The 57,020-nt window shown below is 66.8% G+C and carries 54 protein-coding genes (2 of these 54 cut by a window edge); 34 read left to right on the top strand and 20 right to left on the bottom strand.

Annotated elements, in window-relative coordinates:
- Nucleotides 1-219, bottom strand: the beginning of a protein-coding gene (locus tag N440_RS04810) for a YafY family protein (protein ID WP_049456550.1). 750 nt of this gene lie to the left of the window's left edge; the window shows 219 of its 969 coding nt (coding positions 1-219); the start codon lies at nt 217-219; its stop codon lies beyond the left edge, outside the window.
- 80 nt (nt 220-299) lie between these two features.
- Here N440_RS04810 and N440_RS04805 point away from each other — a divergent pair, with 80 nt between their 5' ends.
- Nucleotides 300-920: a glutathione S-transferase family protein gene (locus N440_RS04805; RefSeq protein WP_008264796.1), complete on the top strand. Its 621-nt coding sequence runs from the start codon at nt 300-302 to the stop codon at nt 918-920.
- Nucleotides 921-1,026: 106 nt separating this feature from the next.
- Nucleotides 1,027-2,442, top strand: coding sequence for a tRNA (N6-isopentenyl adenosine(37)-C2)-methylthiotransferase MiaB (gene miaB, locus N440_RS04800; protein WP_040008215.1), 1,416 nt, complete (start codon nt 1,027-1,029; stop codon nt 2,440-2,442).
- 95 nt (nt 2,443-2,537) lie between these two features.
- On the opposite strand, the gene N440_RS04795 is transcribed toward miaB, so the two are convergent.
- Genes N440_RS04795 through N440_RS04785 form a run of 3 tightly spaced genes read right to left on the bottom strand, consistent with a single transcriptional unit; the run spans nt 2,538 to nt 5,547 of the window.
- Nucleotides 2,538-3,650 carry an ABC transporter permease gene (locus N440_RS04795; protein WP_133934266.1) on the bottom strand — a complete coding sequence of 371 codons (1,113 nt, stop codon included), beginning with the start codon at nt 3,648-3,650 and terminating at the stop codon, nt 2,538-2,540.
- The gene (locus N440_RS04790) at nt 3,647-4,570 is read right to left on the bottom strand and encodes an ABC transporter ATP-binding protein (protein WP_133934265.1); all 924 of its coding nucleotides are present in this window, start codon (nt 4,568-4,570) and stop codon (nt 3,647-3,649) included. The genes N440_RS04795 and N440_RS04790 overlap by 4 nt, the downstream gene beginning before the upstream one ends.
- Nucleotides 4,571-4,590: 20 nt before the next feature.
- Nucleotides 4,591-5,547 carry an HlyD family efflux transporter periplasmic adaptor subunit gene (locus tag N440_RS04785; protein WP_133934264.1) on the bottom strand — a complete coding sequence of 319 codons (957 nt, stop codon included), beginning with the start codon at nt 5,545-5,547 and terminating at the stop codon, nt 4,591-4,593.
- Between the two features lie 396 nt (nt 5,548-5,943).
- On the opposite strand from N440_RS04785, the gene N440_RS04780 reads away from it, so the two are divergent.
- The 7 genes from N440_RS04780 (at nt 5,944) to N440_RS04750 (ending at nt 11,916) form a co-directional block, all read left to right on the top strand.
- A complete protein-coding gene (locus tag N440_RS04780; protein WP_006429312.1) occupies nt 5,944-6,930 on the top strand; it encodes a PhoH family protein in 987 nt (328 codons plus the stop codon).
- Nucleotides 6,927-7,412: an rRNA maturation RNase YbeY gene (gene ybeY, locus N440_RS04775; protein WP_133934263.1), complete on the top strand. Its 486-nt coding sequence runs from the start codon at nt 6,927-6,929 to the stop codon at nt 7,410-7,412. The genes N440_RS04780 and ybeY overlap by 4 nt, the downstream gene beginning before the upstream one ends.
- 53 nt (nt 7,413-7,465) lie before the next feature.
- Entirely contained in the window at nt 7,466-8,074 is a 609-nt protein-coding gene (locus tag N440_RS04770) for a hypothetical protein (protein WP_133934262.1), read from the top strand.
- On the top strand, nt 8,074-8,682 hold the full coding sequence (locus N440_RS04765) for a hypothetical protein (protein ID WP_133934261.1): 609 nt from the start codon (nt 8,074-8,076) through the stop codon (nt 8,680-8,682). The genes N440_RS04770 and N440_RS04765 overlap by 1 nt, the downstream gene beginning before the upstream one ends.
- A gap of 64 nt (nt 8,683-8,746) precedes the next feature.
- Complete coding sequence (locus N440_RS04760) at nt 8,747-9,628, top strand: transporter associated domain-containing protein (protein ID WP_133934260.1); 882 nt, start codon at nt 8,747-8,749, stop codon at nt 9,626-9,628.
- A gap of 62 nt (nt 9,629-9,690) precedes the next feature.
- Nucleotides 9,691-10,887: a DUF4105 domain-containing protein gene (locus N440_RS04755; protein WP_133935976.1), complete on the top strand. Its 1,197-nt coding sequence runs from the start codon at nt 9,691-9,693 to the stop codon at nt 10,885-10,887.
- Nucleotides 10,888-10,893: 6 nt separating this feature from the next.
- On the top strand, nt 10,894-11,916 hold the full coding sequence (locus N440_RS04750) for a magnesium and cobalt transport protein CorA (RefSeq protein ID WP_133934259.1): 1,023 nt from the start codon (nt 10,894-10,896) through the stop codon (nt 11,914-11,916).
- Between the two features lie 140 nt (nt 11,917-12,056).
- Here N440_RS04750 and N440_RS04745 read toward each other — a convergent pair whose 3' ends face one another.
- From N440_RS04745 to N440_RS04715, 7 genes are all read right to left on the bottom strand, one after another.
- The gene (locus tag N440_RS04745; protein WP_133934258.1) at nt 12,057-13,421 is read right to left on the bottom strand and encodes an NAD-dependent succinate-semialdehyde dehydrogenase; all 1,365 of its coding nucleotides are present in this window, start codon (nt 13,419-13,421) and stop codon (nt 12,057-12,059) included.
- Between the two features lie 92 nt (nt 13,422-13,513).
- The gene (locus tag N440_RS04740; protein WP_049446123.1) at nt 13,514-14,356 is read right to left on the bottom strand and encodes an ABC transporter permease subunit; all 843 of its coding nucleotides are present in this window, start codon (nt 14,354-14,356) and stop codon (nt 13,514-13,516) included.
- Nucleotides 14,353-15,285: an ABC transporter permease subunit gene (locus tag N440_RS04735; RefSeq protein ID WP_049458219.1), complete on the bottom strand. Its 933-nt coding sequence runs from the start codon at nt 15,283-15,285 to the stop codon at nt 14,353-14,355. Before N440_RS04735 ends, N440_RS04740 begins: the two co-directional genes overlap by 4 nt.
- On the bottom strand, nt 15,282-16,418 hold the full coding sequence (gene potA, locus N440_RS04730) for a polyamine ABC transporter ATP-binding protein (RefSeq protein WP_053449267.1): 1,137 nt from the start codon (nt 16,416-16,418) through the stop codon (nt 15,282-15,284). The genes N440_RS04735 and potA overlap by 4 nt, the downstream gene beginning before the upstream one ends.
- A 185-nt stretch (nt 16,419-16,603) precedes the next feature.
- A complete protein-coding gene (locus N440_RS04725; protein WP_049458217.1) occupies nt 16,604-17,713 on the bottom strand; it encodes a polyamine ABC transporter substrate-binding protein in 1,110 nt (369 codons plus the stop codon).
- 91 nt (nt 17,714-17,804) lie between these two features.
- On the bottom strand, nt 17,805-19,199 hold the full coding sequence (locus tag N440_RS04720; RefSeq protein ID WP_008268172.1) for a glutamine synthetase family protein: 1,395 nt from the start codon (nt 19,197-19,199) through the stop codon (nt 17,805-17,807).
- Nucleotides 19,196-19,957 carry a gamma-glutamyl-gamma-aminobutyrate hydrolase family protein gene (locus tag N440_RS04715; RefSeq protein ID WP_133934257.1) on the bottom strand — a complete coding sequence of 254 codons (762 nt, stop codon included), beginning with the start codon at nt 19,955-19,957 and terminating at the stop codon, nt 19,196-19,198. Before N440_RS04715 ends, N440_RS04720 begins: the two co-directional genes overlap by 4 nt.
- Nucleotides 19,958-20,118: 161 nt before the next feature.
- On the opposite strand from N440_RS04715, the gene N440_RS04710 reads away from it, so the two are divergent.
- The 3 genes from N440_RS04710 (at nt 20,119) to N440_RS04700 (ending at nt 24,820) form a co-directional block, all read left to right on the top strand.
- Nucleotides 20,119-21,396, top strand: coding sequence for an FAD-binding oxidoreductase (locus tag N440_RS04710; protein WP_133934256.1), 1,278 nt, complete (start codon nt 20,119-20,121; stop codon nt 21,394-21,396).
- 51 nt (nt 21,397-21,447) lie between these two features.
- On the top strand, nt 21,448-23,052 hold the full coding sequence (locus N440_RS04705) for an MASE1 domain-containing protein (RefSeq protein WP_133934255.1): 1,605 nt from the start codon (nt 21,448-21,450) through the stop codon (nt 23,050-23,052).
- Between the two features lie 187 nt (nt 23,053-23,239).
- On the top strand, nt 23,240-24,820 hold the full coding sequence (locus N440_RS04700) for an MASE1 domain-containing protein (protein WP_243831287.1): 1,581 nt from the start codon (nt 23,240-23,242) through the stop codon (nt 24,818-24,820).
- Between the two features lie 111 nt (nt 24,821-24,931).
- Here N440_RS04700 and N440_RS20415 read toward each other — a convergent pair whose 3' ends face one another.
- Complete coding sequence (locus N440_RS20415) at nt 24,932-25,222, bottom strand: hypothetical protein (protein ID WP_243831286.1); 291 nt, start codon at nt 25,220-25,222, stop codon at nt 24,932-24,934.
- 490 nt (nt 25,223-25,712) lie between these two features.
- Between N440_RS20415 and N440_RS04690 the strand changes: the two genes are divergently transcribed.
- Nucleotides 25,713-27,056 carry a diguanylate cyclase gene (locus tag N440_RS04690; protein ID WP_133934253.1) on the top strand — a complete coding sequence of 448 codons (1,344 nt, stop codon included), beginning with the start codon at nt 25,713-25,715 and terminating at the stop codon, nt 27,054-27,056.
- An 85-nt stretch (nt 27,057-27,141) separates the two neighbouring features.
- Nucleotides 27,142-27,603, top strand: coding sequence for a bacteriohemerythrin (locus N440_RS04685; RefSeq protein ID WP_006429165.1), 462 nt, complete (start codon nt 27,142-27,144; stop codon nt 27,601-27,603).
- Here N440_RS04685 and N440_RS04680 read toward each other — a convergent pair.
- Entirely contained in the window at nt 27,584-28,885 is a 1,302-nt protein-coding gene (locus tag N440_RS04680; RefSeq protein ID WP_133934252.1) for an MFS transporter, read from the bottom strand. The genes N440_RS04685 and N440_RS04680 overlap by 20 nt on opposite strands.
- 147 nt (nt 28,886-29,032) lie before the next feature.
- Between N440_RS04680 and N440_RS04675 the strand changes: the two genes are divergently transcribed.
- The gene (locus tag N440_RS04675; RefSeq protein WP_133934251.1) at nt 29,033-29,674 is read left to right on the top strand and encodes a hypothetical protein; all 642 of its coding nucleotides are present in this window, start codon (nt 29,033-29,035) and stop codon (nt 29,672-29,674) included.
- A gap of 154 nt (nt 29,675-29,828) precedes the next feature.
- On the opposite strand, the gene N440_RS04670 is transcribed toward N440_RS04675, so the two are convergent.
- Nucleotides 29,829-31,325, bottom strand: a complete 1,497-nt coding sequence (locus N440_RS04670; RefSeq protein WP_133934250.1) for an aldehyde dehydrogenase — start codon at nt 31,323-31,325, stop codon at nt 29,829-29,831.
- 104 nt (nt 31,326-31,429) lie between these two features.
- Between N440_RS04670 and N440_RS04665 the strand changes: the two genes are divergently transcribed.
- The 7 genes from N440_RS04665 to N440_RS04635 all read left to right on the top strand — a co-directional run bounded on the left by N440_RS04665 (nt 31,430) and on the right by N440_RS04635 (nt 39,987).
- Nucleotides 31,430-32,782: an aspartate aminotransferase family protein gene (locus tag N440_RS04665; protein WP_133934249.1), complete on the top strand. Its 1,353-nt coding sequence runs from the start codon at nt 31,430-31,432 to the stop codon at nt 32,780-32,782.
- Between the two features lie 63 nt (nt 32,783-32,845).
- Nucleotides 32,846-33,724, top strand: a complete 879-nt coding sequence (locus N440_RS04660; RefSeq protein ID WP_133934248.1) for a plasmid replication/partition related protein — start codon at nt 32,846-32,848, stop codon at nt 33,722-33,724.
- Nucleotides 33,725-33,842: 118 nt separating this feature from the next.
- On the top strand, nt 33,843-35,129 hold the full coding sequence (locus N440_RS04655) for a DUF445 family protein (RefSeq protein ID WP_133934247.1): 1,287 nt from the start codon (nt 33,843-33,845) through the stop codon (nt 35,127-35,129).
- A 274-nt stretch (nt 35,130-35,403) separates the two neighbouring features.
- Nucleotides 35,404-37,605: a TonB-dependent siderophore receptor gene (locus tag N440_RS04650; RefSeq protein ID WP_133934246.1), complete on the top strand. Its 2,202-nt coding sequence runs from the start codon at nt 35,404-35,406 to the stop codon at nt 37,603-37,605.
- 107 nt (nt 37,606-37,712) lie between these two features.
- Entirely contained in the window at nt 37,713-38,027 is a 315-nt protein-coding gene (locus N440_RS04645) for a DUF3649 domain-containing protein (RefSeq protein WP_133934245.1), read from the top strand.
- Entirely contained in the window at nt 38,024-39,661 is a 1,638-nt protein-coding gene (locus N440_RS04640) for a PepSY-associated TM helix domain-containing protein (protein ID WP_133934244.1), read from the top strand. The genes N440_RS04645 and N440_RS04640 overlap by 4 nt, the downstream gene beginning before the upstream one ends.
- Complete coding sequence (locus N440_RS04635; protein WP_133934243.1) at nt 39,658-39,987, top strand: DUF3325 domain-containing protein; 330 nt, start codon at nt 39,658-39,660, stop codon at nt 39,985-39,987. Before N440_RS04640 ends, N440_RS04635 begins: the two co-directional genes overlap by 4 nt.
- A gap of 155 nt (nt 39,988-40,142) precedes the next feature.
- Here the strand turns inward: N440_RS04635 and rlmKL are convergent, their stop codons facing one another.
- Nucleotides 40,143-42,281: a bifunctional 23S rRNA (guanine(2069)-N(7))-methyltransferase RlmK/23S rRNA (guanine(2445)-N(2))-methyltransferase RlmL gene (rlmKL, locus tag N440_RS04630; RefSeq protein WP_133934242.1), complete on the bottom strand. Its 2,139-nt coding sequence runs from the start codon at nt 42,279-42,281 to the stop codon at nt 40,143-40,145.
- Nucleotides 42,282-42,426: 145 nt separating this feature from the next.
- Entirely contained in the window at nt 42,427-42,954 is a 528-nt protein-coding gene (locus N440_RS04625; RefSeq protein WP_133934241.1) for a hypothetical protein, read from the bottom strand.
- Nucleotides 42,955-43,026: 72 nt separating this feature from the next.
- On the opposite strand from N440_RS04625, the gene N440_RS04620 reads away from it, so the two are divergent.
- On the top strand, nt 43,027-43,593 hold the full coding sequence (locus tag N440_RS04620; protein WP_133934240.1) for an N-acetylmuramoyl-L-alanine amidase: 567 nt from the start codon (nt 43,027-43,029) through the stop codon (nt 43,591-43,593).
- 330 nt (nt 43,594-43,923) lie between these two features.
- Here N440_RS04620 and N440_RS04610 read toward each other — a convergent pair whose 3' ends face one another.
- The 3 genes from N440_RS04610 to N440_RS04600 form a co-directional block, all read right to left on the bottom strand.
- Entirely contained in the window at nt 43,924-44,826 is a 903-nt protein-coding gene (locus N440_RS04610; protein ID WP_133934239.1) for a sulfurtransferase, read from the bottom strand.
- Entirely contained in the window at nt 44,823-45,635 is an 813-nt protein-coding gene (locus N440_RS04605) for a CoA pyrophosphatase (protein WP_133934238.1), read from the bottom strand. Before N440_RS04605 ends, N440_RS04610 begins: the two co-directional genes overlap by 4 nt.
- 102 nt (nt 45,636-45,737) lie before the next feature.
- Nucleotides 45,738-46,439 carry an FKBP-type peptidyl-prolyl cis-trans isomerase N-terminal domain-containing protein gene (locus N440_RS04600; protein WP_005408797.1) on the bottom strand — a complete coding sequence of 234 codons (702 nt, stop codon included), beginning with the start codon at nt 46,437-46,439 and terminating at the stop codon, nt 45,738-45,740.
- 167 nt (nt 46,440-46,606) lie between these two features.
- Between N440_RS04600 and N440_RS04595 the strand changes: the two genes are divergently transcribed.
- From N440_RS04595 to nth, 3 genes are read left to right on the top strand one after another with little or no spacing between them, the layout of a single operon-like run.
- Entirely contained in the window at nt 46,607-47,389 is a 783-nt protein-coding gene (locus N440_RS04595) for an enoyl-CoA hydratase-related protein (protein WP_133934237.1), read from the top strand.
- A 4-nt stretch (nt 47,390-47,393) separates the two neighbouring features.
- On the top strand, nt 47,394-47,747 hold the full coding sequence (locus tag N440_RS04590; RefSeq protein WP_133934236.1) for a hypothetical protein: 354 nt from the start codon (nt 47,394-47,396) through the stop codon (nt 47,745-47,747).
- A complete protein-coding gene (gene nth, locus N440_RS04585; protein WP_133934235.1) occupies nt 47,747-48,439 on the top strand; it encodes an endonuclease III in 693 nt (230 codons plus the stop codon). Before N440_RS04590 ends, nth begins: the two co-directional genes overlap by 1 nt.
- Nucleotides 48,440-48,518: 79 nt before the next feature.
- Here nth and N440_RS04580 read toward each other — a convergent pair whose 3' ends face one another.
- Nucleotides 48,519-49,751 carry a porin gene (locus tag N440_RS04580; RefSeq protein WP_006428639.1) on the bottom strand — a complete coding sequence of 411 codons (1,233 nt, stop codon included), beginning with the start codon at nt 49,749-49,751 and terminating at the stop codon, nt 48,519-48,521.
- 497 nt (nt 49,752-50,248) lie between these two features.
- On the opposite strand from N440_RS04580, the gene pstS (N440_RS04575) reads away from it, so the two are divergent.
- The 8 genes from pstS (N440_RS04575) to N440_RS04540 form a co-directional block, all read left to right on the top strand.
- Nucleotides 50,249-51,265, top strand: a complete 1,017-nt coding sequence (pstS, locus tag N440_RS04575; protein ID WP_008267138.1) for a phosphate ABC transporter substrate-binding protein PstS — start codon at nt 50,249-50,251, stop codon at nt 51,263-51,265.
- A 520-nt stretch (nt 51,266-51,785) separates the two neighbouring features.
- Nucleotides 51,786-52,874: a phosphate ABC transporter substrate-binding protein PstS gene (pstS, locus tag N440_RS04570; protein ID WP_133934234.1), complete on the top strand. Its 1,089-nt coding sequence runs from the start codon at nt 51,786-51,788 to the stop codon at nt 52,872-52,874.
- Between the two features lie 82 nt (nt 52,875-52,956).
- On the top strand, nt 52,957-53,925 hold the full coding sequence (gene pstC / locus N440_RS04565; RefSeq protein WP_008267250.1) for a phosphate ABC transporter permease subunit PstC: 969 nt from the start codon (nt 52,957-52,959) through the stop codon (nt 53,923-53,925).
- Complete coding sequence (gene pstA / locus N440_RS04560; protein ID WP_006428262.1) at nt 53,925-54,788, top strand: phosphate ABC transporter permease PstA; 864 nt, start codon at nt 53,925-53,927, stop codon at nt 54,786-54,788. The genes pstC and pstA overlap by 1 nt, the downstream gene beginning before the upstream one ends.
- A gap of 19 nt (nt 54,789-54,807) precedes the next feature.
- The gene (gene pstB, locus N440_RS04555) at nt 54,808-55,638 is read left to right on the top strand and encodes a phosphate ABC transporter ATP-binding protein PstB (RefSeq protein WP_005408788.1); all 831 of its coding nucleotides are present in this window, start codon (nt 54,808-54,810) and stop codon (nt 55,636-55,638) included.
- A 65-nt stretch (nt 55,639-55,703) separates the two neighbouring features.
- The gene (gene phoU, locus N440_RS04550) at nt 55,704-56,411 is read left to right on the top strand and encodes a phosphate signaling complex protein PhoU (protein ID WP_008265615.1); all 708 of its coding nucleotides are present in this window, start codon (nt 55,704-55,706) and stop codon (nt 56,409-56,411) included.
- A 227-nt stretch (nt 56,412-56,638) separates the two neighbouring features.
- Nucleotides 56,639-56,995: a hypothetical protein gene (locus N440_RS04545; protein ID WP_053449243.1), complete on the top strand. Its 357-nt coding sequence runs from the start codon at nt 56,639-56,641 to the stop codon at nt 56,993-56,995.
- Nucleotides 56,982-57,020, top strand: partial view of a DUF692 domain-containing protein gene (locus N440_RS04540; protein ID WP_133934233.1) — the start only. It continues 837 nt past the right edge of the window; the window shows 39 of its 876 coding nt (coding positions 1-39); it begins with the start codon at nt 56,982-56,984; its stop codon lies beyond the right edge, outside the window. The genes N440_RS04545 and N440_RS04540 overlap by 14 nt, the downstream gene beginning before the upstream one ends.

Raw genomic sequence — 57,020 nt, 5'->3', positions numbered from 1 at the left:
CAGCATCGGCAGTACCGGCGCACCGGCCCCCAGCTGGTAGCCGCCGCCAACTCCGGCCGAGGCCTGCACCGGGTAGCCCAGTTCGCGCAGGCGCTCGATGTCGCGGCGGATGCTGCGCCGGTCCACGCCCATGCGTTCGGCCAGCTCGGCCCCCGACCACTGGCGGCGGGCCTGCAGCAGGGCGATCAGGCGCAGCAGTCGATGGGCGGTATGGCGCATGAAGGATCGAGGACAGAATTCGTCCGCAATAGTGCCCCAGGATGGCCTCCAGTTCACCACCCACCGCAAGGAGCAATGCCATGACCTCACGCCAGATCACCCTGTACCACGCCGCCCGTTCACGCTCGAGCGGCGCCGTGGCCCTGCTCGAAGCGCTGGGTGCCGACTACCGCATGCAGGTGCTGGACCTGAAGGCCGGCGCCAACCTGGCCCCGGCCTACCTGGCCATCAACCCGATGGGCAAGGTGCCGGCCATCGTCCACAACGGTGCGCTGGTGACCGAACAGGTGGCGATCTACCTGTACCTGGCCGACCTGTACCCGGAAGCGGGGCTGGCACCGCCGATCGGTGACGCCCTGCGCGGGCCCTACCTGCGCTGGATGGCCTTCTACGGTGCCTGCTTCGAGCCGGCGATGATCGACAAGGCGATGCACCGCGAGCCGCCGCCGCGCCTGATGTCGCCGTACAACGACGCCGAGACCGTGCTGCAGGTGATCGAGGCCCAGCTGGCGCAGGGACCGTACCTGCTGGGCGAGACGATGAGCGCCGCCGACGTGCTGTGGGGCAATGCGCTGGCCTGGACCAGCGCCTTCGGCCTGGTGCAGCCGGCGCCGGCCACGGCCGCCTACATCGAACGGATCAGCGCGATGACGGCGTTCGACCGCTCGCGGCAGATCGACGCGGAGCTGGCGGCGGCGTAATCGCGCCGCGCCACCGCCGGGGCCGACCCGCCACCGGCGGACGGCGGGAGGGCCGGGATGCGGGTAGAATTGCCCGCTTTCCCGCCACCCGAATGGATTAAGCGCCATGACCGGGACGCCAGACGTCTTTCCGCCCGCCCCCGGCGGTACCCCGCTCGTTGCCCTGCCCGCCGGTCCGCGCAAGCCCGACCAGGTGAAAGGCAAGCTGTACATCAAGACCCACGGTTGCCAGATGAACGAGTACGACTCGGCCAAGATGGCCGACGTGCTTGCCGCCAGCGATGGCCTGGAGCTGACCGACAGTCCCGATGACGCCGACGTCATCCTGGTCAACACCTGCTCCATCCGCGAGAAGGCGCAGGAAAAGGTGTTCAGCCAGCTGGGCGTGTGGAAGGGCCTGAAGAACAAGGGCCGCGAGGTCATCATCGGCGTGGGCGGCTGCGTCGCCTCACAGGAAGGCGAGGCGATCATCAAGCGCGCGCCGTTCGTGGACCTGGTGTTCGGCCCGCAGACCCTGCACCGCCTGCCGGAACTGATCCGTGCCCGCCGCGAGCAGAAGCGCCCGCAGGTGGACATCAGCTTCCCCGAAATCGAAAAGTTCGACCGCCTGCCGGAACCGCGCGCCGAGGGCGCCTCGGCCTTCGTGTCGATCATGGAAGGTTGTTCCAAGTACTGCTCGTTCTGCGTGGTGCCCTACACCCGCGGCACCGAAGTCAGCCGTCCGTTCGAGGACGTGGTGGTGGAAGTGGCGCAGCTGGCCGCGCAGGGCGTGCGCGAGATCAACCTGCTCGGGCAGAACGTCAACGCCTATCGCGGCCCGTATGGCGATGGCGAATTCGCCGACCTCGGCCTGCTGATCCGCACCATCGCCGAGATCGACGGCGTCGGCCGCATCCGCTTCACCACGTCGCACCCGCTGGAGTTCAGCGATTCGCTGATCGACGCGTTCCGCGACGTGCCGCAGCTGGCCAACTTCCTGCACCTGCCAGTGCAGGCTGGCAGCGACCGTGTGCTGTCAGCGATGAAGCGTGGCTACACCGCGCTGGAATTCAAGTCGAAGATCCGCAAGCTGCGCGCCGTGCGCCCGGATATCTCGATCAGTTCGGACTTCATCGTCGGCTTCCCCGGCGAGACCGATGCCGATTTCGAGAAGACCATGAAACTGATCGAGGACATCGGCTTCGACCACAGCTTCTCCTTCATCTACTCGCGCCGCCCGGGCACGCCAGCCGCCGACCTGGAGGACACGATCAGCGATGCGGAGAAGCACGCGCGCCTGTCGCGCCTGCAGGAGCGCATCAATGCGCACGCCGCCGGCATCTCCGAGAAGATGGTCGGCACCGTGCAGACCGTGCTGGTGGAAGGCCCCTCGCGCAAGAACCCGAACGAGCTGACCGGCAAGACCGAGAACATGCGTTCGGTGAATTTCCCGGCGCCGGCGCGGTTGATCGGCCAGTTCGTGGACGTGGTGATCACCGAGGCGCTGACCAATTCGCTGCGCGCGCGGGTGGTGGCGGAATAAGGCGTGCCGACCAACGGTCGGCACCCACCGAGAGAGATGCGCCGGCCAACGGTCGGCACCCGCCGGGGTAGATGCCGACCGTGGGTCGGCATTCCCTAATCCAGACGCTTGCGGAAGCGCAGGATCGCCAGCGTCATCATCACCACGATGAAGGCCAGCAGCGCCAGCGCCTCCGGCCACAGTTCCCACAGCGAGGCGCCGCGCAGCATGATGCCGCGCACCAGGCGCAGGAAGTGCGTCAGCGGCAGCACTTCGGCCAGCCATTGCACCGGCCGTGGCATGCCGGCGAACGGGAACATGAAACCCGACAGCAGGATCGACGGCAGGAACAGGAACAGCGTCATCTGCATGGCCTGGAACTGCGAGCGTGCGCGCGTGGAAATCAGCAGGCCCAGCGCCAGGTTGGCCAGCACCAGCAGCACCGCGGCCAGGTAGATGTCCAGCAGGCTGCCGCGGATCGGCACCTGGAACAGCCAGGTGCCCAGCAGCAATACCAGCGTGGTCTGCAGCAGGCCAATCGCCGCGTACGGCAACACCTTGCCGACCATCAGCTCGCTGCGCGACACCGGCGTGGCGATCAGCAGCTCCATGTTGCCGCGCTCGCGTTCGCGCACCACCGCCACCGCCGTGAACATCACCAGGGTCATGGTCAGGATCACCCCGATCAGGCCCGGCACGATGTTCACTGCCGAGCGCCGCTGCGGGTTGTAGAAACTGATCACGCTGACCGGACCACTGCTGATGCTGCCCTCGCGCAGTGGCCGTGTATTGCTTGTGAGGCGCGTATCCAGCGGCACCTGCGCCAGCTGGATCGCCGCGCTCTGCACCACCGTATCACTGCCGTCGACCAGCACCTGCACCGCTTCACGGCCGTCGAAGCGACGGCGCTCGAAATCCGCCGGCACCACGATGCCGACACTGATCTCGCCACGGCGCAGCGCCTGCATCAGCTGATCCGGTGAATAGGACTGGCTGCGCGGCGTGATCACACCGGTGGCGACCATGTCCTGCACCAGCGCGCGCGAGGCCGCGCTGTTGGCCTGGTCGGCGACACCGGCATCAAGGTGGCGCAGGTTGAGGTTGATCGCATAGCCGAACAACAACAACTGCATGACCGGAATGCCGACGATCATCGCCAGCGTGATGCGGTCGCGGCGCAGTTGCCGCAGTTCCTTGAGCATGATCGCCCACAGCCGGCGCAGGTTCATTCCGCCGGCTCCCGGCCACGGCCACGGGTGGCGGCCACGAAGACGTCTTCCAGGTTCGGCGCCACCGCCTCGATGCGCGCCTGCGGGTCGGCATGGGCCAATGCGCGCTGCAGCGCCGCCGTGTCGCCCGCGTCTTCACTGCACAGCACGCGCAGCTGGGTGCCGATCTGCGCCACGCTCAGCACGCCGGGCAGTTCGGACAACGCGCGGCTGGCCTGGCGCGGCTGTGAGGAGGTGACCTGCAGCGTGCGGCCCTGCAGCCGTGCGCACAGTTCGGCCGGCGTGCCATCGGCCACCAGCGCGCCCCGATCAAGGATCGCCAGCCGATGGCAGCGTTCGGCCTCATCCATGTAGTGGGTCGACACCAGCACGGTGGTACCGGCGTCGGCCAGTTCGAACAAGGCCTCCCAGAAATCGCGGCGCGATTCCGGGTCGACCGCGCTGGTCGGCTCGTCCAGGAACAGCAGTTCGGGCGAATGCACCACGGCGCCGGCCAGGGCCAGGCGCTGCTTCTGGCCGCCGCTGAGCGTACCCGCCAGTTGCGGCTGGCGATCCTGCAGCCGGTATTGCTGCAGCAGCGTATCGACCCGCTGCCGGGCCTGGGCACGCGGCAGGTCCTGGATCGCAGCGAGGAACTCCAGGTTCTCGCGCACCGACAGGTCTTCGTACAACGAAAACCGCTGGGTCATGTAACCGATGCGGCGGCGCAGCGCTTCGGCCTGTTCGGGCACCGCCAGGCCCAGCACCTCGATCTGCCCGGCACTCGGCTCCAGCAGGCCACACAGCATGCGGATGGTGGTCGACTTGCCCGAACCGTTCGGGCCAAGGAAGCCGTAGACCTGGCCCCGCGGCACGGTCAGATCCACGTTGTCCACGGCCAGCAGGTCGCCGAAGCGGCGGGTCAGGCCCTGTGCGTGCACCGCGATGTCTGCTCCGGCGTTCAGAAGCGCACCTGTACCGGCATCCCTGCCGGCAGCTTCTGCATGTCGGTGGACTCGTCCACTTCGATCTCGGCCAGATAGCTCAGGCGTTCGACGTCGTCGCCGGTCAGCGCGTAGTACGGGGTGAACGACGGTTCGCTGCGGATCGAGCGGATGTGTCCCTTCAATACGGCAGTTCCGCCGTCCAGCTGTATCTGCGCGGCCTGTCCGACCTTGACCTGCAGGCGCAGCGGCTGGGGCAGGTAAACGCGTGCGTAGGGGCGCTCACCGACCAGCATCACGGCCAGCGGCGCGCCGATCGGGGCCTGGTCGCCCTGCCGGTAGGGCAAGGCATCGATCACGCCATCGCGCGGTGCGCGCAGCTGCAGCTTCTGCAGGTTGACGCCCTGTACCACCTGCTGCGCGTGCGCAGCATCGGCGGCGGCCTGGCCCTGGGCGATGTCCTGCGCCCGGCTGCCGTGCACCAGTTCCAGCCATGCCTGTTCAGCGGCCCGCACGCTGGACTCGGCATTGCCGGCGGCGGCCCGTGCGCGATCCAGCTCGGCGGCGGCGATCAGGCGCTGGCGTGCCAGCGGCTGGACCCGCCGATAGTAGGCACTGGCCTCGACAGCCTGCGCGCGCAATGCGGCCAGCTGCGCCTGGGCCTGTGCGATCTGTTCCTGGCGCGGACCGATCTTCAGCTCTTCCAGCTGCGCCTGCGCGCGCACGGTGTCGGCCTGAGCGGCGGCAAACTGTGCGTCACCGCGGGCCGGATCGAGCTGCATCAACACTGCGCCGGCCCTGACCTGCTGGCCTTCACGTACCTCCACGGTTGCGATCACTTCGGCGGCCGGTGCCGGCACCGTGATCCGGTCCCATTCCAGCGTACCCAGTGCGGTGGGCGGCGACTGCCCGCACCCCGCCAGCAGGACGATGACCGCCAGTCCCATTCCACGCATCCCGTTGCCGATGCCCATGCCATCCCCTCCTGCGACGGCGCCACGGTGCCACGCCCCCTGTGCACCCGCAATGATCCCGATCAGCCCTGACGGTTTTTTCACCAGGCCACCGCAGGCCCCTTGCCACAAGGCTCGGCCCCATCTATCCACAGGTTCGCTGCTGCAACGTCCACATCGCGTGTGGAAAACCCGCCGTGGCCTGGACATATTTTCACCACGGCATCATCTTCCTTGTGGCACAAGCGCTGCGAAGGACTATCCACAGCTTTCTGCAATGCCGGTCCACACCGGGTGTGGAAAACCGGCGGGCCCCACACTGTTCCGACACCCGTGCTGGCCGCCTGCCCGGCACGCGCGTAATCTTGTCATCCCGAGTCCATCGCGGTGGACGGCGAACCCGCCCCACCCCAAGCAATGAAAAGCATCGAGCATCGAGACTTCACCCTGTCGCCGGAAGACAACGAGCGACTGGCCAACCTGTGCGGCCCCTTCGATGGCCACCTGCGCCAGATCGAGTTGAAGCTTGGCGTGGAGATCGCCAACCGCGGCTTCGTGTTCCGCATCAGCGGGCCGGAAGAGGCCATCGTCGAAGCACAGAAGCTGGTCGAGGCGCTGTACGCCGAAGCCGGCGAGACTACCTTCGACAACCATGCCATCCATCTGCGCCTGGCCCAGGCCAACGTCGAGCAGATCGCCGAGCGCTCCTACGAAGCGCAGGACGTGGCAATCAAGGTCAAGCGCGGCACGGTGCGCGGACGCGGTGCGAACCAGGGCCGCTACCTGCACCAGATCGCCACCCACGACATCAACTTCGGCATCGGCCCGGCCGGTACCGGCAAGACCTTCCTGGCCGTGGCCAGCGCGGTCGAAGCGCTGAATGAATCGCGCGTGCAGCGGCTGATCCTGGTGCGCCCGGCGGTGGAGGCCGGCGAGAAGCTGGGCTTCCTGCCCGGCGACCTGAGCCAGAAGGTCGATCCCTACCTGCGACCGCTGTACGACGCCCTGTATGAAATGATGGGCGTGGAGAAGGTGGTCAAGCTGCTGGAGAAGAACGTCATCGAGATCGCGCCGCTGGCCTACATGCGCGGCCGCACGCTCAACGATGCGTTCGTGATCCTGGACGAAGCCCAGAACACCACCATCGAGCAGATGAAGATGTTCCTGACCCGTCTCGGCTTCGGCTCCACCGCGGTGGTCACCGGCGACCTGACCCAGACCGACCTGCCCAAGCACGTGCGCTCCGGCCTGCGTGATGCCATCGATGTGCTGCGGGGCGTCGAGGGCGTCAGCTTCACCTTCTTCGAATCCCGCGACGTGGTCCGCCACCCGCTGGTCGCGCGCATCGTCAGTGCCTACGACCGCCGCGACCTGCATCAGATCCAGCCTGGAGCAACTCCATGACCCGTGGTCCCGTGCGACTGGATGTCGCCGTCAGTTACGCCCTGCCGCGCACCGGCCTGCCTGCAGCGGTCAGCTTCCGCAAGTGGGTGGCCGCCGCACTGAAGGGCCGCATCCGCGAGGCCGACCTGGCCATCCGCGTAGTCGACGCCAAGGAGGGGCAATCACTGAACCGCCACTACCGCGGCAAGGACTACGCCACCAACGTGCTCAGCTTCCCGGCCGAATTGCCTGAAGGCCTGCCCAAGGGCGTCAAGTTCCCGCTGCTCGGCGACCTGGTGATCTGCGCGCCGGTGGTAGCCCGTGAGGCCGAAGAGCAGGGCAAGGCGCTCAATGCCCACTACGCGCACCTGACCGTGCACGGCGTGCTGCACCTGCTCGGCTGGGACCACGAGGACGACAAGGAAGCCGAGGCAATGGAACAGCTGGAGCGCGAGATCCTGGCCGAGCTCGGCATTGCCGATCCTTACGCCGGCGAGCGCTGAGCGGGCCAGGCGCCCATCACCCGGGGCCGATAAAGAAGACGCGAGGAACAAGGATGATCCAGCAAGGCAGCTTCATCACGCTACTCATCGTGGGCGGCCTTTTCGCCGCCCTGCTGGTGCTGGGCGCGCGCACCGTCCGGCGCATCGCCGCCACCGATCCCACCGGGCAGCACTGGCTGCTGCGCAGCCTGGCGCTGCTGTCGCCCCTGTGCCTGGTGGCAGGGCTGGCGATCAGCATGATCGGGCCACATCTCAACGACCGGGCGCAGCCCGCACACGGCCCCGGCCTGCTGACGATCTCGATGCTGCTGATGCTGGTGGGTGCGCTGGCGCTGCCGGTGCTGTGGCGGATGATGCTGCAACGACGCCTGGGCCGGCCCGCCCATGGGCTGCCGTTCTTCCATGCCTCGCGCACCTCGCTGCTGGTGCTGTACGTACTCGCCGCGGTCTACATGATGCTGATCCGGAATGCGGCGCCGGACCCGATGCCCTGGCTGATGAACGCTGGTCGGGTGCCGACCGTGGCCTGGGCCATCGCGGGGCTGGTCCACCTCGCGATGCTGTCGGTGCTGATCACCCTGCCGCTGATGTTCCTGCGTGCAGTGATGATTGGTGTCGCCCGCCGTATCACCCGGCCGTTCACCCGTTCCTCGGGGCTATGATGGCGCCCCACCGCCTGCGGATACCGCCCGTGTCACTGCGCTGCTGCCTGATCCTGCTGGGCGCCCTTGCCGCCCCACCTGCCTTCGCCTCCAGCCTGGACCTGCCGGCACTGATCGAGTGCCGCCAGGGCGTGGCCGATCTCGGTGCGCTGGCGCCGCTGCTGGCCGACCCGCTGAAGGCCGTGGCCCAGGGCCTGCAGCCGCTGCCGCAGGGCAACCAGTTCATGAGCGAGTACCGGCTGGCCCAGCCGATCACCGTCTTTGGCATGGCCACCGAGCGGGTGGCGGTGGCCGGCGCCAGCATCATGGCGGTCCTTGACCAGGCCGACCCACGGCCGCTGGCCAAGCGGCTGGGGCTGGAGACCGGCTACGACCAGGACGGCAAGTTCATGGCCGGCCGCGAACTGGTCAGCCGTGATGTGACCGACCCGAAGACCGGTGAGGCCCAGATCGAGTCGATCATCCTCAGCGTCTCCACCGTGGCGTCCCATCCCGGCAAGACCCTGGCCGGCTGCACCTACAGCCTGGACCTGCCCGAGGAAGAAGCCCCCGCGCGGCCTGAACTGGCCCCGCCGCCGATCACCGGGCCCGGCAGCGACGGTCACTGACAGGCCGTCACATCCTGCTAGACTTGGGCCAACGCCCGGCCTGCCGGGTGCCTTTTTTCCTGAGATGTCAGAAGACGACAGTAGTAGCTCCCCCGCGGAGCAAAGTGAAAAGAAGCGCGGCTGGCTTGAACGCCTGACGTCCGCCTTCTCCGGCGAACCCCACACCCGCGACGAGCTGGTCGCTGTCCTGCACACCGCGCAGGAAGAGGGGCTGATCGCCGCCGATACCCTGAAGATGATGGAAGGCGCCATTTCGGTGGCCGAGCTGACCGTGGGCGACGTGATGATCTCGCGCTCGCAGATGGTCTCGCTGCCAGTCGAAGCGCCCTTCCTGGAACTGATGAAGCAGGTGGTCGAGTCCGGCCATTCGCGCTTCCCGGTTCATGGCGAGAACAAGGACGACATCCTGGGCATCCTGCTGGCCAAGGACCTGCTGCGCGGCGTGGTGGCCGACAACGGCCCGGCCAACGTGCGCGAGCTTCTGCGCCCGGCGGTGCTGATTCCGGAGGCGAAGAAGCTCAACGTGCTGTTGAAGGAATTCCGCCTGTCGCGCAACCACATGGCCATCGTGGTCGACGAGTACGGCGGTGTCGCTGGCCTGGTCACCATCGAGGACGTGCTGGAGCAGATCGTCGGCGAGATCGACGACGAGCATGACGAAGCCGAGGATCCGTCGGCGCAGATCGCCATCCAGTCCGACGGCCAGTACGTGGTCGACGCGCTGACCCCGATCGGCGACTTCAACGAGCGCTTTGGTGCCACGTTCTCCGACGAGGACTACGACACCATCGGTGGCCTGGTCACCGAGGCCGTGGGCCACCTGCCGGAAGTGGGCGACGAACTGGCGCTGGACCGCTTCATGTTCCGCGTGGCGCGCGCCGATGCGCGCCGGGTGCAGGCCTTCCACGTGACCGTGCTGCCGCCGGACGCGCAGGACGACGCTTGAAGCGCGGCGGCCCTGTCCAGGCACTGCGCCTGACGGTGTGGCTGGCACTGTGCGTGCTGGCCATGGTCCTGCCGCTGGCCGCCTCCGCGCAGCCGGCGGCAGCCACACCTGCTTCACCCGTCGCCAGTGCCGAGGCTCCTGCCCCGCGCATCGGCGTGGTGACCATGCAGCCGGGCACGGTGTTCTTCGAGCGCTTCGGCCACGACGCCATCGTCGTGATCGATCCGGCCAGCGGCGACGCGACCTCGTACAACTTCGGTTATTTCGATCCGTCCGAAGATGATTTCATCAGCCGCTTCGTGCGCGGCGACATGATGTACTACCTGGTGGCACTGCCGCTGCAGCAGGATCTGTCGTACTACGACGAGACCGGCCGTGGCGCCAGCGTGCAGTGGCTGGACCTGCGCCCGGACCAGGCGCGTGCGCTGGCCGCCGACCTGGCCGAGCGGGCCAAGCCGGAAAACGCGCGCTACCACTACGATTACTACACCGCCAACTGCGCCACGATGGTGCGCGATACCGTGGACAAGGCGCTGGGCGGCGGACTGCAATCGCAGCTGTCGGGGCGCTCGCGCGGCAACACCTATCGCAGTGAATCGGTGCGCCTGGCCTCGCCGGCAGCGTGGATGTGGCTGGGCTTCGACGTCGGCCTCGGCCCGTTCGCCGACCAGCCGCTGTCGCGCTGGCAGGAAGCGTTCGTACCCATGCGCCTGGCCGATGCGCTGCGCCAGGCACGCAACAGCGATGGGCGGCCGCTGGTGCAGTCCGAACAGGAACTGTTGCCGCACCGCATCGACCCGGAACCGAAGGAGTTCGCACGCCGCTGGTGGCCGTGGCTGCTGTGCGGCCTGGTGATCGCCGCCGGCGTGCTGGCGCTGCGCAGCCGCCCGCGCCTGCTGGCCGGATTGGCCCTGCCGTTCTGGCTGCTGTGTGCCATCGCCGGCAGCCTGCTGGTGTTCCTGTGGGGCTTCAGCACGCACTACGCCGCCTGGGCCAACCGTAACCTGCTGCTGCTGTCGCCGCTGGCGGTGCTGCTGCTACCGGGCGCCATCGCCCTGCTGCGCCGGCGCGTGCCGGGCCGCATGTTCAGGATCGTGCTTTGGCTGCTGGCGGTACAGGCCGTGGCCGCGCTGGTACTGCACTGGCTGAGCCTGCAGGCACAGTACAACGTGCAGTGGATCGTGCTGCTGCTGCCGGTGCACGTCGCCTTGGCGTGGGTGCTGGGGCGTCGTCCTCACTTGTCCGAAACACGCCCCTGACGCACGATGGCGGGCATGTCATTGCCCGCCTCCGCTTCCGCACCTGCCTCGGCCAACCCCGCCTGCGTCATCAACTGCGTCCACTACGATGACGAGGGCAAACGCCACGACATCAGCCTGGACGCCATCAGCGATGTCATTGCCAGTGGCAACGGCTTCGTCTGGGTGGGCCTGTACGATCCCAACGATGATGTGCTGCTGAAACTGCAGGAGGAATTCTGCCTGCACGACCTGGCCATCGAGGATGCGCGCAACGCGCACCAGCGGCCCAAGGTCGAGACCTACGGCAATTCCCTGTTCGTGGTGGTGACCACCGCACAGATGGTCGACGAGCGCATCCAGTATGGCGAAACCCACGCCTTCCTTGGCCCTCGCTTTCTGGTGACCGTACGCCATGGTGCATCGCTGTCCTACGCGCCGGTTCGTGCCCGCGTCGAGCGCGAACCGCAGCTGCTGAAAATGGGCCCTTCGTACTGCCTTTACGCCGTCGCCGACTTCGTGGTCGACAACTACCTGCCGATCGTGCACCGCTTCCGCGACACCCTGGAACTGCTGGAAAAGGACATCTTCGCTGACAACTACAAGCGCAGCACGGTGGTGCGGCTGTACGAGCTCAAGCGCGAACTGAACAAGATGCGGATGGCGGTGGCGCCACTGCAGGACGTGCTGGCGCAGCTGCGCCGCTACCAGGGCGATCTGATCCCCGACGAAGTGAAGCTGTACGTGCGCGACGTGCACGACCACGCCGTGCGCATCAGCGATGTGATCGACACCCTGCGCGAAATGCTGGGCACCGCGCTGAGCGTGAACCTGTCGCTGGTGACGCTGGCGCAGGGCGAGACGGTCAAGCGCCTCGGTGCCTGGGCGGCCCTGCTGGCCGCGCCGACACTGATCACCAGCTGGTACGGCATGAACTTCAGCCACATGCCGGAGCTGAGTGAACCGTGGTCCTACCCACTGATGATCGTCGGCGTGGGCGGTGTGTGCGTGGGGTTGTACCGGTTGTTCAAGCGCGCCAAGTGGCTGTAGAGCGTATCGACCAACGGTCGATACCCACCAAACCGGTAGGCCACGACCGTGGGTCGTGGCACATGACCCGCCTTGGGTAGTGCCGGCCGCTGGCCGGCAACCAGGCAATGCCGGCCAGCGGCCGGCACTACCGTTCGACATCAAGCCACGTAGATGGTCTTGATGTTCATGAACTCATGGATGCCGTGGTCAGCCAGCTCGCGGCCGAAGCCGGACTGCTTGCTGCCACCGAAGGGCAGCCGTGCGTCGCTCTTGACGATGGCGTTGACGAAGGCCGCGCCACACTCCATGCGCTGGGCAAAGCCTTCGCCGCGCACCGGGTCGCGCGTCCACACGCTGCCGCCCAGGCCAAAGCGGGTGTCATTGGCCACGCGCAGCGCCTCGGCCTCGTCCTTGGCCCGGATCACTGCGGCCACCGGCCCGAACAGTTCCTCGTCGTACGCCGGCATCCCCGGCCCCACCTGATCAAGCACCGTGGCCGGATAGCCGGCATGCGTGCCGGCAATCGGCTCGCCACCGACCAGCACGCGCGCGCCCTTGGCCACGCTGGCCTGCACCTGCTTGTGCAGTTCGTCGCGCAGGTCGGCGCGGGCCATCGGCGCCAGCGTGGTACCACGCTCATCCGGATCGCCGTACTGGCGCTCGCCCGCCGCCTCAACGAAGCGACGGGTGAATTCATCGGCCACGGCATCGACCACGATGAAGCGCTTGGCTGCGATGCAGGTCTGGCCGCTGTTGTCGAAGCGTGATTTCACTGCCGCTGCCACGGTCTTGTCGAGGTCGGCATCGTCGAGCACCACGAAGGCATCACTGCCGCCGAGTTCCATCACCGACTTCTTCAGCTGGCTGCCGGCATTGGAGGCAATCGAGCGCCCTGCCCGCTCACTTCCGGTCAACGTCACCGCCTTCACCCGTTCGTCGCGCAGCACCTCGGCGGCCTGGTCGTTGTCGATGTGCAGCACATCGAACACGCCGTCCGGAAGGCCACCGTCGCGGCACACCGCCAGGATCAGGTCGGCGCACTGCGGCACGTTGCTGGCGTGCTTGAGCAGGGCCACGTTGCCGGCCATGAACGCCGGGGCCAGGAAACGGAATACCTGCCAGATCGGGAAATTCCACGGCATCACCGCGAACACGCAGCCGATCGGCTCGTAGCGCACGTAGCTGCGCTGCGCTTCGGTATCGATCAGCTGCGGCTTGAGGTAGTCGGCGGCGTGGTCGGCGTAGTACTCGCAGGCCGCAGCACACTTGTCGACCTCGGCCAGGGCTTCGGCCTTGAGCTTGCCCATTTCATGGGTCATCGCCTGCTGCAGGTCGTCGCGGCGTGCGCGCAGCTGCGCGGCGATCTGGCGCAGGATGGCGCCCCGTTCCTGCAACGAGCGATCCGCCCAGCCCGGAAAGGCATCGGCAGCAGCGTGCAGGCGCTGCTCGATATCGGCAGCGCCCATCAGTTCATGGCGGTAGGTCACCAGGCCGGTGGCCGGATCGACGATCTCGACGGTCATGGGGGATCTCCTTCAGGAAGACCCCCATTGTGCGCCGCCGGCCGTGAGCCGGATGTTGCCGACGCTGATGTTGCCGGCCCTGCCGGCAGACCTCAGCCGTTTTCCTGCCGCGCCAGCTGCAGGTCACGCTGGCGCCGCTTCTCGGCGCGTGCATTGATGTACCAGCCAATCACCGCGGCGATCGATACCGCCGACACCAGCAGCGTTGCCAATGCATTGATCTTCGGGCTGATGCCCATGCGTACCGAGGCGAACACCTTCATCGGCAGCGTGGTCGAACCCGGCGTAGCGACGAAGCTGGCCACCACCACGTCATCCAGCGACAGCGTGAAGGCCAGCAGCCAGCCTGCCACCAGCGCCGGCGCGATGATCGGCAGGGTGATGCGGCCGAACACGGTCAGCCGGCTGGCGCCCAGGTCCATCGCCGCTTCTTCCAGCGACAGGTCCATTTCCTGCAGGCGCGAAGACACCACCACGGTGACGAAGCACAGGGTGAAGGTGACGTGCGCGATCCAGATGGTGGTCAGGCCGCGCGCCGGGAAGCCGGGAATCGCGCCCATCGAAGCCAGCAGCGCCATCAGCGAGAACCCAAGGATGACGTCCGGCATCACCAGCGGTGCAGTGACCAGCGCGCCGAACAGCGGCTTGCCGCGGAAGCGCTTGAAGCGGGTCATCACCATCGCCGCCAGCGTGCCCAGCACGGTGGCGGTGCAGGCGGTCCAGAACGCCACCACCAGGCTGGTCCACATCGCATCCATCAGCGCGCGGTCGGCGAACAGGTCGCTGTAGGCACGGGTGGAGAACCCGGCCCAGACCATCGCCAGCCGCGAGCTGTTGAACGAGTAGAACATCAGCAACAGGATCGGCAGGTACAGGAAGGCGAAGCCGAGCAGCAGCACGCCCAGCCCCAGGCCCTTGGCGGTACGCGGGCTCATGCCTGCTTTCCTTCCAGCAGGCGCTGCTGGGAACGGTTGAACAGCAGGATCGGTACCAGCAACAGCAGGATCATCGCCACCGCCATCGCCGAGGCGCCCGGCCAGTTGCGGTTGTTGAAGAACTCGTTCCACAGCTGGCGGCCGACCATCAGCGTCTCCGAGCCACCCAGCATTTCCGGAATCACGAATTCGCCGATCGCCGGAATCATCACCAGCATGCAGCCGGCGATGATGCCCGCCTTCGACAGCGGCAGGGTGATGCGCAGGAACGCCTGCCACGGCTTGGCGCCGAGGTCGTAGGCCGCTTCCAGCAGGCGGTGGTCGTGCTTGACCAGGTTGGCGTACAGCGGCAGCACCATGAACGGCAGGTAGCAGTAGACAATGCCGATGTAAGCGGCGGTCGGGGTATCGATCAGCTGCAGCTTGGGCAGGCCCAGGCTGGTCATCAACGTCTGCAGGCCAGTGAACTGCAGGAACTGGTCAAGCAGCCCGTTGCGGTCCAGGATCGCCTTCCACGCATACACGCGGATCAGGAACGAGGTCCACGACGGCAGCACCACCAGCATCATCGCCACGTTGCGCGCGGCCGGCGACAGGCGCGCGATGGCGTAGGCCATCGGGTAGCCGATCAGCAGGGTGAGGAAGGTGGAGATGGCCGCGATCTTGATCGAGCTCAGGAACGCCTGCGCATAGATCGAATCGCGGAACAGCGCCAGGTAGTTTTCCAGGTTCAGCTTCAGCGAGAAGCCGCCGTCCACGTACTGCAGCAGCCAGGTATACGGCGGCGAGCCGACCCGGCTGAGCGAGAAGCTGATCATCAGCACGATCAGGAACGGAACTGCAAAGAACAGCAGCAGCCACAGGTACGGAATGCCGATCACCGTGGCACGCAGCCCCGGCAGCCAGCGCTTCAGGCCGGCGACGTTCATGAGGTGAGCACCACGCCATCGTTGTCGCGCCAGTGCACCCACACACTGTCACCCCAGGTCAGGCCATCGCTGGCCCAGCGCTGCGAGTTGGCGAAGTTGGCCAGCACCTTGGCGCCGCTCGGCAGGCGCACGTGGTAGACCGAGTGGCTGCCGAAATAGGCGATGTCCTCGATCACGCCCTGTGCCTTGTTGGTGTGCCCTTCCGGCTCGTCCTTGCCGATCATCACCTTCTCCGGGCGCAGCGCGAACGCGACCGGCTGCCCTTCATAGCCGGTGATGCCGTGGGCGATGTAGATCGGCGCCGGGAACAGCGGCGAGCGCACGGTCACGTACTCGGGCAGGTCCTCGTCGATCACCCCGTCGAACAGGTTGACCGACCCGATGAACTCGGCGACGAAGCGGTTGGCTGGCTGCTCGTAGACCTCGTCGGGTTTGCCGACCTGCTGGATCCAGCCGGCATCCATCACTGCGATGCGGGTGGCCATGGTCATCGCTTCTTCCTGGTCGTGGGTAACCATCACGCAGGTCACGCCCGACGATTCGATGATGCTGACCAGTTCCAGCTGCATCTGCGAGCGCAGCTTCTTGTCCAGCGCGCCCATCGGCTCGTCCAGCAGCAGCAGCTTCGGCCCCTTGGCCAGCGACCGCGCCAGCGCCACGCGCTGCTGCTGGCCACCGGACAACTGGTGCGGCTTGCGCTTGCCCAGGTGGCCCATCTGCACCAGTTCCAGCATCTCGCCGACGCGCTTGCTGATCGCGTCCTTGGCCAGGCCATCCTGCTTCAGCCCGAAGGCGATGTTCTGCTCGACCGTCATGTGCGGGAACAGCGCATAGGACTGGAACATCATGTTGACCGGCCGCTGGTACGGCGGCAGCGCGTCCAGGCGCTGGCCATCGAGGGTGATGCTGCCCTTGGTGGGCGTCTCGAAGCCGCCCAGGCAGCGCAGCAGGGTCGACTTGCCACTGCCGGAGCCGCCGAGCAGGGCAAAGATCTCGCCCTTGCGCACGTCCAGGTTGACGTCGTCGACGGCGACAAAACCGTCGAATTCCTTGCGCAGGTCACGAATGGAGAGATAGCCGGGCGCACCGGTCGTGTCGACGACGGCGGCTACCGGCTGGGCTTCAACGGGCATGGGGGCTCCGGGAGCGGGCGGTGGACAGCGGCCGCCATTCTAACGGCCCGGGGGCGCAGGGGATATGACGGCTGTGGGCGGCATCCACCGGGCCGGGGGGATCTGCAGATCTGGTGGGGGCCGACCGTTGGTCGGCCCTGCCGGGAAAGCGTGCCGACCAACGGTCGGCACCCACCTGCCAGCCCTTAGCGGCCGGTCTTCACCTCGGTCCACAGCCGGGTGTAGAGCTTGTCGGTCTCCGGCGTGTTGATCGAATAGGTGAACATCTTCTCGGCCACATCGGCCGGCGGATAGATGGTCGGATCGGTACGGATCGCCTCGTCCACCAGCGGGGTCGCGGTCGGCACCGGGTTGGCGTAGTGGATGAAGTTGGTGTTGGCCGCGGCGACCTTCGGCTGCAGCAGGTAGTTGATGAACGCGTAGGCCGCTTCCGGGTGCTTGGCGTCCTTCGGGATCGCCAGCATGTCGAACCACTGCGGGGCGCCTTCCTTCGGGATCGAGTAGGCCACGTGCACGCCATTGCTGGCTTCCTCGGCACGGTCGCGGGCCTGGATGATGTCACCCGACCAGCCGACGACCAGGCAGGTGCCGCCATTGGCCAGCGAGCCCACGTACTGCGAGGAGTGGAAATTCTGCACGTACGGACGGATCGACTTCAGCAGGTCGGCCGCCTTCTGCAGCTCGGCCGGGTCGGCGCTGTGCGGGTCCAGGCCCAGGTAGTGCAGCGCGATCGGGATCATGTCCGCCGGCGTGTCCAGGATGGTCACGCCGCAGTCCTTCATCTTGCTGATGTTTTCCGGCTTGAATACCAGGTCCCAACTGCTGGCGATGTCGGCGCTGCCGCCGAAGCGCTGCTTCAGCATGTCCACGTTGTAGCCGATGCCGGTGGTGCCGATCATGTACGGCACGCCGTACTGGTTGCCCGGGTCCTGGGTGGCGATGCGCTTCATCACCGCCGGATCGAGGTTGGCCAGGTTCGGGATCTTGCTCTTGTCCAGCGGCAGGAACACGCCGGCCTGGATCTGGCGCCCGAAGAAGTTCAGGGTCGGCACCACCACGTCGTAGCCGCTGTTGCCGGCCAGCAGCTTGGTCTCGACCATCTCATCGCTGTCGAACACATCGTAGGTCACCTTGATCCCGCTCTCCTTCTCGAAGGTCGGAATGGTGTCCTCGGCGATGTAATCGCTGTAGTTGTAGACGTTCAGGACCTGGCTGTCCTGCGCGCCACCTTTGCCACCGCCACAGGCGGCGAGCATGGCGGAGGCCAGGCCGAGCGTGAGGATACGCAGCTTCATCGGGTGCTCCAGAATGCGGGAAGGGGGGCCGGCGGAGCCGGCAACGGCTGCCAGCCTACCCCCCGGCGGCGGATTTTTCTATTGCGGATGCTCAGACGTTCAGCAGCAGGAACTCGCGTTCCCACGAGCTGATGACACGGAAAAAGGTCTCGTATTCCTTGCGCTTGACCGAGATGTAGGCCCGGCAGAAACGCTCGCCCAGCAGCGCCTGCAGCGCGCTGCACTGTTCCAGGCCATCCAGCGCCTCGCCCAGCGAGCGCGGCAGGTTGTAGCCCAGTTCCTTGGCACTGCCACTGACCGGCGCATCCGGTGCCAGGCGCTCGCGGATACCCAGCAGGCCACAGGCCAGGGTGGCCGCCATGGCCAGGTAGGGGTTGGCGTCGGAACCGGCAAAGCGGCTTTCGACGCGCATGTTTTCCGGAGTATCCAGCGGCACCCGCAGGCCGCAGGTGCGGTTGTCGAACCCCCAGTGCACGTTGCTCGGCGAGACCTCGCCGAACACCAGCCGGCGGTAGGAATTCACGTTCGGCGCGAAGAAGGCCATGGCCATCGGCACATACTTCTGCAGGCCCGCCAGGTAGTGGGCGAACATGGGGCTGAAATCCTCGCCGCCATGCTCGCCACTGAACACGTTCTGGCCGTCGCTGATCCGCACCAGGCTCTGGTGGATGTGCATGGCGCTGCCGGGCTCGTTCTCCATCGGCTTGGCCAGGAACGTGGCATACACGCCGTGGCGCATCGCCGATTCGCGCATGGTGCGCTTGAACAGGAACACCTGGTCGGCCAGGTCCATCGCGTTGGCGTGGGTGAAATTGACCTCCAGCTGCGCCGCGCCGGACTCGTGGATCAGCGTGTCGACGTCCAGCTTCATCGCGTCGCAGTAGTCGTACATCAGGTCGAGGATCGGGTCGAACTCGTTGACCGCATCGATCGAGTAGGACTGGCGCGCCGTTTCCGGACGGCCCGAGCGGCCCGCCGGAGGCAGCAGCGGGAAATCCGGGTCGGTGTTCTTCTGCACCAGGAAGAACTCCAGTTCCGGTGCCACCACGGGGCGCAGGCCCAGTTCGGCATAGGCGTCCAGCACCCTGCGCAGCACGTTGCGCGGGGCCAGCTCGTGAGGTTCGCCGGTCTTGGTGTAGCAGTCGTGGATGATCTGCGCTGTCGGGTCGGTGGCCCAGGGCACCATGCGCACGGTGTCCGGGTCGGGACGCAGGATCATGTCCGAATCCGACGGCGAGGTCAGGTCGTAGTAATCATCGGGGAACTCGCCGGTGACCGTGGTGGCGAAGATGCCTTCCGGCAACCGCGTGCCGTAGTCGTGCGAGAACTTGTCGGCGGGGATGATCTTGCCGCGCGCGTTGCCGGTGATGTCCGGCACCAGGCATTCGACCTCGGTGATCCGCCGCTCCTTCAGCCAGCGCAGCAGGCTGCTTTCCTGCGGTGCGGGGGGCGTGGCCGTCTTGCGCGGGCGCGTTCGGGAACTCATCGGGAATCCAGTCGGTTCTGTTGGTGCTGCCGGCAAGCTTGGCCGAACGCACGGAAAATAGCGTGATAGAACGGCGCCTGCATGACACGCCACTCCGGGTGCCACTGTACGCCGAGCACGAATCGATGATGCAGGCTGCGCGCCGCCTCGACCAGCCCGTCGTCGGCCACCGCCTCGACCTGCAGCCCCTGCGCCAGGCGGGCGATGCCCTGCCCATGCACCGAATTGACCTGCACGCGCTCGCCCTCGTGCCACTGCGCCAGCCAGCCATCGGCTGCCAGCGTGACCGCGTGGGCCGGGCCGTACTGCACCTCCACCGGCGCCTGCGGATCCTCGCGATGGTCATCCAGGCCCGGCACCACATGCACCTGCGGATGCAGGCTGCCGCCCAGTGCGACGTTCAACTCCTGGAAGCCGCGGCAGATCGCCAGCACCGGCAGGTCCAGCGCCAGCGCCTCCTGCAGCAGCGCGAAGGCGTTGGCATCACGCGCCGGATCATGCGGATTGCCCGGCCAGCTGCGGCCGCCTTCATAGTGCTGTGGTTCGATGTTGCTGACCGCACCGGTCAACAGCAGGCCATCGAGCCCCTGCAGCCAGTCACTGGCCGGCAACGGCGGCTGCAGGCTGGGCAACACCAGCGGGGTGACGTCGGCCGCCTCGACCAGCGCGCGCACGTACTTCTCGCCGGCCACCGCGAAACGGTGATGGCCGAGCACGGTACTGTCGGTGGGCAGGCCCACCCAGGGCAGGCGGCGCATGGGAAAACTCCTTGGCGTATGGACACGTTACCCGTGGCCCGACGAACGCGGCAAGTCATCACCGTCACACCATGGCCGTCATCCATCGGCGAAACTACGCGGGTGAACACCGATCACCCTCCCCCACTCCGACCGTCTGCGCCGCAAGCGCGAGGCCTGCAGTGAGCGCTGCCTTCCCACCCAGCTGGTACGCCGCCAGCCTGCCCGAACCACCCGCGCTGCCCGCGCTGCGGGGCGATGTGCAGGCCGATGTGGCCGTGCTTGGCGCCGGCTATACCGGCCTGACCGCGGCACTGGAACTGGCGGCACGGGGCCAGCGGGTGGTCCTGCTGGAAGCACAGCGGATCGGCTGGGGCGCCTCAGGGCGCAACGGCGGGCAGGCGCTGGTTGGCTACGGCTGCGAGGTGGATGAGCTGGAGCGCCAGCTCGGCCGCGATGATGCCCGCCGCCTGTTCGACTGGTCGCGCGATGCGGTGCAGGCGATGCGCATGCGCATCGACCGCCATGGCATCGACTGCCACTGGGTGGAAGGCCACGCCAGCGTCGCCATCCGCGAGCGTCACGAGCGTGATCTGCGCGCCAACTGCGAGCACCTGCAGCGCTACTACGACTACCCCATGCAGTGGTGGGACCGTGACACCCTGCATGCGCAGCTGGACAGCCCGCGCTACCGCGCCGCGATGTTCGACCCGCTCAGCGCGCACCTTCAGCCGCTGGCCTATGCACGTGGCCTGGCCGATGCAGCACGCGCGGCCGGGGTGGTCATCCACGAGGATTCGCCCGTGGTGCGCATCCAGCGTGGCTCCCAACCCGCGCTGCACACGGCGCAGGGCAGCGTGCGCGCCGCCCACCTGGTGGTGGCCGGCAACGCCTGGCTGCAGGGCCTGCTGCCCGAACTGGAGCGGCGGATCATGCCGGTCGGTACCTATATCGGTGCCAGCGCACCACTGGGTGCGCAGCGCGCCCGCGCCCTGATCGGCAACAACATGGCCGTGGCCGACACCGCCTGGGCACTGGACTACTTCCGCCTCAGCCACGACCACCGCCTGCTGTTCGGCGGCCGCGCAAGTTATTCGGCCCTGCCGCCGCCGGGTCTGCACGGGGTGATGCAGCGGCGCATGCACCAGGTGTTCCCGCAGCTGGCCGACGTGCCGCTGGAGCAGGTCTGGGGCGGCTACGTCGACATCACCCGCAACCGCGCCCCGCACTGGGGCCGGCTGGATGGCAACCTGTACTTCGCGCAGGGGTTCTCGGGGCATGGCGTGGCCGCCGCCGGGCTGGCTGGCGAGGTGATCGCCGCCGCCATTGCGGGCCAGAGCGAGCGCCTGGACGTGTTCCAGCGCCTGCGGCACGCGCCCTTCCCCGGCGGGCGGCTGCTGCGGATGCCGCTGCTGGTCGCGGCGATGTCGTGGTACAAGCTGCGGGACGCGTTGTGGTAGCGGAACCCTTCCCAGCCACATAATCGGCGCAGGAGCTGGGGGAGCACGTGGATGCGGTGGTGGAAGGACGGCCTGCAGGTGAGGATACGGGTCAGCCCCGAGGGGCTGGCACTGGCGCTGCTCTATGCCCTCGCCTGCTGGGGCTCGCGCAAGCTGTCGCTGGACCAGTTCTTCCTGCCTGCTGGCGTACGGGTGGCCGCGCTGCTGCTGTGCCCGCCCCGTCTCTGGCCTTATCTGCTGATCGGTGAATACGCCTATTTCGCGCATCTGCGCATCCCCCTGATCAGCAAATACAACCTGACCTGGGTGATCCTCGCCTCGGTGTTCCTGATGCCTGCCGTGATGCTGATCGTGCGCCTGCACCGGAAGCTGCTGGCACGCACCACGATCGTAGGCGTGATCTCCATTGCGGCATGCGCCGCGATGATCATCAGCCTGCTCAACCTGGGGATCTCGTACCTGCTCTGGGAACCGTTGCACAACGCGCCATTCATCACCAACCTGCTGCGCTATGCGCTGGGCGACTTCACCGGCATCCTGATCCTGGCGCCGCTGGCACTGCTGTGGATCCGCCGCGCCGAGGAAAAATGGACGGCCCGGTCTGTTGCGGCCACCGCCGGAGCACTCGCAGCCATGCTGATCATTGGCCTGCAGGCGACCCCGGTACCTGCATCGATCACGGCCCCGGGCTCGCTGCAGTTGCTGTTGATCCTGCCTATTCCCGCGATCGCCCTGACCTGCCTGCTGGGATGGCGCGGTGCGGCCATCGGTGTCGCCGCCGTGAACATGATGCTTGGCCTGAGCGCCCCCGCCGACCACCCGACGGCCTTCGATCCGGCCACGTTCGCTACCCAGCAGGCCATGGCCATCGCCAGCATCGCCCTGCTGCTGCTCGGTGCACGCATCACCCACTTCCAGAACCAGCACCGGTTGCGCGAGGAAGATGGCAGAGCGGCCCTGCAGCTTGCACGGAATTCACATCTGGCCAGCGAGATGGACCTGCGTGAGCGCGCGGCCCATTTGCGCCAGCTGGGCGATGGCATGGACCTGTCGCTGAACGAAATGGTGAACTGGCTGCATGCGCAGGGCCATCACGCTGTCGCAGACAGCCTGCGGCATACCTCGGAGGTGCATTCACGCCTGTTCCGGGCCCAGGCCAGCATGATCTATCCCTCGGCGCTGGAACGACTGGGCCTGTACGTGGCACTGCAGGCAGGCGGGGTACGCGAGGCATGGAACGCCACCCATCGCATCGGACAACCGAGGTTGATGGGCGATCCCTGCGCGCTCGGGGTAGGCTTGCAGCTTGCGGCCTACCGGCTTGTAGTTGATGCGGTATCACTTCTACTGAGATGCGAATCCGGACAGATTTCGGTCAGCATCCGCTGTGGATACTTCGCCCGAAAGCTGGGTGTATTCATCTGCGTAGCCCTCGTGGGTCGGAACGAATCTTTGGGAATCCGGACCACGGAACTGGCAAATGAGCAGTTGCTGGGCCGAATTCTTGTGCATGGTGGCCACATGGACATGAGTGGCAACAGACTCAGGATCGTATTGACGGAAGCGCGGGGAGATTCCAGCCAGGCGAGCGCTACCGAAGCTTTGGGGGGACGTACATCCTCCATCGACCCAGGCGCTCCGCGGGCCGCAACCTGACTTCCTCATAGAAACGAGATGCAGATCACCACTCGAAGGTGATCTTTGTTCGGCACCGCCTTGCCCCCCGCCAAGGCGGTCCAGCTCGTGTGATTGCGCGCCCGTGCTTCTATGGATACTGTCACCCAATGGCGCGTTCAAACAAGCAATGGGGCCGCCGCCATGTCACGAGCATTGGAGGCTTGGGTTGAATTGGTGGAAGAGGGGAATTGAACTGACGTTCCGCGTGCGGCCCTTGGGGCTGGCGATTGCCGTGATGTACGCGATTACGTGTTGGGCCGCTTGGCGGGTCTCGCTGGACCAGTTTTACCTGCCTGCCGGCATTCGCGTAGCAGCTTTGCTTGTGTGTCCACCTCGCCTCTGGCCCTACCTGCTTATTGGCGAATACGCGTACTTCGCACAACTGCGCTACCCGCTAATAGATGAGTATGGGCTGGCATGGGTAATCCTGGGTTCGGCATTCCTGCTGCCAGCCGTTGCTCTGGTTGTATATGCGCATCGAAAATTCATGACTGCCAGGGCAGATGGATGGCTGCTATCGGTCGCGGTGTCAGCCGCCGTGATTGCTACTGCCCTGAAGCTTGGGCTGTCTCACTTGCTTTCAGAGAACCCTTCAAGCGTGCCGATTGCGACACGAGCCGTACGCTTCGTCCTTGGTGACTACATTGCCATCCTGACGGTTGCGCCACTGGCGGTTCTCTGGAGCAGGCGCCATGCAATGGACGAATGGGGACGCTGGCGCTCTCCCCCGACTGTCGCCGCTCTTGCAGTGATGCTGGGGCTGGGCCTGATTACCGCATTGGCCCCTGACTTGTCGGATGCAACCAAGACAAGTCTGCAATTGACCATGGCGCTGCCCGTGATCGTGTTGACATGTATTCATGGCTGGCAGGGAGCAGCCGTTGGCGTCCCCCTGTTGAACATTCTCATTGCAGTGGTTACTCCTACATCCGGCCTCCTTGGCTCATACGATGAACGAACCTTCACAACGCAGCAGCTGATCGCCATTGCAGGAACCGGGCTGCTGGCACTCGGCTCACGCATCAGTCGGCACTATCATCAGCGGGGGCGTAGAGACGTAGACGGGCACCAGGCGGCTCGACTATCAAGGTCCGCTCATATGGCGGGCGAAATGGATCTACGGGAGCGTGCCTTGGATCTCAGGAGAATCGCCGATGGCATTGAGGCTTCCTTGAGCAGGACAGCCGACCTGTTGAAGACACATGGCCATCACTCGCCGGCACTGGATCTACTTCTCACATCCACCGCACATTCCCGCCAATTCCGCGAATTGACCAGCATGGTCTACCCGACCGAGGTCGAGCACGTTGGTCTCTACCTGGCCCTGCAGGTCAGCGGCATTCGTGAAAGCTGGAATCAGACACACAGGGTCACATCCCCCTTCCTGACCGGGGATCCCTGCAAACTGAGTATTGCCCTGCAGTTGGCGGCCTACCGCACTCTCACCGAGGCCGTTTCATTGCTGCTCAAGCAGGAACAAGGACAGATCCAGATACGTGCTCGCTGCGGGAAACTGAAAGGGCAACAAGGAATTCTGCTCAGAATCGCTCTGCTGGACCGTGATCGCGATCTGCTCGTCGACACAACACGTCTGGCTATTGAACGTCTGAGCTCCCGCGCACAAGCCTATGGAGGGAAAGTGCACTGCGAAGGGAACTGCGTACGTGTGCTGCTCCTGGAGACCGCAGCCAGCGGCGCGCAAAGCAGCATGCAGGCCGCCTGGACAAGCCGAGCGGACATAGCCTGACTCTTGCCAGCCACTGGAACGGAAGGACCGGACGATCAGATCATGGCAGGAGCCGCCCCCCCGGCTCCTGCTTCGTCGATATGCGCAATCGTGGCGCCAACGAGAATGTCCTCAGCCTGCGGTATCCATAGACTCGACGACCCATACAGCGCTCGTACCTTCTCCATAGACAACCAACGAGAACTGAGCACTCTGGAACACCACGCGCCGGACAACCTTCTCGGGCAAACTCAGTCGATGCGAGGGCAAAGACACCTTTGCCGCACTCTTGCCAGCCGGCAGCGTCCAGAACGTGGCGTCGACATTTCCCACGATCAGCACGACCTGACCCGAGAGATCATTCACTTGGTAGTAACTGATCCCATCACGCTCGAACCCATAGACAAGCCAGTTTGGGTTCAAACTCAGATTCGTGGCTGCTGGCAGAGATTCTCCCAGACCGCTCCGAGCCATATGGATTCCGTTGTCGCCACTGGGGCAACACGCTGATGCGCTGAAAGCAGACACAGAAAGCAGGACAGCGGCAGGAAGCAACACTCGCAGTTCAGAAAATCTCACGCTCACCCCCATGGATGGTTGGAAAGACAGCTCCAGGCAATTCCGTTTCGCCACCCCACGACTGGATGGCGCTCGACCTCGCTTGAAGGGTTCCTTCGTTCGACGCAGCCGTGTCCAATGCACCAGCAGGGGTGGCGCGACCCAGCATAACCATGCCGCACCGTGAGCGCCATGAAGGGCGCGCGCTCGAATCTCACCCTGTTGTCCCAAAGATTCCCGGCGAACTGACCCGAACCAGGCAGGGCAGATATGTCCACAACCGAGGGCTCCGGCTAAAGTTGCACCCGAAACCGCCGCTATCCGTGCCGAGCCCTCCTTCGTGAGCCACCGCATCATGCCCGTCCTGCCGCAGGCCGCCGTCGATGGCGACCTGGCCGATCCGCTGCCGCAGCGGATCCTGCTGGTCGAAAACTCCCGTGCTTTCACCGGCATGCTGCGCGAGGCCATCGAGCAACGCCTGGAACTGCCGGTGGTGATCGCCTCCACCCTGGCCGAAGCGGACCGCCTGCTCAGCGAAGGCGGAGGTTGGTTCCTGGTGCTGACCGGGCTGGTGCTGGCCGACGGTGACCGCGACGCGGTGGTCGAGTTCTTCCTCAAGCGCGGCCTGCCGACCGTGGTGGTCAGCAGCGTCTACGACGAGGACCTGCGCAAGCGCGTGCTGCAGCAGCAGATCATCGACTATGTACTGAAGAACACCCCCGGCAGCATCGATTACCTGGTCTGGCTGGTGCAGCGGCTGGAGCGCAACCGTCGCATCGCGGCCCTGGTGGTGGACGATTCGCCGTCCGCGCGCGGCTATGCCGCGGCCCTGCTGCGCATGTACGGCCACGAGGTGCACGAGGCGGCCGACGGCAACGAAGGCCTGGCCGCGATCGAGGCGCATCCGGCGATCCGACTGGCAGTGGTCGACCAGGAGATGCCCGGCATGCAGGGCGTGGAGTTCACCCGCCGCCTGCGCACCCTGCGCTCGCGCGACAAGGTGGCCGTGATCGGCATCTCCGGCAATACCGATGCGTCACTGATCCCACGCTTCCTGAAGAACGGCGCCAACGACTTCCTGCGCAAGCCCTTCTCGCGCGAGGAGTTCTTCTGCCGGGTCTCGCAGAACGTGGACCAGCTGGAACTGATCGGCACCCTGCAGGACCTGGCCACCCGCGATTTCCTCACCGGCCTGCCCAACCGCCGTTGCTTCCTTGAGCAGAGCCAGCGCCAGCTGCCGCAGCTGCAGCTGCACGGCCAATGCGTGGCGGTGGCGATGATCGACATCGATCACTTCAAGCACATCAACGACACCTACGGCCACGAAGCCGGCGACGATGCGCTGCGTGCGGTAGCCGGCGCGGTGGCCTCACACGCGCGCAGCCAGGACCTGATCGCGCGCTTCGGTGGCGAGGAATTCTGCCTGCTGGTGCCGGACATGGAACAGGACGAGGCGCTGCTGTACTTCGAGGAACTGCGCCAGCGCATCGCCGCGTTGGAAGTGGACATCGGCTCAGCCACCCTGCGCATGACCGTCAGCATCGGCCTGTGCTGCCTGCGTCCGCAGCGTGATGCGCTGCACCGGCTGATCTCCGAGGCCGACCGCCAGCTGTACCTGGCCAAGGCCGGCGGCCGCAACCGGGTCAGCTGCACCACCATGGCCAGTCCGCTGCGCCCACGCGAGCCCGCCCTGCCCTGACCGGCACGCCTTGATCCAGATCAACGCCGCCCGCGCGCGGCGGTTCTACAGTCGGCCCCGACATACGCATGAAGGGGAGCCGGGGATGGCACTACTGGTCTGGCAGGACGATCTGAACATCGGCATCGATGTGATCGATCAGCAACATCGCCGCATCATCGAGATGCTCAACCACCTGCACGTGGCCCAGGCCAGCATGCAGCGTGCGGCGGTGGGCGAGGTGATCGATGAAGTGGTCGACTACACCATGTCGCACTTCGCGTTCGAGGAAGAGCTGATGGAGGAGGCGGGTTATCCGTTCTGTGCCGCGCACAAGCGTGTGCATGAGGTCTTCATCAAGCGCGTGGCCGAGTACCGGCTGCGCTTCCAGGCCGGCGAGGACATCAGCGACGAGCTGCGCACCATGCTGTCGCGCTGGCTGTTCAACCACATCCGTGGCGATGACCAGGCCTACGCCGAGCAGGTCAAGGCGCACCTGAACCAGTTCGCCCGCGAGCATCAGGGCGGCGGCTGGCTGGGACGCACGCTCAAGCGCTTCTTTGGTTGAGCCGCAGTGCGCGCCGGTGCAGCGCCACCAGCGCGCACAGCGTCGCCACCGCAGTCAGGCACAGGTAGTAGCCCACCGCGACCAGGCCGAAGTGTTCGGCCAGCCACGTGGCCAGGTACGGTGCCGGGGCCGCACCCAGAATGCCGGCCAGGTTGAATGACAGCGACGCGCCGGTGTAGCGCACTTCCACCGGGTAGATCTCGGCCAGGAAGGTGCCGCACGGCCCGTAGGTCAGGCCCATCAGGAACAGGCCCAGGCACAGGAAGCCAGTCACCAGCCACGGGCTGTGCGGCTGGAACAGCGGTGCGAACAGCACGCCGAAACCAACGATCAGCACGCTGGCCACGATCATCGTGCGTCGCGTGCCCCAGCGGTCTCCGTAGCGTGCCGACAATGGGATGCCCAGTGCGAAGAACAGCATGCCGGCCATCTGCATCAGCAGGAACTGTTCGCGGCTGTAGCCCAGCACCGCGGTGCCATGGCCGAGGCTGAACACTGTCATCAGGTAGAACAGCACGAAGGTGGCGAACGCCCCCAGCGTGCCCAGCAGCATCGGCACCGGGTGGTCACGCAGCACCGTCAGCATCGGCAGCCGCACCGGCGCCTTGCGCTCCAGCGCCCTCTTGAAGTCGGGGGTCTCGTGGATGTTCAGCCGCACCCACAGGCCCAGCCCGACCAGCAGCGCGCTGGCCACGAAGGGAATGCGCCAGCCCCATTGCAGGAAGTCGTCCTGGCTCAGGCAGCGGCCCAGCACCAGGAAGATGCCGGCCGACAGCAGGAAGCCCAGCGGTGCGCCCAGCTGCGGGAACATGCCGTACCAGGCGCGTTTGCCCGGTGGTGCGTTCTCGGTGGCCAGCAGCACCGCCCCACCCCACTCGCCGCCCAGCCCCAGTCCCTGGCCGAACCGGCACAGCGCCAGCAGCGCAGGTGCCCACAGGCCGATCTGCGCATGGGTCGGCAGCAGGCCGATCAGTACCGTGGACAGGCCCATGGTCAGCAACGCGGCCACCAGGGTAGCCTTGCGGCCGATGCGGTCACCGAAGTGGCCAAACACCGCCGAGCCCACCGGTCGGGCGATGAACGCCACCGCGAAGGTCGCCAACGACTGAAGCAGTGCTGCCTGTTCGCTGCTGTCCGGGAAGAACAGGTGCGGGAACACCAGCACCGCGGCCGTGGCGTAGATGTAGAAGTCGAAGAACTCGATGGTGGTGCCGATCAGGCTGGCCAGCAGGACACGGCGGGGGGAATTCACGGGCGGTGCGGCAGCGCGGGTCGTCGACATCGGCAACACGGGTAACGGTGGATCGCCCGATTCTGCCACGGGCCGGTGGCCGCACGGGACGATGGTTTCAGCCGACACCGATGCCAACGAAATTTTTCCGGCCGCCCGCTAGGCTGCGCCACCGGTCCCTGCATGGATGCCTTGCCGATGGCTGCAGTTGCGTTGTCGTGGTCCGATTCCCCGAAACTGCCGCGCATGGCCGCGTGGCTGGTGGTGCTGCTGGTGCATGGGCTGATGGCGCTGTGGTTGTGGGGCAGTGGCCGGATCGTGCTGCGCGCTGACGATGGCGCACGGATCTCGTTGCGCTGGCTGCCACCGGAGCTGCCGGCGCCGGCGCCGTCACTTCCGGCGTTGCCCTCCGTACCGATGACGCGTCGGGCTGCATCGGTGAAGCCCCACCCTGCCCCGATCGCGCAGGCAGAGACCGCCCTGCCCGCCGAAGGGGCACCGGCGGCTGAGGCGCCGCTGATCCTGGGCCTGCCTGCCGGCAGCATCGAGGGTGGCGACGGCATCAGCGCGGCGGGGGTGGCACCACGCCTGATCGGTCGCCGGGAGGTGCATGCCGCGTTCGCACCGCGCCACAACTATTTCCGCATCCGCCCGCAGATGACCCCGGAGCAGATCGTGCACGGCGTGGCGCAGCTGCTGGGGCTGTGGCCGCCCGGGTATATCGTCGACCCTTGCGAGCTGGGGAAGCAGGATATGGACTATTTCCAGAATGCGGTCGAAGAGGCAGATCGCGACTTGCTGCGTGCTGCGGTACTGCAGGTGAGCACACGCTGCCGGTAGCGCCGAGCCATGCTCGGCGGCGTTCCGCAAAGAGCAGTCGAGCATGGCTCGACTCTACGAAAAGCGAAGGGCAGTCGAGCATGGCTCGACTCTACGAAAAGCGAAGGGCAGTCGAGCATGGCTCGACTCTACAGAAGCGCGGGCAGACCCGACGCTACAACTGGATCCAGGTGGCCTTGATCTCGCTGTACTTGTCGAACGCGTGCAAGGATTTGTCGCGCCCATTGCCCGACTGCTTGTAGCCGCCGAAGGGCGCGGTCATGTCGCCGCCATCCCAGCCGTTCACCCAGACGCTGCCAGCGCGCAGTTGGCGTGCAACGCGATGCGCACGACCAAGATCACGTGTCCACAGGCCGGCGGCCAGTCCATAGCGGCTGTCGTTGGCCAGGCGCACGGCCTCGGCTTCGTCATCGAAACCCAGCACGGCCAGGACCGGCCCGAACACTTCCTCGCGCGCCAGGGCCTGCTCGGGCCGTACCTGGTCGAACACGGTGGGCTGCACATAGCAGCCACCCGCTTCCACCTCGGCGCGATGACCACCCAGCAGCAATCGCGCGCCGTCGCCTTCTGCACGCGCAATATCGCCCATCACCTTGTCCAGATGCGCGGCATCGACCAGCGCGCCCATTGCCGCGTCGGCTTCCAGCGGGTGGCGCGGCTGCATGTGCTGGCCATAGGCAACCACCCGATGCACGAAATCCTCACGGATCGAGCGCTGCACCAGCAGCCGCGAACCGGCGGTGCAGACTTCCCCCTGGTTGAAGAAGATGCCCTGCGCCACGCCTTTGGCCGCCGCATCGAGGTCCGGGGCGTCGGCGAACACCACGTGCGGGCTCTTGCCGCCGCATTCCAGCCAGACCCGCTTGAGGTTGGAACGGCCAGAGTATTCCAGCAGCTTCGCGCCCGTGGCGGTGGAACCGGTGAAGGCCAGCACGTCCACGTCCATATGCAGTGCCAGCGGTTCGCCGACGCGCGCTCCATGGCCGGGCAACACGTTCAGAACCCCGTCCGGCAGGCCCGCCTCGGCGGCCAGTACCGCCAGCCGCAGCGCACTCAGCGGCGATCGTTCCGAAGGTTTGAGTACCACTGAATTGCCCATCGCCAGCGCCGGGGCAATCTTCCAGCAGGCCATCAGCAACGGGAAGTTCCACGGCACGATGGCCGCCACCACGCCGGCGGCCTCGCGCGTGACCAGCCCCAGTTCGTGCGGGCCGGTGGGCGCGATCTCCCCGTACAGCTTGTCCACCGCTTCGGCGGTCCAGCTCAGGCAGCGCACCACGCCGGGCAGGTCGATGCGCCGCGCATCGCGCACCGGCTTGCCCATGTCCAGGGTTTCCAGCAGGGCCAGTTCGTCGGCGTGCGTTTCCACCAGCGCAGCCAGCGCCAGCAGCACGCGTTTGCGATGCGCCGGGCTGGCCTGCGACCAGTGGCCCGCATCGAAGGACCGGCGGGCCGCCAGCACGGCACGCTCCACGTCCTGCGCATCGCAGTCGGCGACCGCACCCAGCACGCGACCGTCGATGGGGCTGATGCAGTCGAAGCGGGCGCCGCTGGCAGCGTCGACATGGCGGCCGTCGATGAAGGCCTGGCCGGGCATCGACAGCTGGAGCGCCAGCGCCTGCCAGTGGCTGCGGTCGGGGAAATCGGCCATGGAACACTCCTGCAATCAACCAGCCTTGCTTATACCGGGGCCGCCGCGACTTCGCCGTGACGCAGCTGCGCTACATTCATGGCATCGCACCCGATGGAGCTGGCATGAAGCGTCCCGAAAGCGACCTGCACGACCTGGCCACCCAGCGCCCCGAATCCCTGGACGCGTACTGGATGCCGTTCACCGCCAATCGCCAGTACAAAGCGGCGCCGCGTGTACTGGTACGCGCCGAGGGCATGCACTACGAAGATGTCGACGGCCGCCCGATCCTCGACGGCACCGCCGGCCTGTGGTGCTGCAACGCAGGCCACGCGCGGCCCCGCATCGTCGAGGCCATCGTCGAGCAGGCCCGCACGCTCGACTATTCACCGGCCTTCCAGATGGGCTCGCCGCCGGCCTTCGCACTGGCGCAGCGGCTGGCCGCACTGGCACCGGCCGCGCTCAACCATGTGTTCTTCACCAGCTCCGGCTCCGAGGCGGTGGATACCGCAATGAAGATCGCACTGGCCTACCACCGCCAGCGCGGCGAGGGCCAGCGCACCCGCTTCATCAGCCGCGAGAAGGCCTACCACGGGGTCGGCTTCGGCGGCATGGCACTGGGCGGCCTGCCCAACAACCGCAGGGCATTCGGCCTGCAGCTGGGCGGCGTGGACTATCTGCGCCACACCCTGGACCTGCAGCGCAATGCGTTCAGCAAGGGCCTGCCACGCCAGGGCGCGGAGCTGGCCGATGACCTGGAGCGGCTGATCGCGCTGCACGATGCCTCGACCATTGCCGCGGTGTTCGTTGAACCCATCGCCGGTTCGGCCGGGGTGATCCTGCCCGCACCGGGTTACCTGCAGCGGCTGCGCGAGCTGTGCGACCACCACGGCATCCTGCTGGTGTTCGACGAAGTGATCACCGGCTTCGGCCGGGTCGGCATGCCCTTTGCCGCGCAGCGTTTCGGGGTCACCCCGGACCTGCTGACCTTCGCCAAGGCGGTCAGCAACGGTGCGGTGCCGCTGGGCGGCGTGCTGGCCAGCGATGCGGTGCATGCCGCGTTGATGCAGGCGCCCCCGCAGGCGATCGAGCTGTTCCACGGCTACACCTATTCGGGTCACCCGCTGGCCTGCGCAGCGGCGCTGGCCACGCTGGAGGTCTATGCCGAGGAGCGCCTGTTCGAGCGCGCCATCGAGCTGGGGGAATACTGGCAGGAGCGGTTGCACGCCCTGCAGGGGCTGCCCAACGTGATCGATATCCGCAACTTCGGGCTGGTCGGTGCGGTGGAACTGGCGCCGCGCCGCGACACCCCCGGCAGCCGCGGCTACGAGGTGTTCCGCCGCTGCTTCCACGACGGCCGGCTGCTGGTGCGCTGTACCGGCGACATCATCGCGTTGTCGCCGCCATTGATCGTGGACAAGGCGCAGATCGACCAGATCACCGGCATCCTCGGCGAGATGATCCGGGCCACCGCCTGAGTCCGGACCGGCGGTGGCGAGCAGGTACAATGGGCGGTTCCGCTCCTGCTCGCTGCCGTGCCCATGGATATCGTCGTCAAAGAAGAACTCAAGGCCTACATCGACCCGCTGACTGCGGACGAACATGACGCGCTGGAGCGCAGCATCCTGGCCGAAGGCTGCCGCGATGCGCTGGTGCTGTGGGGCGAGGTGCTGGTCGACGGCCACAACCGCTTCGGCATCTGCCAGAAGCACGGCCTGCCGTTCAACACCGTGCAGAACACCCGCTTCCAGAGCATGGAAGACGTGCACCTGTGGATGATCGAGCAGCACCTGGGCCGCCGCAGCGTTTCGGACTTCCAGCGCGGCGTGCTGGCGCTGCGCAAGCGCGACATCCTGGCTGCCCGCAAGCAGGTCGAGCAGGCGCAGCTGCAGCGCGAGAGCGACGGCACCGCCGAGATCGTCGAGGGCGCCGGCGAAGACAGCCCGCCGTGGGAACCGGCGCCGAAGATCAGCCGCGCCGAGCTGGCCCGCGAAGCCAAGCTGAGCACCAGCCAGGTCGGCATGATCGAGCGCATCCATGCCCAGGCCGCGGCCGAAGTGGTGGAAGCGGTGAAGGCCGGCGTGATTTCGATCAGCGCCGCCGCGGCCGTGGCCGACCTGCCCGAGGAAGAACAGCGCGCCGCCGCCGCCGGTGGCAAGGACGAACTGAAGCAGGCCGCCAAGCGCGTGCGCGAGTCCAAGCGCAAGCCGCGTGCCCCGAAGCCGGACGCGGCCGAGATGGACTTCGAGGAGCCGGATGAGGACGCGATCGCCAGCCGCGACGCCGACGTGCTGTCGGCACTGGAGCAGCTGGGCGAGGACGCACCGGCGCTGCGTCGCCGCATCGTCGCGCTGACCCGCGAGAACGACACCCTGCGCGCGCAGCTGGCCGCGCTGCGCAAGCAGCTCGAAGCGCTCTGAACCAGCGGGTAGTGCCGGCCGCTGGCCGGCAACCCCATGAACGTTCCGGGTGCGTTGCGGATGCCGGCCAGCGGCCGGCACTACCCGATGCTCATGCACGGCCGGATAGACTTCGGGCATGACGCCTGCCAACGATCCGCGCCGCGCACAGCTGCGGCGCCTGAAAGCCCTCGCACTGGGCCTGCTGCTGTTGATGCTGGCCGGATTCGCGGTCAGCCACTGGCACGGCGAACGTGGCATCTGGGCCTGGGTCTCGGCGTTCTGCGAGGCCGCCGCCGTGGGTGCGCTGGCCGACTGGTTCGCCGTCGTCGCGCTGTTCCGGCGGCCGATGGGGCTGCCCATTCCGCACACCGCGATCATCCCGCGCAGCAAGGAACGCATCGGTGACAGCCTGGCGCTGTTCGTGCGCGACCAGTTCCTGGAACCGGGCGTGCTGTTGGCCAAGCTGCAGGTGTTCGATCCGGCCAGCCGCCTGGGCAGCTGGCTGGCCGATCCGGCGCGTTCGCGGATGCTGGCTGACATGGCGCGCGGCTGGGCGTTGCAGGCACTGGATTTCTTCGACGAGACCGCTGTGCGCCGGCAGCTGCACGGTTTCGTGGTGCAACAGCTGCGGCAGTGGAATGCCGCCGCCACCGCCGGCGAGCTGCTGGCCCTGCTGACCGCCGATGGCCGCCACCAGCGCGTGCTGGACGAGGGCCTGCAGCGGCTGGGGCGCTGGCTGGAGCAGGCGGAAGTGAAGGAGCGCGCCTCGCAGCTGATCGTGCGCTACATCCAGCGCGAATGGCCGACGCTGTCGAGCACGGTGAACTGGGTCAAGCCGATCGACGAGATCGGCGACAGCCTGGCCGAGCGCCTGGCGCGCGCGGTGCTGGAAGAACTGCAACAGGTGCTGGCCGAGCCGGAGCATCCGCTGCGCCAGGACTACGAGACCTGGCTGCAGGCCTACGTGCAGCGCCTGCGGGAGGATCCGGCGCTGGCCGAGCGCATCGAACAGCTCAAGCAGGAAATGATCGACCACCCCGCCCTGCAGGAGTACGTGCAGGGGCTGTGGGCGCGCATCCACGCCAGCCTGCGCGCCGACCTGCAGCGTGACGACTCCGCACTGGTCGGCCACCTGCAGCGCAGCCTGGCCTCGCTGGGCAGCAGCCTGCAGGCCGACCCCGCCCTGCGCGAGGCACTGAACCAGCACCTGCTGGAAGGCGCGCAGCGGCTGACCGGGCGCCTGCGCGAGGGCGTGACCACGCATATCGCGCAGACCGTGAAGGGCTGGGATGAGCGGCACCTGGTCGAGCAGCTGGAACTGAGCGTAGGCCGCGACCTGCAGTTCATCCGCTTCAACGGCACCCTGGTGGGCGGGCTGATTGGCCTGCTGCTGCATGCGGCAACGGTGATCTTCCGGTTCTGAACACGCGCCTCGATCCACCGGCAGCAGTCGTCACGCTTGATTAACGAAATGCGAATGCCTATCATTTGCTAATCGGTTGTACGCTTAGCCAAGCGGGGCACGGACACACGTACCCACCCGCCCCTTCGCCCGTGTACATCCCCCGACTACCGGGTCACCCGCACTGCGCGGGTGGCGCACCGTCGATGGGGCTCGCTGGGCGACGTGCGCGGAGCGCATGGCGACTGTACCTGCGCATTCCATCGCCTGATTCATCCTGCATGGAATCGCACCGATGGCAATGCCGCTGAACTCCCCCCGTCCCACCGTGTTGGCCCTGGCCGTGACTGCATTGATGATCGCCCCGCTGGCCCACGCCGACGGCACTGCCGATCCTTCCGCGCGCACGCTGGACACGGTGAAGGTGACCGCCGATGGCGAGATACCCGGCAGCTATACGGTGAAAGGCGCGCGCACCGCGACGAAGCTGGACCTGTCACTGCGCGAGACGCCGCAGTCGGTGACGGTGGTTACCCGCCAGCGCCTGGATGACATGGGCCTGTTCTCCCTGTCCGACGTGATGGGCCAGGTGACGGGCGTCAGCGTGTCGGTCACCGACAGCGAGCGCATCAACTATGTCTCGCGCGGCTACACCATCGACAACTTCCAGATCGACGGCATGCTCAACACCTTCGGTGGCTCGATCAAGACCAACACCGACAACGTGATCTACGAGCGCATCGAAGTGATCCGCGGCGCCACCGGCCTGACCACCGGCGCGGGTGATCCGTCCGGCACCATCAGCATGATCCGCAAGCGGCCGACCGACACTTTCCAGATGGGTGCCAACCTCACCCTGGGCCGCTGGAACAACCGTCGCCTGGAAGCCGACCTCGGCGGCCCCGTGGCCTGGGACGGCCGCATCCGCGCACGCATCGTGGCCGCCAAGCAGCAGAGCGACTCGTTCCGCGATGTCTACAGGCTCGACAAGGACGTGTTCTACGGCATCGTGCAGGCCGACCTGAGCGACAGCACGCTGTTCGAAGTGGGCTACGAGTACCAGTCGCCGCACACCACCGGCGTGACCTGGGGCGTGGTGCCGTACTGGGGCGCCGATGGCGCGCCGGCCAACCTGCCGCGCTCGACCAATCTGTCGGCCTCGTGGAGCGCCTGGCCGATCGTGGAAAAGACCAGCTTCGCGCGCCTGGAGCAGCAGTTGGGCAACGGCTGGTCGGTGAAGGGCAACGTCAGCCACGCCGTGCGCGATACCGATGGCAGCGTCTGGTACGGCGCGGCCGGCTACCCGCGCGCCGACGGTACCGGCGTGACCGCCTACATTTCACACTTCAACGAACACAGCACGATGGACGTGTTCGACGTCAACGTGGCTGGACCGTTCCAGCTGTTCGGGCGCGAGCATGAACTCGTGTTCGGCCTGGGCCAGTCGGTGCGCAAGGGTGAGTCCGAGGCCATGTCGTTCGATTCCAGCGCACCGGGCTACACGCAGGTGCCCGACTGGCGTCACTGGACCGGCCAGGTGCCGGTACTGCCGGTGACCCGCTCTGGTCGCCTGTCGTCGCAGGACGAACTGCGCCAGCGCGCTGCCTACGTTGCCGCCCGACTTCGCCTTGCCGATCCGTTGTTGGCCGTGGTGGGCGCCCGCTATGGCAGCTGGGAAACCCGTAGCTGGGCCTATGGCTACGATGCCGCCGGCAACCGCAACAGCACCAAGCGCAGCGGCTACAGGCCCGACGACATGCTCACCCCGTATGCCGGCCTGGTGTACGACTTCAACTCGATCTTCAGCGGCTATGTCAGCTACACCGACATCTTCAAGCCGCAGAAATCCCGCGACCGCAACGGCAACTACCTGGAGCCGGTGGTCGGCGACATGTACGAAGCGGGCGTCAAGGCCGAGTTCTTCGGCGGCCTGCTGAATGCTTCGGCGGCGGTGTTCGAAGGCAAGCAGGACAACGTGGCCGAGATCGATGATTCAGTGCCGGTGAACTCGCTGCCCGATGGCAGCCAGGCCTATCGCTCCACCGGCAAGGGCAACAAGGTGAAGGGGTGGGAAATCGAGACCCAGGGCAGCATCGGCGAGCAATGGAACATCTCGGCGGGCTTCGCCCACACCGTCATCCGCAACAAGGACGGCGTGCTGCAACGGACCACAGCCCCGCAGGACACCTTCCGCCTCAACACCAGCTGGCGCCCCGGCGGCATCGATGGCCGCTTCTGGCTGGGTGGCGGCGCCACCTGGCAGAGCCGAATCTGGAACACCAGCACCAAGGCGGATGGCAGCAAGGCCAATATCACCCAGGACGCGTTCTACCTGCTGAACCTGGCCGGCGGCTACCGCTTCAACGAGAACTTCAGCGCGCAGCTGAACATCAACAACCTGCTGGACAAGAAGTACTTCAACAACGTCGGTTTCTACAGCGGCGTGTACTGGGGCGAACCACGCAACGTGACGATGACGCTGCGCTGGAAGCTCTGACCCCCGATGGATGGCACCGGTTCTGCGACTGGTGCCCGGCCACGGATGGCCACCCCCGGCGCGCTGCGGTGCGCCGGTCCCTTTTCACTGAAACCAGCAGGAATGCCGTGGACCGCTCGCCCGCAACCGCCAGCCCCCGCACCTTCTTCTCCAACCCGCGCTGGGGCGTGCTGTCACGCTCGCTGGCCGCGATCTTCGGCGGCTACGCGCTGGCCTCGGTGACCAGCGTGTTCTGCGCCCTGGCGCTGCCCGGCGCGCGCGGCCAGACCGTGCTGACCGGCATGCTGCTGGCGATCCTGGTGGCTGCCTGCGCGGCGCTGTGGGCGTTCGCCACCCGCACTGCGCTGCGCGCCTGGGTCGGCATCCTGGTCCCCACCCTGCTGATGGCCGCCGTCGCGCGCCTGCTGGGGGCCTGGGCATGAAGAACGGATTCCGCCAATCGATGGCCTGGCTGCACACCTGGACCGGCCTGCTGGTCGGCTGGCTGCTGCTGCTGATCTTCATGGCCGGCACCGCCAGCTACTACCGCGAGGAAATCAGCCGCTGGATGCGCCCTGAGCTGCCGGCCAACAAGGTCAGCATCGACGTAGCCGCGCAGCGCGCGGTGGACTACCTGCAGGCCAACGCCAGCCAGGCCGAGAACTGGTTCGTCACCCTGCCGCAGCCGCGCAACCCGGCCATGCAGATGTTCTGGCGGCTGCCGCCGGAGCTGGCCGATCCCAGCCGTGGCCGTCGCGGTGGCTTTGGTGATGCCACGCTGGACCCGAACACCGGCCAGGCCCTGAAGGCACGCGAGACGCGCGGCGGAGATTTCTTCTACCGCCTGCACTTCGACCTGCATTACATCCCGGTGCTGTGGGCGCGCTACCTGGTCGGCTTCTGCGCGATGTTCATGCTGGTGGCGATCATCACCGGCGTCATCACCCACAAGAAAATCTTCAAGGACTTCTTCACCTTCCGCAAGGACAAGGGCCTGCGGTCGTGGCTGGATTTCCACAACGTCAGCGCCGTGATGGCACTGCCCTACCACGCGATGATCACCTACACCGGCATCGTCACCCTGATGATCATGTACCTGCCGTGGGGAGTGAAGGTGGCCTACCCGCAGGACGAGGACAAGTTCTTCAGCGAAGCCTTCGGCGGCATGCCGGAGGTGACCGCGCCGGCCGAGGGACGCGCCACGCCGCTGCCGATCGCGCAGCTGCTGGACAGCGCGCGTGCGCACTGGCATGGCGTGGAAGTGGCCGGCTTCACCGTGTCCAACCCGGGCGCCGCCAATGCGGTGATCGACATCCGCCAACGCGACGGCAAGCGCCTGTCCACCGACACGCCGGCGCTGCGCTACGACATGATCAACGGCACGCTGCTGGAAGAGACGCCGCCCTCTGGTGGTGCCACCGCCACCCGTGGCGTGCTGTATGGCCTGCACCTGGCCCGCTTCGCCGACTGGGGCCTGCGCGCACTGTTCTTCCTGTCCGGCCTGGTCGGCTGCCTGATGGTGGCCAGCGGCGTGGTGCTGTGGGCAGTGAAGGAACGGCCCAAGCACGCCAAGAGCGGTCGCATCGGCTTCGGCCTGCGCCTGGTCGATGCACTGAACATCGGCACCGTGGCCGGCCTGCCGATTGCGTTCGCCGCCTACTTCTGGGGCAACCGCCTGCTGCCGCTGGACATCGCCGAACGCTCCAGTGCCGAAGCCAACGTGTTCTTCTACGCCTGGGGCGCGGCACTGCTGGCCGCCTTCATCTGGCCGAAGCGGATGATGTGGGCGTGGCAACTGTACCTGGGCGCGGCGGCGTTCGCGCTGGTGCCGGTGGTCAACGCGCTGACCACGCATGCGCATCTGGGCGTGACCCTGCGCAATGGTGACTGGGTGCTGGCTGGCGTCGACCTGTCGATGATCGCGTTCGGTGCGATGCTGGCGTTGTGTGGATGGCGCATGCAGCGCTGGACGCCGCCGCTGTCTGCCGCCGAGAAGAAGAAGCGTGCCGCGGCGGCCGCAGCGCCCAGGGCTCCGGTCGATGCTGCGGAAGCTGCCGAAGCGGAGGCCAGCGCATGATGCTTCTGGCGTTGACCCTGTCGTTCTCCGCGTTCACCGCACTGTCGCTGGCGATGGAAAAGCACCAGCACGACCTGCATGGCAAGGCGGCAGCCTCGCCAGCACGGCGCACGCAATGGCGGGTGCTGGGTTGGGCCCTGCTGGCGGTGGCGTTCGCGCTGTGCGTGGCCGACCATGGCTGGGCGATGGGCCCGGTGCTGTGGCTGGGCACGATGACGCTGGGCGGCGCGGTGTTGTCGTTCGGGTTGTACCCGTACCGGCCGAAGTGGATCGCCGCGCTGGCGATCGCGTTGCCCGCGGCCGGGCTGCTGGTGGCGGTGCTGTAGCCGCCATCCACGCATGGCGTGGATCTACTGGACAACCCTCCACGCATGGCGTGGATGTACCGGCCAGACAGGGGTAGTGCCGGCCGCTGGCCGGCATCCCATGAACCCTCTGCGGGTCTGACATCGTTGCCGGCCAGCGGCCGGCACTACCGGACTCACCCCAAGCGCTTCAATTCCCACGCGCGGTGGATGCGCGCGTTGCGCTCGAAATCCGGGCCGATGGTGCGCGCGGTGATCTCGCGGCACTGGGCGAACTCGGCGATGGCGTTCTCTTCCAGCTTGAAACGGCGGAAGTTGTTGGAGAAATACAGCACGCCGCCCGGCGCCAGTCGTGCCACCGCTGCGCGCAGCAGCTTCAGCTGTTCGCGCTGCACGTCGAAGTCGTCGGCGCGCGCGGAGTTGGAGAAGGTCGGCGGGTCACAGAAGATCACGTCGTACTGGCCGCGATCGCCTTCCAGCCACGCCATGGCGTCGGCCTGCACCAGCAGGTGCTGGTTGCCGCCCTGCCCGTTCAACGCCAGGTTGTCGTAGCACCACTGCAGGTAGGTGGCCGACAGGTCGACGCTGGTGGTGCTGGCCGCGCCGGCCACCGCCGCCTGCACGCTGGCCACGCCGGTGTAGCAGAACAGGTTGAGGAAGCGCTTGCCACGCACCTGCTCGGCCATCATCCGGCGCAGCGGGCGATGGTCGAGGAACAGGCCGGTATCCAGGTAATCGAACAGGTTCACCTGCAGCAGCGCGTTGTTCTCACGCACCACGATGAACTCGTCGCGCTGTTCGAAGCGGCCGTACTTGCTGCCGCCCTTGCCACGCTCGCGCGATTTCATCGACACCTGTTCCGGCGGCACGCCGAACACTTCACGCGCGGCCGCCAGCAGCTCGTTGCGGCGACGGCGCACGTCGTTTTCCGGAATCGCCGCCGGTGCCGCATATTCCTGCACGTGCAGGAAGGTGCGGCGCTGGCCACCGTCTTCCTCGTAGACGTCGATGGCGGCCGCGTACTCCGGCAGGTCGGCATCGTAGGCGCGGAAGCAGGTGATGTCCTCGCGGGTGCGCCAGCTCTTGAACTTCTTCAGGTTCTTGCGCAGGCGGTTGGCCACCATCTGCGCGCCTTCGCTCAGCTCGCGCGGCTGCGCCGGGTCGCGGCCCGGCACGGCAATCGGGTCGCAGACGATCAGCGCGCATTCCAGCGCACCGTTGAACATCTGGTACTTCTTGCCGGCGCGCAGGCCGGTGGCGAAGGCCAGTTCGTCGTTGCCGCACAGCAGGCTGGCGCGCCACTGCGGCACCGCCTTCTGCAGGGCATTGCCCAGCGCGCGGTACAGCGCCGGATCGGCCGCCAGGCGCTCGTCGTACGGCGGGTTGCAGACCACCGCACCGATCTCCTGTTCCGGCGTGGCCAGGTCGGCTACATCGGCGCGGGTGAAGCGGATCGCGTGGGCGACGCCCGCCACTTCGGCGTTCTCGCGCGCCGCCTGGATCGCAGTCGGGTCGATGTCGCTGCCATGGATGACTGGCTTCAGCGCGGCCAGGCCAGCGGCCTCGCGGTCGCGTGCCTCGCTCTGGATGGCCTTCCAGGCAGCCTTGTCGAAGCCCAGCCAGCGGCTCGGCGGCAGGCTGCCGTGGCGCATCAGGCCGGGGGCAACGTCGGCAGCCATCAGCGCGCCTTCGATCAGCAGCGTGCCGCTGCCGCACATCGGGTCCAGCAGCCCACCACCGGCGGCGTGCAGGCGCGGCCACTGCGCGCGCAACAGCAGCGCGGCGGCCAGGTTTTCCTTCAGCGGCGCCTCGTGGGCGGCACCGCGCCAGCCACGGCGGTGCAGCGGGCCGCCGCCAAGGTCGATCGACAGCGAGGCACGGCCCTTGCGCAGCGACAGGTTCACGCGCACATCCGGCAGGTCGGTGTTGACCGACGGCCGCTCCAGGCCTTCATCGCGCATGCGGTCGACGATGGCGTCCTTGATCCGCTGCGCCGCGAAGCGGGCGTGGGTGATCTTGTCGCCGGACACGTGCGCGTCCACCGCCAGGGTCATTTCCGGCCTGATGTGCTCGTGCCACGGCAGCGCACGCACGCAGTCATACAGGGCCTGCTCGTCCGGGCACTCGAACTCGTCGATCGGCCACAGCACGCGGCTGGCCAGGCGCGACCACATCACGATCCGCAGCGCCTGCTCCAGTTCGCCGTCGGCGTTGACGCCGGCAATGGTGGCAGTGGCCTTGCCAAGGCCCAGGGCCGACAGTTCATCGGCAAGCAGGTATTCCAGGCCCTTGGCGCAGGAGACGAAGAATTTCACGGGATCGGTTCGCAGGTGGTCGGGCGCGGCACAGGGGCCAAGCCGGTCGGAAAGGAGGGCCGAAAGCACGGCCAGCAGGCCCGCGCCGGGGGCGGCGGGGCTGCCATTGTAGTCAAAGCGGGCGGGCGCGCCGTGCGCCCGGGCTTCACAGCTGGCGCAGCAGGCGCTCGAAGGCCTGCGCGGAGGCCTCCACGTGGTGCTCAAGGCGGTGCCCATCATCGACCAGCAGCAGCTGCGCCGAACGCGCCTGTGCCCAGGCAATGACCCCGGCGGCCGGCACCACCTCGTCGTGCCAGGCCTGCACCACCGTGGTAGGCACCGCGGCGGCGTCCAGCGCCGGCATCGGGCCCATGGTGGTCGGCGGCACCATCAGGAACAGGCCAGCCACCGGCACCTGCAGCGAGGCGATGGCGGAAATATAGGCACCGAGGCTGGAGCCGGCCAGCACCACCGGCCCCTGCCCGGCAGCCAGGGCGGTGCGTTCGACCAGGCGGCGCAGGCGGGTCGGCACGTCACCTACGCGGCTGATCTCGCTCATCGCGTCCAGATCAGTGTAGTCGGGGCGTTCATGGGTCCAGCCCAGGCGTTGTGCCACCTCGGCCAGCGCGGTGACCTTGGTCGCGTCCGGGCCGCTCTCGAAACCGTGCGACAGGATGCAGTGACCGCGGCTCATGCGCGCGCTCCGCGCGAGCGGGCCGATGAGGAAAGGGAAGGCAGGTTCATGCCGCAATGCTAGCATCGCCGGATGCCCAACCCGCTCCTGCCCGGCCTGCAGCTGCAGCCCCTGCCCTACCACGACCGCCTGCCGCTGCGCGACCCGGCCACGCTGGAGATGGTGGTGATCCACTGCACCGAACTGCCCGACCTGGCGACGGCCCGCGAGTACGGCGAGCGCGTGCTGTACGACAGTGGCGCCGGCAACAGCGGCCACTTCTACATTGATCGCGACGGTCGCGTGGTGCAGTACGTGGCACCGGAACGGGTGGCCCACCACGTGCGTGGCATGAACGCACATACGCTGGGCATCGAGCTGGTCAATACCGGGCGTTACCCGCACTGGTTCGACAGCCGCCACCAGGCGATGGACGAGCCGTATACCGAGGCGCAGCTGGTGGCACTGGAACAGTTGCTGCTGGCGCTGGTGGCGCACTATCCGTCGCTGCGGCGGATTGCCGGGCACGACCAGCTGGATCTGGAGCAGGTGCCGGCCAGTGATGATGCCGCACTGACGGTGGCGCGCAAGCGTGATCCGGGGCCGTTGTTCCCGTGGGCGCGGATTCTGGCGAAGGTGCCGCTGCAGTCGGTGGGTTGATCGGCAGGGCTGCGCCCTGCACCCGCAGAGGCAACGTCAACGTCAACGTCAAAAGCGGGCTGTCGGTGGGATGGCGGGGTGGGTCCGGTTGCGGGGGACGCCGTAAATACGTCCATGTAGGCTCGGTCGCCGCATCCATGCGGCTCACGCCCCCGCAACCGGACCCACCCCGCCTTCGACAGATTCCGGCTGCTGTGGGTCGGTGTCAACCTTGGTCGACACGGTAGATCCACGCCATGCGTGGATGAACGTCGAATTGATCGGAACGAGCCTTTGTAGAGTCGAGCCATGCTCGACTGCTTCATGCGCGATGCGTGCGAGGGTACGAGCTCAGGCGCCGGTCGCCACCGGGCGGCTGCTGTCGCTGACCCAACCGCTCCAGGAGTCGGCATAGATGCGTGCGCCGGACAAGCCGGCCGCTTCCATCGCCAGCAGCAGGTGGCAGGCGGTCACGCCGGAGCCGCACATCAGCACCACCTGTTGCGGATCACGGTTGCCGATCACGCCCTGCAGTTCGGCGCGCAGTTCCTGTGCATCGCGCAGGCGGCCGTCGAGGACGTTCAAGTCGAACGGTCGATTGACCGCACCCGGCACGTGGCCGGCGACCGGGTCCAGCGGTTCCACCTCGCCGCGGAAACGTTCGCCCGCACGGGCATCGACCAGCCAGCCCGGCGCGTGCTTCAGCCGCGCAGAGATTTCATCGGCATTGGCGATCTGTGTGGTATCGAAACGCCCCGGATAGGCCGGCAGCGCAGTTACCGCCTCCTGCCCGGTGGCCAGCGGATGGCCGGCGGCCTGCCAGGCGGCGATGCCGCCGTCGAGCACCGCCACCCGGCCATGGCCAAGCAGGCGCAACAGCCACCACAGCCGCGCGGCGGCCATGCTGCCGTCGCTGCCGTCGTAAACCACGACCTGGGTGTCCGGGCCGATGCCCCATTGCCCCAGCTTCGCGGCGAAGGCATCGCTGTCCGGCAGCGGATGGCGGCCATGGCCGACGCGCGACAGGTCGGACAGGTCGCGATTGAGATCAGCGTAGACCGCACCTGGGATGTGCCCTGCAAGGTACTGGCCGCCACCGGCCTGCGGGTCGGCCAGCGATGACCGCGCATCGACCACGCGCACCGCCGTGCTGGCGGTTGCGCGCGCGTCCACCACGCGCACGCCCTCACCCAGTGCAGCAGCCAGGGTGGCGACATCGACCAGGGTGGTCCACGGCGGATCGATCGGCTTCATTGCACTTGCTCCAGGCGGCGACGCAGGTTGTAGAGGATGGCCGCGGTCGCGCCCCAGATGCGCTGGCCCGGCCAGCCGTATTCGAGGACGTGGCGGATGCGGCCGCGATGATTGATTTCGACCTGGTGCAGGTTGTCGGCAGCCATCAGGTAATCCAACGGCACCTCGAACACCTCGGCCACTTCGCTGGGTTGCGGCACCGGCACGAAGTCCGGATCGACCACCGCCACCACCGGCGTGACGCGGTAACCGGTGATCGTTACGAAGGGATCCAGGTAGCCCAGTGCCTGCACCTGGCCGGGCGCCAGCGCGATTTCTTCCTGGCTCTCGCGCAGCGCAGCGGCCAGTGCATCGCGGTCGTCCGGTTCGGTGCGACCGCCGGGGAACCCGACCTGGCCGCCATGGGTACGCAGGGTTTCGGTGCGACGGGTGAGGATCACCTGCGCACCGTTGGCGCGCGGCACGATGCCGGCCAGCACCGCCGCTTCCACGGGGGGGCCGGGCGGCAGCAGGTCGATCAGTTCACTGCGGTTCCAGCCGTCGCCACGCGGCGGCACGGCCAGCGGATGCAGCGCACGCATCAGGCGTTCGTGGTCGGCCAGTGAGCCGCGCAATGATTGCTGGAGCTGTTCGCGCAGCGGTTGCACGCGATGCAGGATGCGGCTGCGTTCCTCGTTGCTCATCGACGACCACCTTGCGATCTCGTCGAGATGCCGCCCGCAGCCGGTGCACTGCCGGTCTGGATCCAGCTTGCACACTCCGATGCAGGGACTTGCGACAACACGCGCCGATTCTTCCGTTGTTTGCACCCTGCAACAGTAGCGCGAATGGCCTGGATTTGCGCGCCACGCATTGCGCAAACAAAAACGCGCCGGTGGGATCACCGGCGCGTTTCGTTTACGGCTTCGATATTACTTGACGCTGACCAGCTTGATCTCGAACTGCACAGCCACGTTCGGCGGGAACGGGGTGCGCGGGTCGGCACCGTAGGCCTGGTCCGGCGGCAGGGTGACTTCCCACTTCGAGCCTGCCGGCATCTGCAGCAGGGTCTCGCGCATGGCCTTCATTTCGACTTCGCTGACCTTGATCGACGGGATCTGCTGGGCCGGACGGGCTTCGGTCGGGCGCTGGCCGTACGGGAACGGACCGGCCACTTCCAGCTGCACGGTGCTGGCCTGGGTCGGCTTGGCACCCTTGCCGGCTTCGATCACGCGGTACTGGACGCCGCTCGGCAGGGACTGCACGCCGGCCTTGGCCTTGTTTGCCGCGATGAACTGATCGCTCTTGGTCTTGTTTTCGGCAGCGGCCTTTTCGTACTCGGCCTTGGCAGCCTGGGCACGGCCCTGCTCGCGCTTCTGGAACGCTTCAACGGCCGGCTTCAGCTGCTCGGCGGTGATCGCCGGCTGCTTCTTGGCGTAGGCGTCCTGCAGGCCCTTCACCACCGAGTTGATGTCCAGCTGCTCACCGCGACCGGTCAGCTCCGCCAGGTTGTTGCCGTAGTCGTAACCGAAGTAGTAGCTCAGCTTGCCCTTTTCGGACGAAACGTCCTGGGCGAAGGCATTGCCCGTCAGGGCCAGGGCCGCGACGGCGACCGCGATAGAACGCAACTTCATCAAACAGTTCTCCAGGGGTGGTAACTCAGGGACGTTCTGCGCCGCCCTGAGGCGACGGGTTAGGATAACGGGCGCAACGTGTAACCGCTACTCACGATGCAGGCTATGACCCGTCTGCGTTTGCAGAGTTCAATCTCACTTTTTTTTAACGTTCCAGGAGTTTCCCCGTGGCCGATGCCCTGATCGCTGTCGCCGACGACGGCGCCATCCGCACCGTGACCGTCCAGCGCCCGGACAAGCTCAACGCCCTCAATGCCGCAACCCTGCAGGCCCTGGCCGAGGCGTTCAGCGCCGCCGCCGCCGACCCGGAGGTGCGCGTGGTAGTACTGACCGGCGCTGGCCCCAAGGCCTTCGTGGCCGGCGCCGATATCGCCGAGATGAACACACTCAGCGCTGTTCAGGGTCGTGATTTCTCGCTGCTCGGCCAGGCCCTGATGCGCCAGATCGAGCGCATGCCCAAGCCGGTCATCGCGCGCGTGAATGGTTTTGCGTTGGGCGGCGGCCTGGAACTGGCGATGGCTTGCCACCTGCGCATCGCCGCCGATACCGCCAAAGTCGGCCAACCGGAAATCAACCTCGGCCTGATCCCGGGCTTCGGCGGAAGCCAGCGCCTGCTGCGCCTGTGCGGGCGTGCCGCCACCCTGGAGCTGTGCCTGCTGGGTGCACCGGTCAATGCAGCACGTGCGCTGGAACTGGGCATCGTCAATGAGGTTGTCCCCGCCGACGCGCTGGACAACCGCGTGCAGGACGTAGCCCGCCAGCTGGCACGTTCGGCGCCGCTGGCGCTGCGTGGCCTGCTCGATGCGGTGCACGTGGGCGGCGAGTGCAGCCTGGAAGCGGGGCTGGAGTACGAAAGCGCACAGTTCGGCCTGCTGTTTGCCACCGAGGACATGCGCGAAGGCACCAGCGCCTTCCTGCAGCGCCGCCCGCCGGCCTTCCAGAACCGCTGACGCCATGGCATCCCGACCCAACCCCGCGCAGCTGTTCGCCCGGGTCCAGGCAGACGATCTCGATGGCGCCCTGCAGGCCGGGCTGATGGACTATGTCGCCCGTGCCGGCGACGAACAGTTGCTGCCCGGCCACCCCGAGTTGCCGCAGCGCCTGCAGCAGGCCCAGCGCCAGTTGCACGCGGCCTGGGCGGCGCGCGAGCGCTACCGCGCCCGTGCCGTGCGGCTGGCCCGCCGTGAGGCCGAACGCGACGCACGCCGGACACCCGCCCCGGCGCCGGACGTGAAGCCGGCCCTGCCCGCGGCAGCGGCGGCCATCCTCGCCCGGGCCAAGGCCCGCGCCAGCGGCAAGGAGCAGTAATGGCCACGCTGAAGAAGACCGCGCGCGCACCGGCGCGCCGTGGCGGCGTGATGCCGCGTGCCGACGTGGTGGAAATGTTCACCCGCCTGCGCGAACTCAATCCGCACCCGAAGACCGAGCTGGAGTACAGCTCGCCGTTCGAACTGCTGGTGGCGGTGGCGCTGTCCGCGCAGGCCACCGACGTCGGCGTCAACAAGGCCACGCGCCGCCTGTTCCCGGTGGCCAACACGCCGGCGAAGATCCTCGCGCTGGGCGAGGACGGACTGAAGCAGTACATCGCCACCATCGGCCTGTTCAACGCCAAGGCGAAGAACGTGATCGCCACCTGCGCGATCCTGCTGGAGAAGCATGGCGGTGAAGTGCCGCGTGACCGCGACGCGCTGGAAGCGCTGCCCGGCGTCGGCCGCAAGACCGCCAACGTGGTGCTCAACACGGCGTTCGGCGAGCCGGTGATGGCGGTGGATACGCATATCTTCCGCGTGGCCAACCGCACCGGGCTGGCCCCCGGCAAGAACGTGCGCGAGGTGGAAGACAAACTGGTGAAGGCGATTCCGGCCGAGTTCCTGCTCGACGCGCATCACTGGCTGATCCTGCACGGCCGCTACGTGTGCAAGGCACGCAAGCCGGATTGCCCGGGCTGCGTGATCGCCGACCTGTGCCGGTTCAAGGACAAGACCACGGCCGAAGCATGATGCGGACCGTGTTGTGACCAAACAAAGACGGCGGGCGCCAGGCCCGCCGTCTTGCTTTCAGACGCTTTACTTCAGGTGATCAGAACGACAGGTCGCCCCAGACGCCGAATTCCTTGGTCTTGTCGTTCTTCTTGTCGCCGGCGTTGGCCAGGTGCGTGTACTTGTACACGGTCGACAGCTTGAGGTTCTTCATGACCGGGAACTCGACGCCGACGTTCCAGTACTTGTCGCTCAGGGTCGGGTCCAGGGTCTTGCTGACGTCGGTGTCATCGTAACGACCGAACACGTTGATGCCGCCATCGGTGACGCGCACGCTGCCCCACACCGACCAGCCGCTGGTCTTGTCGGTGGCAACGGTCAGCACGTTGTTGAGGTTCTTGGCCTGGAAGTACTCACCACCGACGCGGAAGTTGCTGTCGGCGTAGGCCACCATCGCGTTGGCGCGGGTGTAGGTGTTCTCGGCGCTCTGGATGTCGGTTTCCTTGCCCAGCTTGCCGCTGTAGCCACCGACGGCAACCACGAAGTTCTCGTTCGGGGTGTAGGCCACGCGGCCTTCCACGTCCATGCCCTTGCTGCGGGTCGGGTTCTTGTAGCCGGCGCCGGACACGACCGACAGGGCGTAGTTGAAGTTGTTGCCCAGGTTGCCGAAGCCATGCAGGCCCCAGTCGGACGAGTTGCCGTACTTCAGGCGATCGGTCAGGGTGTTCTCGACATAACGCATGCCGTAGAACTTCTCGACGTACGGGATCCACGGCATGTCGGCGGCACCGACGCGCAGGTTGAAGGCCGGGTCGAAGCTGCCCTGCACATAAGCCTTCTTGACGAACAGTTCGGTATTGCCGATGGCCGAGCTGTACTGGAAGTCGGTGGTCAGGTTGGCCGACCAGATGTCGTTGAACTTGTGGTCGACGGTCAGGTAGAAGCGCTTGACGTCCAGACCGGTGCCGCTGGCGGCGGTGTCCTTGCCGTTGCTGGTCTTGTCGATGTTGGTCAGGTCGAAGAACATGCGACCGCCGATCTTGTTGTCATTGACCAGCTTGGCCAGCTTGTCGACGCTGGTCTGGGTCTTCTGTGCACCTTCCAGGGCCTGGGCCTGGGTGATGTTCACTTCGGACTGCGCGTCGGACTGCGCCTGCAGCGCCTGCGAGTCGCTCTGCAGCTGCTGGACCTGGGCCTGCAGAGCAGCGATCTGCGCCTGCAGCTGCTGCAGCTGTGCCTGGGATACGCCCGTGCTGGCGGGAGCTGCGAAGGCGTCGGCGGAAACCAGACCGAGGCTTGCAACGACCGCGGCGGCGAGCAAATGGGAACGCATTTTGGATTTCTCCAGAGGGTTGGAATGGCTTGGGCAGAACGCCACGCCGGCAGGCCGGTCAAGCGTTTTGCGAACATTCCGTTAAAACCATGACAGTCGAATGACAAACTGCGCACCAAACACAGGTTTCTTCGCGCGGTCATCCGTACGACGCATTTGCCGCGCCATCCTTGTCGATCCCTTGCGGCATATGGCGTGATGTATCGGCCTCGATGCGCGGGCCGCTCGCCGCGCGGCGCCCACCTGCCCCGCCGGTCCGGCACGGAGGACCCCGGATCGCTGCGGAATGCCCGGAGCATGCGTGCACCGCACAGGCCATCAGCGACATACAGGAAGGGGTCAAACAGGTGCGTCGTTTCTTCACGCCTCTGCTGCACAGGCGCCGGGCAGCGCTGTAATGGATGCGTCACACAACGGTCCCTGCGCTGTCATCGAACCGTTATGGAATGTGCACCGGGCGGGTAACCCCGCATCCCAATCAACCCAGGAGCCACCCCGTGATCCACGCCTTCAAGTCGCGCGTTGCCGTTGCCGTCTTCGCAGCGTCGTCCGTGTTCGCCGCCAACGCCGCTGAAATCACCGGCGCGGGCGCCTCGTTCATCTACCCGGTGATGTCGAAGTGGTCGGCCGACTACAACGCCGCCACCAGCAACAAGGTCAACTACCAGTCGATCGGCTCCGGCGGTGGTATCGCCCAGATCAAGGCCAAGACCGTTGATTTCGGCTCGTCCGACGCCCCGCTGAAGCCGGAAGAACTGGCTGCTTCGGGCCTGGCGCAGTTCCCGTCGGTGATCGGCGGCGTGGTGCCGGTGGTCAACGTGGCCGGCATCGCTCCGGGCGCGCTGAAGCTGGACGGCACCGTGCTGGCCAACATCTTCCTGGGCAAGATCAAGACCTGGAACGACCCGGCCATCGCCGCGCTGAACCCGGGCCTGACCCTGCCGAGCGCCAAGATCACCGTCGTGCACCGTTCGGACGGTTCGGGCACCACCTTCAACTTCGTCAACTACCTGTCCAAGGTCAGCCCGGAGTGGAAGAGCTCGGTCGGTGAAGGCACCTCGGTCCAGTGGCCGGCCGGCATCGGCGGCAAGGGCAACGAAGGCGTTGCTGCCTACGTGAAGCAGATCAAGGGCGGCATCGGCTACGTCGAACTGTCCTACGCGCTGCAGAACAAGCTGTCGTACACCGCGATGAAGAATGCCGCCGGCAAGTTCGTGCAGCCGAGCGACGCTTCGTTCGCCGCCGCCGCCGCCAGCGCCGACTGGGCCAGCGCCAAGGACTTCTACCTGGTGATGACCAACGCCCCGGGCGCCGAGTCCTGGCCGATCACCGCCACCAACTTCATCCTGGTGCACAAGAAGCCGAAGAATGCTGCCAACGGCAAGGCCACCCAGGAGTTCTTCCGCTGGGTCTACAAGAGCGGCGACGCCCAGGCGCGCCAGCTTGACTACGTGCCGCTGCCGGACAGCCTGGTCCGCCAGATCGAGACCTACTGGTCGCAGAACCTGAAGTAAGCAAGCGCGTTCCCCCGCAGGAACGGGATCGGCGGGTCCTCTCTCCCCCGCCGATCCCACCCGGGCGCGAGATCCTCGAGATCTCGCGCCTTTCTCGTTTGCCGGTGGCGTCGAGCTTGCTCGACTGCCCCGGGTGGGTAGAGTCGAGCTTGCTCGACTGCTCCGGGTGGGTAGAGTCGAGCTTGCTCGACTGCTCCTGGTCGGCCCTAGTCGAGCAAGCTCGACTCTACGAAGGGCCAAGGACTCGGCTGGGTGCTGGCGTGTGCGGACCAACGGTCCGCACCTACCGAGAGCATGGAGCAGTCGAGCAAGCTCGACGCTACGGAGGCCATCCGCCGGTCATACCGTGCGCAGATCCGGGGTCTGCGGGGGTCCCCCGGATCGTGGCCCACCCTGTGAAACCCTTGTCGGAACGTGATCCAGGACACCTCTGTCATGGTCGTAATACGGCTGTAACAAAAACATCATTTCATAGCCGCATCCGCCGACCCCGTCGGCTCTTCCCCGCTATGGAGTGACCATGAAACTGCACTCGGCCGGCCTTGCCGCCCTTTCCCTGGCCATCGCCCTGGGCCTGTCGGCCTGCGGTGGCGACAAGCAGGCCGCACAGCAGCCGGCTGCCGACGGTGCTGCCGCTCCGGCCGCTGCCGGTGCCAAGGTGACCGCCGAGGTCTCCGGCGCGGGCGCGTCCTTCATCTTCCCGCTGGTCTCCAAGTGGTCGGCTGACTACAACGCCAGCACCGGCGCCAAGATCAACTACCAGTCGATCGGTTCCGGCGGCGGCATTGCCCAGATCAAGGCCGGCACCGTCGACTTCGGTTCCTCGGACAAGCCGCTGAGCAGCGAAGAGCTGGCCCAGGCCGGCCTGGCCCAGTTCCCGTCCGCCATCGGCGGCGTGGTGCCGGTGGTCAACATCGAAGGCCTGGAGGGCGGCAAGCTGCGCCTGAGCGGCGCCCTGCTGGCCGACATCTTCCTGGGCAAGGTCAAGACCTGGAACGATCCGGCCATCGTCGCCGCCAACCCCGGCGTGAAGCTGCCGGACGGCAAGATCACCCTGGTCCACCGTTCGGATGGTTCGGGCACCACCTTCAACTTCTCCAACTACCTGTCCAAGGTCAGCCCGGACTGGAAGGCCAAGGTCGGCGAAGGCACCTCGGTGCAGTGGCCGGACGGCGTGGGTGGCAAGGGCAATGAAGGCGTCGCGTCCTACGTGAAGCAGATCAAGGGTTCGATCGGCTACGTCGAACTGGCCTACGCGCTGCAGAACGGCATGCCGTACACCGCCATGCAGAACGCGGCCGGCAACTGGGTCGAGCCGAGCGCGGAAACCTTCGCCGCCGCGGCCGCCAGCGCCGACTGGGCCAGCGCCAAGGACTTCAACCTGGTCATCACCAACGCACCGGGCGCCCAGGCGTGGCCGATCACCGCCACCAACTTCATGCTGATGCAGAAGCAGCCGAAGGACGCCAAGCGCAACCAGGACACCCTGGCCTTCTTCAAGTGGGCCTTCGAGAACGGCCAGGCCCAGGCCAACGAGCTGCACTACGTGCCGCTGCCGGCCGAACTGGTCAAGCAGATCGAGGCCTACTGGGCGACCGACCTGAAGTGATGGTTACGACGGTGCCCGCCCCGCGCGGGCACCGCTGCTTCCACGCCATGCCGCCCCGCCCCTTCCTGGCCCAGCCGTCCCCATGAATGCCATCGCCCAGCCTGTAGCCGCCCCGTCCACGCGTGATGCGCGTGATGCCCGCAACGACAAACTGTTCCGATGGGTGCTGGTCGGCACCGTCATCTTCGTCCTGATCGCCCTGGCCTGCGCCGCGCTGTCGATGCTGTGGGGCGGCCGCCATGCCCTGCAGATGCAGGGCCTGAGCTTCTTCTTCTCCGCCGACTGGAATCCGGTCGAAAACAAGTTCGGCGCCCTCGCCCCGATCTACGGCACCCTGGTCACCGCGCTGATCGCGATGGTCATCGCCGTGCCGGTCAGCTTCGGCATCGCCTTCTTCCTCACCGAAGTCGCGCCGCGCTGGCTGCGTGGCCCGGTCGGTACCGCCATCGAACTGCTGGCCGGCATCCCCTCGATCATCTACGGCATGTGGGGCCTGTTCGTGCTGGTGCCGGTGATGACCGAGTACGTCACCCCGTTCCTCAACGAAACCCTGGGCGAGTGGCCGATCATCGGCCCGATGTTCCAGGGCCCGCCGCTGGGCATCGGCATGCTCACCGCCGGTTTCGTGCTGGCCATCATGGTCATTCCGTTCATCTCCTCGGTGATGCGCGAAGTGTTCCTGACCGTGCCGACCCGCCTGAAGGAATCGGCCTACGCGCTGGGTTCCACCAAGTGGGAAGTGAGCTGGGACATCGTGCTGCCCTACACCCGCTCGGCAGTGATCGGCGGCATCTTCCTCGGCCTCGGCCGCGCCCTGGGTGAAACGATGGCGGTGGCCTTCGTGATCGGCAACAGCGTGCGCCTGTCTCCGTCGCTGCTGGAACCGGGCACCACCATCGCCGCGCTGATCGCCAACGATTTCGGCGAAGCCACTGAAACCTACCGCTCGGCGCTGCTGCTGCTCGGTTTCGTCCTCTTCATCGTCACCTTCGTGGTGCTGGCCATCGCCCGCCTGATGCTGATGCGCCTGTCCCGCAAGGAGGGCAACTGATGTCCACCACCGCTGATTCGCTGTACCTGCGCCGCCGCATCGGCAACGTCGTTGCGATCACCGCATCCTGCGCCACCGCCCTGTTCGGCCTGTTCTTCCTGGGCTGGATCCTGTTCACCCTGGCCTCCAAGGGCCTGGCCGGCATCAACCTGGATCTGTTCACCAAGATGACGCCGCCGCCGATGCAGGAAGGCGGTCTTGCCAACGCCTTCTTCGGCAGCGCCGTGATGTGTGCGCTGGCGATCGGCATCGGCACCCCGCTGGGCGTGCTGGCCGGTACCTGGCTGGCCGAGTACGGCAATGCCCGCAAGGCCGGCACCGTGGTCCGCTTCGTCAACGACATCCTGCTGTCGGCGCCGTCAATCGTGCTCGGCCTGTTCGTCTACACCCTGTACGTGATGCAGACCGGCGGCAACTTCTCGGCATTCGCCGGTGCGCTGTCGCTGGCCTTCATCGTGCTGCCGGTGGTGGTGCGCACCACCGACGAGATGCTGCGCCTGGTGCCTTCGCAGATGCGCGAAGCCGCGCTTTCGCTGGGCATCCCGCAGTGGAAGGTGATCGTGCAGGTGCTGTACCGCAGCGCGTCGGCCGGCATCATCACCGGCATCCTGCTGGCCCTGGCCCGCATTTCCGGCGAAACCGCCCCGCTGCTGTTCACCGCCTTCGGCAACCAGTACTGGAACAACAACATCTTCCAGCCGATGGCCTCGGTGCCGGTGGTGATGAACCAGTTCGCCGGCAGCCCGTATGAATCCTGGCAGGTGCTGGCCTGGGCCGGTGCCCTGGTGCTGACTGTCTTCGTGTTGCTGGTCAGCCTTGCCGCCCGCGGCATCCTGCTGCGCAACCGTATCTCCCATGACTGACCTTTCCGTGGATAACGCCATGAACGACCTTTCCAATGCCGTGCCGATGCAGCGCATCGCCGTGCCGTCCTCGCACGAGAGCCTGCACACGCCGTCGCCGGTCAAGCTGGCCGCGCGTGGACTGGACTTCTACTACGACAAGTTCCACGCCCTGAAGGGCATCAACCTGGAGATTCCGGAAAAGCGCGTGACCGCGCTGATCGGTCCGTCCGGTTGCGGCAAGTCGACCCTGCTGCGCATCTTCAACCGCATCTACGCGCTGTACCCGAAGCTGGAAGCGCGCGGTGAGGTGTTGCTGGACGGCGAGAACATCCTGTCGCCGAAGTACCCGATGAACCGCCTGCGCAGCAAGGTCGGCATGGTGTTCCAGAAGCCGGTGCCGTTCCCGATGACCATCTTCGAGAACGTGGCCTACGGCATCCGCCACCACGAGAAGCTGAGCAAGGCCGACATGGCCGACCGCGTCGAGCAGGCGCTGCGCCAGGGCGCGCTGTGGGACGAAGTGAAGGACAAGCTGGGCCAGAGCGCGCTGGGCCTGTCCGGTGGCCAGCAGCAGCGCCTGTGCATCGCCCGAGCCGTGGCCCTGCGCCCGTCGGTGCTGCTGCTGGACGAGCCGACCTCGGCGCTGGACCCGATCTCGACCAGCCGCATCGAGCAGCTGGTGGAAGAGCTCAAGCACGAGTACACCATCGTCATCGTCACCCACAACATGCAGCAGGCCGCGCGCGTGTCCGACTACACCGCCTTCATGTACCTGGGCGACCTGATCGAGCACGACCGCACCGAAGTGATCTTCTCGCAGCCGTCGCAGCGGCAGACCGAGGACTACATCACCGGTCGCTTCGGCTGATCGACGCTGTTCCTTCGCCACATGTTCCAGCCAGGCATGGCCTGGCTCTACCCGGATTGCAGACCATGAACCTTCCCAACGACCACATCGTCAAGAGCTACGACGAAGAGCAGCAGCGCCTGGTGGCCGAAATCGTGCGCATGGGCGAGATGGCCGTCGCCCAGCTCGAAGCGGCGATGGACGTGATCGAGAAGCGCGACGAGAACGCCGCCCATCGCATCATCGCCAACGATGAAGCCATCGACGCGCTGGAACAGCAGATCAGCCACGACGTGATGCGCCTGGCGCTGCGCGGGCCGATGGCGCGCGACCTGCGCGAGATCCTCGCCGGCCTGCGCATCCCGGCCGACATCGAACGCATCGGCGACTACGCGGCCAATGTCGCCAAGCGTTCGATCGCGCTGGGCAAGGTGCCGCCGCTGCCGCAGATCCAGGGCCTGCGTGCGCTGGGCCGCCTGGCCGCGCAGCAGGTGCGCCGCGCCATCGCCGCCTACCGCGACAATGATGCCGACGCCGCGCTGGCGCTGCGCGAGGACGACGCCCGCCTCGACGCGCAGTACACCGCGCTGTTCCGCGAGCTGCTGACCTACATGATGGAAGACCCGCGCAACATCACCCCGTGCACGCACCTGCTGTTCATGGCCAAGAACCTGGAGCGCGTGGGCGACCACGCCACCAACATCGCCGAGAACGTGTGGTTCCTGGTGCACGGCGAGCAGCCGCTGCCGCCGCGCGAAAAGCGCGACGAGACCTCCAGCACCGGCCAGCCCTGACGCTGCACTGCAACACGTGAGTTGACTCCATGGTGGCCGCTGTCCTTGCGACAGCGGCCTTCTTGTTTCTGGGCATTCCGGCCACCGGTCTCCCCTTCTGTAACAAACCTCACGAAAATTTGAGGTCTTGGCGAGGATTCGTTGAGTAGGATCGCTGCACCATCGTTTCCACCGGCACCCCTGCCGGCCACCCGGGCACCCGCCCACACCACCCAGGAGCACGACCGATGAGCAGTTCCAACAAGACCCTGTCCCTGCTGACTGCTACCGCCCTGGCCGCCGGCCTGGGCATGACCGCCAGTGCCTCGGCCCTGAGCATGAGCGACCTCGCCCAGGGCTACCTGGTGGCCGGCCAGGCTGCCAAGGCCAGCACCGATGCCAAGGCCGCCGATACCAAGATGGCCGCCGACGCGACCAAGCACGCCGAAGGCAAGTGTGGCGCCGACGGCAAGAGTGCTGAAGGCAAGTGCGGCGCCGACAAGGGCAAGGCCGCCGGTGCTGCCGCCGGTGCCAAGGCCAAGACCGGCGACAAGAAGTCGGCTGAAGGCAAGTGCGGCGAAGGCAAGTGCGGTGGCAAGCACTGACGTCCGCGCCAGCATCGTCCACCCG

The organism is Stenotrophomonas sp. CC22-02 (assembly GCF_004365115.1).
Taxonomy (GTDB): domain Bacteria; phylum Pseudomonadota; class Gammaproteobacteria; order Xanthomonadales; family Xanthomonadaceae; genus Stenotrophomonas; species Stenotrophomonas forensis.
This window is presented reverse-complemented; position numbering and strand designations above follow the sequence as displayed.

Coding starts and splice junctions, on each gene's coding strand:
- N440_RS04650 (WP_133934246.1), top strand. CDS start 35,404: ATGGCAATGCCGCTGAACTCCCCCCGTCCCACCGTGTTGGCCCTGGCC.
- N440_RS04545 (WP_053449243.1), top strand. CDS start 56,639: ATGAGCAGTTCCAACAAGACCCTGTCCCTGCTGACTGCTACCGCCCTG.
- potA (WP_053449267.1), bottom strand. CDS start 16,418: ATGCCCGTTGAAGCCCAGCCGGTAGCCGCCGTCGTCGACACGACCGGT.
- N440_RS04680 (WP_133934252.1), bottom strand. CDS start 28,885: ATGTCGACGACCCGCGCTGCCGCACCGCCCGTGAATTCCCCCCGCCGT.
- N440_RS04580 (WP_006428639.1), bottom strand. CDS start 49,751: ATGCGTTCCCATTTGCTCGCCGCCGCGGTCGTTGCAAGCCTCGGTCTG.
- ybeY (WP_133934263.1), top strand. CDS start 6,927: ATGACCCGTGGTCCCGTGCGACTGGATGTCGCCGTCAGTTACGCCCTG.
- N440_RS04720 (WP_008268172.1), bottom strand. CDS start 19,199: ATGAGTTCCCGAACGCGCCCGCGCAAGACGGCCACGCCCCCCGCACCG.
- nth (WP_133934235.1), top strand. CDS start 47,747: ATGGCCACGCTGAAGAAGACCGCGCGCGCACCGGCGCGCCGTGGCGGC.
- N440_RS04675 (WP_133934251.1), top strand. CDS start 29,033: ATGGCTGCAGTTGCGTTGTCGTGGTCCGATTCCCCGAAACTGCCGCGC.
- N440_RS04690 (WP_133934253.1), top strand. CDS start 25,713: ATGCCCGTCCTGCCGCAGGCCGCCGTCGATGGCGACCTGGCCGATCCG.
- N440_RS04600 (WP_005408797.1), bottom strand. CDS start 46,439: ATGAAGTTGCGTTCTATCGCGGTCGCCGTCGCGGCCCTGGCCCTGACG.
- N440_RS04795 (WP_133934266.1), bottom strand. CDS start 3,650: ATGAACCTGCGCCGGCTGTGGGCGATCATGCTCAAGGAACTGCGGCAA.
- N440_RS04755 (WP_133935976.1), top strand. CDS start 9,691: ATGGTCCTGCCGCTGGCCGCCTCCGCGCAGCCGGCGGCAGCCACACCT.
- N440_RS04765 (WP_133934261.1), top strand. CDS start 8,074: ATGGCGCCCCACCGCCTGCGGATACCGCCCGTGTCACTGCGCTGCTGC.
- N440_RS04670 (WP_133934250.1), bottom strand. CDS start 31,325: ATGGCCGATTTCCCCGACCGCAGCCACTGGCAGGCGCTGGCGCTCCAG.
- N440_RS04715 (WP_133934257.1), bottom strand. CDS start 19,957: ATGCGCCGCCTGCCCTGGGTGGGCCTGCCCACCGACAGTACCGTGCTC.
- N440_RS04620 (WP_133934240.1), top strand. CDS start 43,027: ATGCCCAACCCGCTCCTGCCCGGCCTGCAGCTGCAGCCCCTGCCCTAC.
- N440_RS04745 (WP_133934258.1), bottom strand. CDS start 13,421: ATGACCGTCGAGATCGTCGATCCGGCCACCGGCCTGGTGACCTACCGC.
- N440_RS04805 (WP_008264796.1), top strand. CDS start 300: ATGACCTCACGCCAGATCACCCTGTACCACGCCGCCCGTTCACGCTCG.
- N440_RS04655 (WP_133934247.1), top strand. CDS start 33,843: ATGACGCCTGCCAACGATCCGCGCCGCGCACAGCTGCGGCGCCTGAAA.
- miaB (WP_040008215.1), top strand. CDS start 1,027: ATGACCGGGACGCCAGACGTCTTTCCGCCCGCCCCCGGCGGTACCCCG.
- N440_RS04610 (WP_133934239.1), bottom strand. CDS start 44,826: ATGAAGCCGATCGATCCGCCGTGGACCACCCTGGTCGATGTCGCCACC.
- N440_RS04665 (WP_133934249.1), top strand. CDS start 31,430: ATGAAGCGTCCCGAAAGCGACCTGCACGACCTGGCCACCCAGCGCCCC.
- N440_RS04635 (WP_133934243.1), top strand. CDS start 39,658: ATGATGCTTCTGGCGTTGACCCTGTCGTTCTCCGCGTTCACCGCACTG.
- N440_RS04660 (WP_133934248.1), top strand. CDS start 32,846: ATGGATATCGTCGTCAAAGAAGAACTCAAGGCCTACATCGACCCGCTG.
- N440_RS04740 (WP_049446123.1), bottom strand. CDS start 14,356: ATGAGCCCGCGTACCGCCAAGGGCCTGGGGCTGGGCGTGCTGCTGCTC.
- pstS (WP_133934234.1), top strand. CDS start 51,786: ATGAAACTGCACTCGGCCGGCCTTGCCGCCCTTTCCCTGGCCATCGCC.
- N440_RS04735 (WP_049458219.1), bottom strand. CDS start 15,285: ATGAACGTCGCCGGCCTGAAGCGCTGGCTGCCGGGGCTGCGTGCCACG.
- N440_RS04770 (WP_133934262.1), top strand. CDS start 7,466: ATGATCCAGCAAGGCAGCTTCATCACGCTACTCATCGTGGGCGGCCTT.
- N440_RS04750 (WP_133934259.1), top strand. CDS start 10,894: ATGGCGGGCATGTCATTGCCCGCCTCCGCTTCCGCACCTGCCTCGGCC.
- phoU (WP_008265615.1), top strand. CDS start 55,704: ATGAACCTTCCCAACGACCACATCGTCAAGAGCTACGACGAAGAGCAG.
- N440_RS04780 (WP_006429312.1), top strand. CDS start 5,944: ATGAAAAGCATCGAGCATCGAGACTTCACCCTGTCGCCGGAAGACAAC.
- N440_RS04590 (WP_133934236.1), top strand. CDS start 47,394: ATGGCATCCCGACCCAACCCCGCGCAGCTGTTCGCCCGGGTCCAGGCA.
- N440_RS04760 (WP_133934260.1), top strand. CDS start 8,747: ATGTCAGAAGACGACAGTAGTAGCTCCCCCGCGGAGCAAAGTGAAAAG.
- N440_RS04685 (WP_006429165.1), top strand. CDS start 27,142: ATGGCACTACTGGTCTGGCAGGACGATCTGAACATCGGCATCGATGTG.
- N440_RS04625 (WP_133934241.1), bottom strand. CDS start 42,954: ATGAGCCGCGGTCACTGCATCCTGTCGCACGGTTTCGAGAGCGGCCCG.
- N440_RS04725 (WP_049458217.1), bottom strand. CDS start 17,713: ATGAAGCTGCGTATCCTCACGCTCGGCCTGGCCTCCGCCATGCTCGCC.
- pstA (WP_006428262.1), top strand. CDS start 53,925: ATGTCCACCACCGCTGATTCGCTGTACCTGCGCCGCCGCATCGGCAAC.
- N440_RS04640 (WP_133934244.1), top strand. CDS start 38,024: ATGAAGAACGGATTCCGCCAATCGATGGCCTGGCTGCACACCTGGACC.
- N440_RS04705 (WP_133934255.1), top strand. CDS start 21,448: ATGCGGTGGTGGAAGGACGGCCTGCAGGTGAGGATACGGGTCAGCCCC.
- N440_RS04785 (WP_133934264.1), bottom strand. CDS start 5,547: ATGGGCATCGGCAACGGGATGCGTGGAATGGGACTGGCGGTCATCGTC.
- pstC (WP_008267250.1), top strand. CDS start 52,957: ATGAATGCCATCGCCCAGCCTGTAGCCGCCCCGTCCACGCGTGATGCG.
- pstB (WP_005408788.1), top strand. CDS start 54,808: ATGAACGACCTTTCCAATGCCGTGCCGATGCAGCGCATCGCCGTGCCG.